This is a genomic window from Paenibacillus sp. ACRRY, from assembly GCF_022346995.1.
In the GTDB taxonomy this organism is placed as follows: Bacteria; Bacillota; Bacilli; order Paenibacillales; family Paenibacillaceae; genus Paenibacillus.
On the sequence record NZ_JAKRNM010000001.1, the window covers coordinates 2076175 to 2133845 of the forward strand.

57 protein-coding genes and 1 other RNA gene (2 of these 58 only partly in view) are annotated in these 57671 nt (G+C 47.1%); 23 read left to right on the plus strand and 35 right to left on the minus strand.

Annotation, left to right across the window (positions count from 1 at the left end):
• From MH144_RS08855 to MH144_RS08865, 3 genes are all read right to left on the minus strand, one after another.
• Positions 1-68, minus strand: partial view of a L,D-transpeptidase family protein gene (locus tag MH144_RS08855; RefSeq protein WP_239299124.1) — the start only. 1363 nt of this gene lie to the left of the window's left edge; the window shows 68 of its 1431 coding nt (coding positions 1-68); the start codon lies at positions 66-68; the stop codon falls past the left edge of the window.
• A gap of 232 nt (positions 69-300) precedes the next feature.
• Positions 301-543 (minus strand): ferredoxin, encoded by a 243-nt coding sequence (locus MH144_RS08860; protein WP_062322102.1) that lies wholly within the window; start codon positions 541-543, stop codon positions 301-303.
• A gap of 118 nt (positions 544-661) precedes the next feature.
• Positions 662-1963 carry a DNA polymerase IV gene (locus MH144_RS08865; protein WP_239299125.1) on the minus strand — a complete coding sequence of 434 codons (1302 nt, stop codon included), beginning with the start codon at positions 1961-1963 and terminating at the stop codon, positions 662-664.
• 526 nt (positions 1964-2489) lie between these two features.
• Here MH144_RS08865 and cimA point away from each other — a divergent pair.
• Positions 2490-4109 carry a citramalate synthase gene (cimA, locus tag MH144_RS08870; RefSeq protein WP_239299126.1) on the plus strand — a complete coding sequence of 540 codons (1620 nt, stop codon included), beginning with the start codon at positions 2490-2492 and terminating at the stop codon, positions 4107-4109.
• A 101-nt stretch (positions 4110-4210) separates the two neighbouring features.
• On the opposite strand, the gene MH144_RS08875 is transcribed toward cimA, so the two are convergent.
• Complete coding sequence (locus MH144_RS08875) at positions 4211-4759, minus strand: TlpA family protein disulfide reductase (protein WP_239299128.1); 549 nt, start codon at positions 4757-4759, stop codon at positions 4211-4213.
• 240 nt (positions 4760-4999) lie between these two features.
• Between MH144_RS08875 and MH144_RS08880 the strand changes: the two genes are divergently transcribed.
• Complete coding sequence (locus MH144_RS08880) at positions 5000-5488, plus strand: M67 family metallopeptidase (protein WP_239299130.1); 489 nt, start codon at positions 5000-5002, stop codon at positions 5486-5488.
• Here the strand turns inward: MH144_RS08880 and MH144_RS08885 are convergent.
• Genes MH144_RS08885 through MH144_RS08895 form a run of 3 tightly spaced genes read right to left on the minus strand, consistent with a single transcriptional unit; the run spans position 5474 to position 8739 of the window.
• Entirely contained in the window at positions 5474-6211 is a 738-nt protein-coding gene (locus MH144_RS08885) for an exonuclease domain-containing protein (RefSeq protein ID WP_239299132.1), read from the minus strand. The two genes, MH144_RS08880 and MH144_RS08885, sit on opposite strands and share 15 nt — an antisense overlap.
• Positions 6208-7293: a DUF294 nucleotidyltransferase-like domain-containing protein gene (locus tag MH144_RS08890; RefSeq protein ID WP_481857342.1), complete on the minus strand. Its 1086-nt coding sequence runs from the start codon at positions 7291-7293 to the stop codon at positions 6208-6210. The genes MH144_RS08885 and MH144_RS08890 overlap by 4 nt, the downstream gene beginning before the upstream one ends.
• A gap of 42 nt (positions 7294-7335) precedes the next feature.
• Entirely contained in the window at positions 7336-8739 is a 1404-nt protein-coding gene (locus tag MH144_RS08895; RefSeq protein WP_239299136.1) for an ammonium transporter, read from the minus strand.
• Positions 8740-9094: 355 nt separating this feature from the next.
• On the opposite strand from MH144_RS08895, the gene MH144_RS08900 reads away from it, so the two are divergent.
• On the plus strand, positions 9095-9523 hold the full coding sequence (locus tag MH144_RS08900) for a MerR family transcriptional regulator (protein ID WP_095288009.1): 429 nt from the start codon (positions 9095-9097) through the stop codon (positions 9521-9523).
• Between the two features lie 28 nt (positions 9524-9551).
• Positions 9552-10232, plus strand: coding sequence for a zinc metallopeptidase (locus MH144_RS08905; protein ID WP_239299138.1), 681 nt, complete (start codon positions 9552-9554; stop codon positions 10230-10232).
• A 37-nt stretch (positions 10233-10269) separates the two neighbouring features.
• Here the strand turns inward: MH144_RS08905 and gltC are convergent, their stop codons facing one another.
• On the minus strand, positions 10270-11181 hold the full coding sequence (gene gltC, locus MH144_RS08910) for a glutamate biosynthesis transcriptional regulator GltC (protein WP_095288011.1): 912 nt from the start codon (positions 11179-11181) through the stop codon (positions 10270-10272).
• 79 nt (positions 11182-11260) lie between these two features.
• A complete protein-coding gene (locus MH144_RS08915; RefSeq protein ID WP_239299140.1) occupies positions 11261-11890 on the minus strand; it encodes a rhomboid family intramembrane serine protease in 630 nt (209 codons plus the stop codon).
• A gap of 146 nt (positions 11891-12036) precedes the next feature.
• Between MH144_RS08915 and tpx the strand changes: the two genes are divergently transcribed.
• Complete coding sequence (gene tpx / locus MH144_RS08920) at positions 12037-12555, plus strand: thiol peroxidase (RefSeq protein ID WP_239299142.1); 519 nt, start codon at positions 12037-12039, stop codon at positions 12553-12555.
• 73 nt (positions 12556-12628) lie between these two features.
• Here tpx and MH144_RS08925 read toward each other — a convergent pair whose 3' ends face one another.
• The 4 genes from MH144_RS08925 to cshA form a co-directional block, all read right to left on the minus strand.
• On the minus strand, positions 12629-13021 hold the full coding sequence (locus MH144_RS08925) for a DUF1499 domain-containing protein (protein WP_095288014.1): 393 nt from the start codon (positions 13019-13021) through the stop codon (positions 12629-12631).
• 185 nt (positions 13022-13206) lie between these two features.
• Positions 13207-13397, minus strand: a non-coding RNA gene (gene ssrS / locus MH144_RS08930) — 6S RNA.
• A gap of 51 nt (positions 13398-13448) precedes the next feature.
• Entirely contained in the window at positions 13449-14258 is an 810-nt protein-coding gene (locus tag MH144_RS08935; protein WP_239299144.1) for a YesL family protein, read from the minus strand.
• Between the two features lie 205 nt (positions 14259-14463).
• A complete protein-coding gene (cshA, locus tag MH144_RS08940; RefSeq protein WP_239299146.1) occupies positions 14464-16038 on the minus strand; it encodes a degradosome RNA helicase CshA in 1575 nt (524 codons plus the stop codon).
• 302 nt (positions 16039-16340) lie between these two features.
• Here cshA and MH144_RS08945 point away from each other — a divergent pair, with 302 nt between their 5' ends.
• The 4 genes from MH144_RS08945 (at position 16341) to MH144_RS08960 (ending at position 20422) form a co-directional block, all read left to right on the plus strand.
• Positions 16341-17162 (plus strand): YitT family protein, encoded by an 822-nt coding sequence (locus tag MH144_RS08945; RefSeq protein ID WP_095288017.1) that lies wholly within the window; start codon positions 16341-16343, stop codon positions 17160-17162.
• A 174-nt stretch (positions 17163-17336) separates the two neighbouring features.
• On the plus strand, positions 17337-17525 hold the full coding sequence (locus tag MH144_RS08950) for a hypothetical protein (protein WP_170948057.1): 189 nt from the start codon (positions 17337-17339) through the stop codon (positions 17523-17525).
• Positions 17526-17687: 162 nt separating this feature from the next.
• A complete protein-coding gene (locus MH144_RS08955) occupies positions 17688-18869 on the plus strand; it encodes a putative glycoside hydrolase (protein WP_239299148.1) in 1182 nt (393 codons plus the stop codon).
• Positions 18870-19030: 161 nt separating this feature from the next.
• On the plus strand, positions 19031-20422 hold the full coding sequence (locus MH144_RS08960) for an MATE family efflux transporter (protein WP_481857324.1): 1392 nt from the start codon (positions 19031-19033) through the stop codon (positions 20420-20422).
• Between the two features lie 92 nt (positions 20423-20514).
• Here the strand turns inward: MH144_RS08960 and pfkA are convergent, their stop codons facing one another.
• Positions 20515-21486: a 6-phosphofructokinase gene (pfkA, locus tag MH144_RS08965; RefSeq protein ID WP_239299150.1), complete on the minus strand. Its 972-nt coding sequence runs from the start codon at positions 21484-21486 to the stop codon at positions 20515-20517.
• Between the two features lie 54 nt (positions 21487-21540).
• Positions 21541-22566, minus strand: a complete 1026-nt coding sequence (locus MH144_RS08970) for a tetraprenyl-beta-curcumene synthase family protein (protein WP_481857343.1) — start codon at positions 22564-22566, stop codon at positions 21541-21543.
• Positions 22567-22799: 233 nt separating this feature from the next.
• Between MH144_RS08970 and MH144_RS08975 the strand changes: the two genes are divergently transcribed.
• Together MH144_RS08975 and MH144_RS08980 are read left to right on the plus strand one after the other, a co-directional pair.
• The gene (locus tag MH144_RS08975; protein ID WP_239299154.1) at positions 22800-24140 is read left to right on the plus strand and encodes a polysaccharide biosynthesis protein; all 1341 of its coding nucleotides are present in this window, start codon (positions 22800-22802) and stop codon (positions 24138-24140) included.
• Between the two features lie 35 nt (positions 24141-24175).
• Entirely contained in the window at positions 24176-25354 is a 1179-nt protein-coding gene (locus MH144_RS08980) for an MFS transporter (RefSeq protein ID WP_239299156.1), read from the plus strand.
• A gap of 126 nt (positions 25355-25480) precedes the next feature.
• Here MH144_RS08980 and MH144_RS08985 read toward each other — a convergent pair whose 3' ends face one another.
• On the minus strand, positions 25481-25678 hold the full coding sequence (locus MH144_RS08985; protein WP_056700251.1) for a cold shock domain-containing protein: 198 nt from the start codon (positions 25676-25678) through the stop codon (positions 25481-25483).
• A gap of 163 nt (positions 25679-25841) precedes the next feature.
• Between MH144_RS08985 and MH144_RS08990 the strand changes: the two genes are divergently transcribed.
• From MH144_RS08990 to MH144_RS09010, 5 genes are all read left to right on the plus strand, one after another.
• Positions 25842-26075 carry a hypothetical protein gene (locus MH144_RS08990; protein ID WP_056700248.1) on the plus strand — a complete coding sequence of 78 codons (234 nt, stop codon included), beginning with the start codon at positions 25842-25844 and terminating at the stop codon, positions 26073-26075.
• Positions 26076-26078: 3 nt separating this feature from the next.
• Positions 26079-26264, plus strand: a complete 186-nt coding sequence (locus MH144_RS08995; RefSeq protein ID WP_095288025.1) for a hypothetical protein — start codon at positions 26079-26081, stop codon at positions 26262-26264.
• A gap of 198 nt (positions 26265-26462) precedes the next feature.
• Positions 26463-28253 carry an oligoendopeptidase F gene (gene pepF / locus MH144_RS09000; protein ID WP_239299158.1) on the plus strand — a complete coding sequence of 597 codons (1791 nt, stop codon included), beginning with the start codon at positions 26463-26465 and terminating at the stop codon, positions 28251-28253.
• A 138-nt stretch (positions 28254-28391) separates the two neighbouring features.
• The gene (locus MH144_RS09005) at positions 28392-28775 is read left to right on the plus strand and encodes a LapA family protein (protein WP_239299159.1); all 384 of its coding nucleotides are present in this window, start codon (positions 28392-28394) and stop codon (positions 28773-28775) included.
• Between the two features lie 101 nt (positions 28776-28876).
• Positions 28877-29917 carry a M42 family metallopeptidase gene (locus MH144_RS09010; protein ID WP_239299160.1) on the plus strand — a complete coding sequence of 347 codons (1041 nt, stop codon included), beginning with the start codon at positions 28877-28879 and terminating at the stop codon, positions 29915-29917.
• Positions 29918-30024: 107 nt separating this feature from the next.
• On the opposite strand, the gene MH144_RS09015 is transcribed toward MH144_RS09010, so the two are convergent.
• The 10 genes from MH144_RS09015 to MH144_RS09060 all read right to left on the minus strand — a co-directional run bounded on the left by MH144_RS09015 (position 30025) and on the right by MH144_RS09060 (position 39459).
• Positions 30025-30963: an AAA family ATPase gene (locus MH144_RS09015; protein WP_239299161.1), complete on the minus strand. Its 939-nt coding sequence runs from the start codon at positions 30961-30963 to the stop codon at positions 30025-30027.
• 148 nt (positions 30964-31111) lie between these two features.
• The gene (locus MH144_RS09020; RefSeq protein WP_239299162.1) at positions 31112-33043 is read right to left on the minus strand and encodes an ABC-F family ATP-binding cassette domain-containing protein; all 1932 of its coding nucleotides are present in this window, start codon (positions 33041-33043) and stop codon (positions 31112-31114) included.
• A 67-nt stretch (positions 33044-33110) separates the two neighbouring features.
• Positions 33111-33689 carry a TetR/AcrR family transcriptional regulator gene (locus MH144_RS09025; protein ID WP_095288031.1) on the minus strand — a complete coding sequence of 193 codons (579 nt, stop codon included), beginning with the start codon at positions 33687-33689 and terminating at the stop codon, positions 33111-33113.
• A 13-nt stretch (positions 33690-33702) separates the two neighbouring features.
• The gene (locus tag MH144_RS09030) at positions 33703-34512 is read right to left on the minus strand and encodes a DUF92 domain-containing protein (protein WP_239299311.1); all 810 of its coding nucleotides are present in this window, start codon (positions 34510-34512) and stop codon (positions 33703-33705) included.
• Between the two features lie 47 nt (positions 34513-34559).
• Positions 34560-34715: a hypothetical protein gene (locus tag MH144_RS09035; RefSeq protein WP_239299163.1), complete on the minus strand. Its 156-nt coding sequence runs from the start codon at positions 34713-34715 to the stop codon at positions 34560-34562.
• A 23-nt stretch (positions 34716-34738) separates the two neighbouring features.
• Entirely contained in the window at positions 34739-35512 is a 774-nt protein-coding gene (locus tag MH144_RS09040) for an ABC transporter permease (RefSeq protein WP_239299164.1), read from the minus strand.
• Between the two features lie 17 nt (positions 35513-35529).
• Entirely contained in the window at positions 35530-36306 is a 777-nt protein-coding gene (locus MH144_RS09045; RefSeq protein ID WP_239299165.1) for an ABC transporter ATP-binding protein, read from the minus strand.
• A 25-nt stretch (positions 36307-36331) separates the two neighbouring features.
• Positions 36332-37273: an ABC transporter substrate-binding protein gene (locus MH144_RS09050; RefSeq protein WP_343226037.1), complete on the minus strand. Its 942-nt coding sequence runs from the start codon at positions 37271-37273 to the stop codon at positions 36332-36334.
• Between the two features lie 127 nt (positions 37274-37400).
• Complete coding sequence (locus tag MH144_RS09055) at positions 37401-38849, minus strand: aryl-sulfate sulfotransferase (RefSeq protein WP_239299166.1); 1449 nt, start codon at positions 38847-38849, stop codon at positions 37401-37403.
• Positions 38850-38901: 52 nt separating this feature from the next.
• Positions 38902-39459, minus strand: a complete 558-nt coding sequence (locus MH144_RS09060; RefSeq protein WP_239299167.1) for a MarR family winged helix-turn-helix transcriptional regulator — start codon at positions 39457-39459, stop codon at positions 38902-38904.
• Between the two features lie 356 nt (positions 39460-39815).
• On the opposite strand from MH144_RS09060, the gene MH144_RS09065 reads away from it, so the two are divergent.
• Complete coding sequence (locus tag MH144_RS09065; protein ID WP_239299168.1) at positions 39816-40223, plus strand: hypothetical protein; 408 nt, start codon at positions 39816-39818, stop codon at positions 40221-40223.
• A gap of 111 nt (positions 40224-40334) precedes the next feature.
• Here the strand turns inward: MH144_RS09065 and MH144_RS09070 are convergent, their stop codons facing one another.
• From MH144_RS09070 to hemE, 6 genes are all read right to left on the minus strand, one after another.
• On the minus strand, positions 40335-40967 hold the full coding sequence (locus tag MH144_RS09070) for a fumarylacetoacetate hydrolase family protein (protein WP_239299169.1): 633 nt from the start codon (positions 40965-40967) through the stop codon (positions 40335-40337).
• A gap of 51 nt (positions 40968-41018) precedes the next feature.
• Positions 41019-41762 carry a glycerophosphodiester phosphodiesterase gene (locus MH144_RS09075; protein WP_239299170.1) on the minus strand — a complete coding sequence of 248 codons (744 nt, stop codon included), beginning with the start codon at positions 41760-41762 and terminating at the stop codon, positions 41019-41021.
• Between the two features lie 34 nt (positions 41763-41796).
• A complete protein-coding gene (locus tag MH144_RS09080; protein WP_239299171.1) occupies positions 41797-43221 on the minus strand; it encodes a CapA family protein in 1425 nt (474 codons plus the stop codon).
• A 186-nt stretch (positions 43222-43407) separates the two neighbouring features.
• The gene (gene hemY / locus MH144_RS09085) at positions 43408-44832 is read right to left on the minus strand and encodes a protoporphyrinogen oxidase (protein WP_239299172.1); all 1425 of its coding nucleotides are present in this window, start codon (positions 44830-44832) and stop codon (positions 43408-43410) included.
• Positions 44832-45782, minus strand: a complete 951-nt coding sequence (gene hemH, locus MH144_RS09090) for a ferrochelatase (protein ID WP_239299173.1) — start codon at positions 45780-45782, stop codon at positions 44832-44834. The genes hemY and hemH overlap by 1 nt, the downstream gene beginning before the upstream one ends.
• Positions 45775-46839, minus strand: a complete 1065-nt coding sequence (gene hemE, locus MH144_RS09095; protein WP_239299174.1) for a uroporphyrinogen decarboxylase — start codon at positions 46837-46839, stop codon at positions 45775-45777. Before hemE ends, hemH begins: the two co-directional genes overlap by 8 nt.
• Before the next feature lie 143 nt (positions 46840-46982).
• Between hemE and MH144_RS09100 the strand changes: the two genes are divergently transcribed.
• Complete coding sequence (locus MH144_RS09100) at positions 46983-48245, plus strand: MFS transporter (RefSeq protein WP_481857325.1); 1263 nt, start codon at positions 46983-46985, stop codon at positions 48243-48245.
• Positions 48246-48334: 89 nt separating this feature from the next.
• Here MH144_RS09100 and MH144_RS09105 read toward each other — a convergent pair whose 3' ends face one another.
• Positions 48335-49540 (minus strand): cytochrome P450, encoded by a 1206-nt coding sequence (locus MH144_RS09105; protein WP_239299178.1) that lies wholly within the window; start codon positions 49538-49540, stop codon positions 48335-48337.
• Positions 49541-49964: 424 nt separating this feature from the next.
• Between MH144_RS09105 and MH144_RS09110 the strand changes: the two genes are divergently transcribed.
• Positions 49965-51179 carry an asparaginase gene (locus MH144_RS09110; RefSeq protein ID WP_239299180.1) on the plus strand — a complete coding sequence of 405 codons (1215 nt, stop codon included), beginning with the start codon at positions 49965-49967 and terminating at the stop codon, positions 51177-51179.
• Positions 51180-51294: 115 nt separating this feature from the next.
• On the opposite strand, the gene MH144_RS09115 is transcribed toward MH144_RS09110, so the two are convergent.
• Positions 51295-51927: an O-methyltransferase gene (locus MH144_RS09115; protein WP_239299315.1), complete on the minus strand. Its 633-nt coding sequence runs from the start codon at positions 51925-51927 to the stop codon at positions 51295-51297.
• A gap of 240 nt (positions 51928-52167) precedes the next feature.
• Here MH144_RS09115 and MH144_RS09120 point away from each other — a divergent pair, with 240 nt between their 5' ends.
• From MH144_RS09120 to MH144_RS09135, 4 genes are all read left to right on the plus strand, one after another.
• Positions 52168-53319, plus strand: a complete 1152-nt coding sequence (locus tag MH144_RS09120) for a THUMP domain-containing class I SAM-dependent RNA methyltransferase (protein WP_239299316.1) — start codon at positions 52168-52170, stop codon at positions 53317-53319.
• Positions 53320-53520: 201 nt separating this feature from the next.
• Positions 53521-55515, plus strand: coding sequence for an LTA synthase family protein (locus tag MH144_RS09125; protein ID WP_239299182.1), 1995 nt, complete (start codon positions 53521-53523; stop codon positions 55513-55515).
• A gap of 79 nt (positions 55516-55594) precedes the next feature.
• A complete protein-coding gene (locus MH144_RS09130; protein WP_239299317.1) occupies positions 55595-56002 on the plus strand; it encodes a cytidine deaminase in 408 nt (135 codons plus the stop codon).
• Positions 56003-56215: 213 nt separating this feature from the next.
• Entirely contained in the window at positions 56216-56953 is a 738-nt protein-coding gene (locus MH144_RS09135) for a DsbA family oxidoreductase (RefSeq protein WP_239299183.1), read from the plus strand.
• A 146-nt stretch (positions 56954-57099) separates the two neighbouring features.
• On the opposite strand, the gene MH144_RS09140 is transcribed toward MH144_RS09135, so the two are convergent.
• Positions 57100-57671 carry the 3' portion of a prenyltransferase gene (locus tag MH144_RS09140; RefSeq protein ID WP_239299184.1) on the minus strand. 334 nt of this gene lie beyond the right edge of the window, so the window shows 572 of its 906 coding nt (coding positions 335-906); its start codon lies off the right edge, out of view; it ends in the stop codon at positions 57100-57102.

The following is a 57671-nucleotide window of genomic DNA, read 5'->3' on the forward strand; positions in this document are numbered from 1 at the left end:
AGCAAATACCAGGCCATTTTATTATCAGGATGTTTCTTAACATATGTTCTTAGGTGAGTATTCTGCATCCGATCCTCCGCTTGATTTCCCTTTTTCCGTTACTATCTATTATATCGGCATAGGACGGAATGAAATCCATAGGACTTGAGTACCCGGGTGGAATGCAAAGCATTCGACAAAATATCACAACACCGTTAACTATAGAACCCACACCAATATAAGTTTCTAAACATCAAAAAAAGCACGTCCCACTGCCCAAAGACAGAGGAATGTGCTTCTTCCTGGTTATATGGTGTATGATTAGCCTTCTTTGTTGAAAGGTTCATCCGCTACTTTGATGGAATCCGTTGGGCAACCATCACAAGCATCTTGCATATCATCGAACAAGTCATCCGGGATAGCCTTGATTCCTTGGTTAGCATCGCCATCAAAAATCACTTCTGCCAAACCTTCATCATCATAGTCATAGATGTCAGGTGCCGTTGCTCCGCAAGCACCACATGCAATACATGTGTCTTTTTCAACCCAAGTGTACTTACTCATTACAATCTCTCCTCCTAAAATTCAAAACGTACAGTGTTTTTATCTAGAAAACATATTAAACCAAAGTAAAAGTAATTTCAAATTATTTTCATAACATCAAGACTATATTATGCCCTATTTAATCAAGACTTTGCAAGTTATCTTTTTGCAGAGACGTGCCTCTCACCTTGTGATTACGGAGCAAAACGGAAGGGTCATCCCCAAGCATCCCCGCTGTTACAACGGCATTCTCTCCAAATTTGTCACGCAGCTGGTCCATAATGCGAATCAAGTTCTCCTTTTTCGGCTTCTGTTCGTATTCAAACAGATCCAGCTGTACAGCAGATTCCTCACGTGGAATCAAATTTTGAAGGGTTACTCCCAGCATACGTACCGGCTTCCCACCACCCCAGTGCTTGGCAAATAAAGCACAGGCTTCCCGGTAGATTATCGTTGCATCTTCCGTAGGAACTTCCATCATCCGTGAACGTGTGATGGTTTTCATATCGGGTGTTCGGATCGTAATCTGAATCCCCTGACTCAACATCTCATGCTTGCGCAAACGCCTGGCCACTTGGTCACTAATGTTAAGCAGTACCCGGTGTACGTCGTCCATCTCGGTAATGTCCGCTGGTAGTGTCGTAGTATGCCCAATGGATTTGTTCGCCTCCCGCTCTGCCTGAACGGTAGAATGATTGATGCCATTGGCTGAATTCTTCAGCCAGGTACCGTTAATCCCAAATACATCCGTCAGCATTCGCTCATCCGATTTTGCAAGCTGTCCTATCGTTTCGATACCCAGCTTTTTCAGTTTTTCAGCCGTCTTTTTGCCAATCCCGAACAACTCATTGCAGGGTCTGTGCCAGAGAATCTGAGGTACATCCCTCATTCGCAAGATGGAAATGCCGTTAGGTTTCTTCAGATCGGAAGCCATCTTCGCCAGCAGTTTGTTGGGTGCAATGCCAATGGAACACGGAAGTCCGAGTTCTTCCTGTATTCGTTGCTGGATGCTCTCCGCAATTTCCATGGGTGTGCCAAACTGTTTAGAACCTGTGATATCCAGGTAACATTCATCTATTGAGGTTGCTTCCAGCAGCGGTGTATAACTGTAGGCGATTTTCATAAATGCTCTTGAATATTGGCGATATAAATGAAAATCAGGACGAATGACGATCAATTCCGGGCATTTTTTCATCGCCTGATGGACGACCATGCCGGTGGATATACCTTTTCTTCGAGCCGCATATGAGCACGTTACTATAACGCCTTTTCTCACTTCACTACTGCCTGCAACAGCTGTTGCTTTACCCCTGTATAGTTCCGGCTCTTCGGCCTCATGCACCGAGCAATAAAATGCGTTCATGTCGACATGCAAAATGACTCTTCCGGCGGCAGGATAATATCGATCCACATTGGTGTGACGGGTTCCATCCCCAGACATGTTCCTCCGCCCTTTCTTACTTCTAATTAATGAAGCGTAAAAATTATTCACTCTATTATATCAAGTTTGTTATGTAAAATCAGTTGCGTTTGTTATTTTCTCATTTCCGATTAGATCGGATGATCGATCGAATAATTAACCATCCTACACTCACAAAAAGGACTAGAGAAATTAAAGCAATAATATTATTTTCCCACACAAAATCCATTTACACTCCTCCTCTTTTCCATATATTCCATTTACACGTCAAATTTCAATATAACATACATTTTGATATCAATCACTTATCCGATCATCGAGAAACAAAAATTTGTTACACGAAACTGCGATTTCTGTGTAGCATTTGGCCATAATGGTGCTATAATAATTAATTATACAAATTCGCGACTTTCGGACAAATCAACGCATAGAGTTTAATACAGTGTAGCGTTGCAGAACCGAAGGATTCATATGCAAACTTTTCGCACGCTTCCTTAACACAAAATTCAACTTTAAAAAAAGCGCTTTATCTCAAAGGAGGATCTTCATGTCAAAGGCCATTTCCATCTTCGATACGACTTTACGTGACGGCACACAAGGGGAGGGTGTCAGTTTATCGGCAGATGACAAACTTAAAATTGCCAAAAAACTCGACGACCTGGGTGCTCATTATATTGAAGGCGGAATTCCGGGCAGCAACACCAAGGACATTGAGTTTTTCAAAAGAGTAAAAGAATTAAATCTCAATGCCAAGGTCGTTGCTTTTGGCAGCACACGTCGCAAAGGAAGCATCGCCAGCGAAGACGCCAATTTGAAACGGATGATCGAATCCGGTGCACAAGCAGCAACATTGGTCGGTAAATCGTGGGATTTCCACGTCCATACTGCCTTGCAAACCACCTTGGAAGAGAATCTATCCATGATCTATGATTCCATTGCTTATTTGAAGCAAAATGGAATGGAAGTTATTTTCGATGCCGAGCACTTCTTCGACGGATTCAAGCATAATCCGGAGTATGCTCAAGCTGTGTTAACGAAAGCTCATGAAGCTGGTGCAGACTGGCTCGTGATGTGTGATACCAACGGCGGAACCATGCCGCATGAAGTATACGAGATTGTATCCAGACTCTCTGGAAGTCTCCATCATGCTCATCTCGGAATTCATACACATAATGACTGTGAACTGGCTGTCGCTAATACACTTAGCGCAGTACAAGCCGGTGCCAGACAGGTTCAAGGCACGATGAACGGTTACGGAGAACGTTGTGGCAATGCCAATCTCGCTTCCATTATTCCGAACCTTCAGCTCAAACTTGGATATGAATGCGTGTCCGAGGACTCGATGAGACAGCTCACAAACGTAGCACGCTATGTTAGTGAGATAGCCAATGTGAACATGCCGATCAACCAACCTTATGTCGGTAATGCAGCCTTCGCACATAAAGGCGGCATTCACGTCTCTGCCATCCTGCGCGATTCCCGTACTTACGAACATATCGTGCCTGAACTTGTTGGGAACAAACAGCGTGTACTCGTTTCCGAGTTGGCTGGACAGAGTAACATCGTCTCCAAAGCACAGGAACTTGGACTGGAGTTCGATCCAAGCAGCACTAATTCACGCCAGATCATTGAAAAAATCAAAGATTTGGAGCATCAAGGTTATCAGTTTGAAGGTGCGGATGCTTCCCTTGAGCTGCTCATTCGCGAAGCAAACGGAGAAATGAAGGAACTATTCACATTTGAATCTTTCAAAATGCTTGTGGAAAAAGCAGCCGACAAATCCGTTGTCTCCGAAGCATTCGTTAAGCTCAATGTCGCTGGAACAAGCGTATATACCGCTGCGGAAGGTAACGGTCCGGTGAATGCTCTTGATAACGCTCTTCGAAAAGCGCTTGTCCAGTACTTCCCTTCGCTTGCTAACATGCATCTCTCTGACTATAAAGTTCGTGTACTTGATGAGAAGGATGCCACAGCAGCAAAAGTACGTGTATTAATTGAATCCAAAAATACAGAGAATACATGGAATACGGTCGGCGTTTCCGAAAACGTCATTGAAGCGAGCTGGGAAGCTCTTGTTCACAGTTTCCGTTATGCCCTGCTTCAGGAAAAGTTACAGGACGAGCCGAATGTTGTCCACACAGCCATGCATGGATTAAGCAACCATTAACGCTTATTTCCCGGAAAATAAAAGAAGCGCCTGTCTCCAAAATCACTGGGGACAAGCGCTTTTTATTTGGTTTATTTGGTTTATTTGGTTTATTTGGTTCACTAGTTGATAACCTTCTTAATTTTACGCTCCAATTCTTTCTCAGGCAAAATGCCGAGTATGACTTCCTGGATCACTCCATTCTTGTCAATCAGCACATTTGTAGGAAAAGCGACACCATTATACTTGGCATAGGCTTCCCCATCTTCATCAAGCAAAATAGGGAACATCAGTTTGTATTCCTGCACAAAAGCTTTAGCATCTTTTAGCTTATCGTAAGGAGTTACATTGACTCCATACATATCCATTTTATCTTGATATTTAGCCGCCAGGGCATTAAGCGCCGGCGCTTCCTCCTTGCAAGGTTCACACCAGGAAGCCCAGAAGCTGACAAATACAGCCTTTTCCTTTGATCCTCCTGCGGTATATGTTTTCCCATCCATGCCTTTGAGAGAAAACCCTGGGGCCAGTAATCCCGCTCTTGGTCCCGTTTCTGTTGGAAGTGGCTCTTCTTGTTTAAACACCGCAGCGATTCCATTATCCGCATTTTGAGCCAGTGCAATCCCAATCAGCAACACAACACCAAGTAGTATGTATATATTTCTTTTCATGGCTAGCCACCTTCTTGTAGAATCAGCATCTCGGTTTAACATTATTACCATCACTCATTGCAAGTGGTCCTAACCACTTGATTACGTTTGCATGGTGATGTCACTTATTCCTTGTTGTAAAATACTCTCTTTAATATTGTACCCTTTTCCTTTAAAATTTTACAATCAGGGATCATACAAATTCAAACAAAAAAGGACCCCTGCCTAAGCAGGAGCCAAAGAGAGAGGGGTGAATACAAAATGGCAGCACTTCACGGACAGCAAAACACGTTCTTCATCTCTTCATCCGTAGAGCAAGAAATGTCGAAACACATGTACCATTCGCTGCCGCAGGAAGCCTGCGGGGTTGTGCTGGGTGAAGCTGCAGCGGGCGGCATACGAATCAGTCGGTTTCAGCCAATTCGCAACGTTGCGCCTAACCCGCTGCATCACTTCAGTCTGGATGAGGAGGAATGGATTCGTTGCATATTTAATGAGCCACAGCTCATTGGTATCTTCCACTCACATCCGCAAACCAGTCCAGTACCATCCAATCAGGACCTCATGGCCCTCCCAGCTTACGCTGGATTAATCAAGGTGTATCTGATCGGCACTCCTGCTCTGACAAGCACGTCTGAACCACAAATGCATTTGAATGGTTATGAGATCCAGTACAAAGTGGCTGACCCCAGCAAGGCAAATCAGCAAAAGCGCTATGATCTTCAGCCAGCACAACTACGCATGACTTAAGTGGGTATACAAGTCACCCAGTGTTTCTATATTTTTATGAGTCATATCCTCCAAATAACAGGACCATAGCTGTGCAGTCATTTTCGCATCTTCCAATGCATGATGACGTCCGTAGATTGGTATCCCCCTTGATTCCAGCAGTTCATCGAGACCATAGCCCGTTCTATCCGGCTCCAGCCAGCGAGCCAGCATCATGGTGTCGATCAGCCGGTGGGTCAGCCTCACTTTGGAGGTGCGCCACAGAGCAGCATTCAGAAATGCCCGATCATGCGCACTTGCATGTGCAACCAGTACACTGCCTCCAACAAATGACATAAAATCATGCAGGCCTTCCAGCAAAGTAGGTGCATCAACGCACATCTGCTGTGTGATGCCTGTAAGTTCGGTAATGTGTTCTGGTATTGCAGCTTTGGATTGAACGAGTGTATAAAACTGTTCTCCTTCCAGCACTACACCACCACTGATGCGCACGGCGCCAAATGATAGAATCTCATCTCCATGCTGCGGAGCAAAACCTGTTGTCTCCAGGTCAAATACAACAGCATCCAATTCATTCAGCGGCGTATGAAGAACTTCCGGTCTGCGCTGCTCCCTCATCATTGAGCGAATGAACGCCATGTGTTGCGCCGTTGGGGCCCCCATTATGGAAGCGATGGCAGAAGGAACCCCTCCCTGACGCAGCGAATTCCAAAATCCAGTATTGCCCCTCGCCGGCTCTCTCATGGACGTCTCCTTTCTGCAAAACGAAGTTGTCTTTGCAGTGCACGATGCACCCGTCGCACCTGTCCTAATGTATCCCGCAGTTCATAATGCATCTGTTTTTGCTTCATTTGTTTCTCATCCAGAAAACCACTGCTCTGCTGCAGCCCACCTCTAATGACTACCGGTGTACTGCGTCTAAACTTCAGTGCAATCATAAAAGCACGCCCTGCCGCATCTAGCAACGTAAGAGGAACCGCTTCGAGGGACACCAATCTCTGTATTCGCTTGAGCGTAGATGTTTCCTTGATTCCATGCTGCAGTGCCAGGAAACGTGCACTGTTTACCAGTGGAATGTATAAGCCATATTTGACATCGAATCCTCCAGCATGCTCTCCAAACCTTTCAGTGACCACCTGACCGAGAATATTAAGGGTTGCCTTGTGCTTAACAGTATTGCGCAGGACAGCATCAGACAGCTCGGGAACGGCTCTAAACCCATCATAGAAGGCAGCAATCCATTCATCAGCCAGAGCTCTCTCTCCTGCCACAAAACGCATATCCGAAGCAATGATCAAATTGCGCACAGGTTCCCACGCCAGATCCGACCTCCACGCCTGAAGCTGCTCCTTCCAGGATTCCAGTGTTTTACGCCATAACGGCTCTGAACACATCACTTTCCCTTCACATTTGGCATAGCCCAGCTCTTCAAGCATATCAGCCATTCGTCGTCCGAGTTCGGCAAAATACTCCTCTTTCCCCCCATGCGGGTTATCGCTGATAATCATGCCGTTATCCTGATCACTCCATAATGTAGCTTCTTCCCTGCCCGAACTGCCAAAAACGATAAAGGCATAGGGGACGGGAGGCCGGCCGAAGCCTTCCTCTACCATCCCCTGGATGCATAACTCTACTGCTTTCCGGTATATCCGGTCATGCAGTTCATTTACCGTTTGGTACCACTCGATTGGCGACAAGGAAGCGGACAACAATTCCTGGAGCTCATTCTGCAATACTACACGTGCCTGGCGCAGCTCCCCGGTTGAAGCAGCACCATCGATCCCCTGATAGGACCAAGAATGGTTTATAAACGGGATAGGTTCCATCATGTCCTGCCTCCTTGAAGCGTGATTCAGTCATCATTCACCTTAGGAGCTGAACGTACCGCCACCACTGGATTTACTTTCAACACTTTTCATTTGCTCAGGGTACCCATAAGTACCGTGCTCACTAAGATCCAGACCCATGGTTTCCTCTTCTTCAGTTACACGGATACCCATGATGGCTTTCATTCCGCCAAGGATAATGAAGGAAACAACCAGTACGAAGGCGAATGCGCCAACCAGACCCAAAAGTTGAACTCCCAGCTGGTGGAACCCACCGCCGTAGAACAGACCCGCTTGACCTACACCTGCATTTTCAGCAAGCTCCGGAGTTGCGAACAATCCTGTGGAAATCGCTCCCCACATACCAGCGATACCGTGGACGGAGAATGCATAGATTGGATCGTCAATCCCTTTGCGATCGAAGTATTGAGCCGTGAAGAATGTGATAATACCTGCCAAAGCACCGATAACCAGAGCTGCCCAAGGTTCTACAAAGGCACAAGCACCTGTAATCGCAACGAGTGCTGCAAGCACACCGTTCAGCATGCTAGGAATATCGGATTTACCAAGAACCGCCCAAGAGATCAACAGTGCAGCAACACCACCAGCTGCAGCGGCAACGTTTGTAGTCAATGCAACATAACCGAAGAATCCATCACCCATAGCTGACAACGTGCTACCTGGGTTGAATCCGAACCAACCGATCCAGAGGATGATAACACCGAGAACAGAATAAACTTGGTTATGACCCGGAATGATGTTAGGTTTTCCGTCTTTGTTGTATTTACCGATACGCGGTTTCAACAGGATCGTAGCTACCAATGCAGCTGTTGCACCCGTCAAGTGAACTACCGTCGAACCTGCGAAGTCTTGCATACCCAGCTCTGCGAGCCAGCCGCCGCCCCATACCCAGTGAGCAACAACCGGATACATAATAATGGTATAAAGTGTTCCAAAAACAATATATACGCTCATTTTTGCACGTTCAGCCATACCACCGCAGGCAATGGCCAGAGATACTGCAGCAAAAGCGAGGTGGAATACGAATTTTACGGTAAGTGGAACATCGGAGAAGGCCAGTGATTCGAAAGAAGCAGCCATCTGGTCACCACTCAGGAAAAAGCCTGTTGTTCCAAAAAAGCTGTTACCGTTACCGAAGCCAAGACCGAAGCCGAGAGCCCAGAAGGCAATAACCGAAATTCCTAATGTCAGGATCGTTTTACCCGCAATATGTCCTGCATTCTTCATTCGTGTTGAACCTGCTTCCAATAAAGCAAATCCCCCTTGCATCAAGAAAACCAGCACAACAGCCAGAAACGTAAAGGCTGAGTTCAGACCCGTTTGAAGTTCAATGTTAGTCGGCCCCTCCGCCGAAGCGAATGCGCTGACTGGGAAAGCCAGTAACGTAAGCATTAATAACACCGCAACCAACCATTTCTTTCTCATATACCCCACTCCCTCTTATGTTAAGTTTCTTCACATATCGTGAAACTCTTAATGTCATTATAAGCAGAAGACAGGAAAGTTGACAAGAGTATTTTAATCAAATCAAAAAAATATTTCTGGGAATAAAGTCTTACGTCTTTTTCTTGCACTTAAGTACATATTCATGTCCTATGAGCACATAGATATAGAAGCACGCCTAATGGACGATCAAAGCATAACGTTTGACTGTATGGTTAAAGATCATGTATCATATCTATATAGTAAGAAAAGAATGGGGCGGAGTCTGTAAAGCCGCAAGTGGAATCTACAATTCCCTACATTAGAACTTGCAAGCGAGGTGAATACCATTGGGGATATGAAACTGTTTCGGATTGGCGAACTTGCCAAGACCGCTGGTGTGAGTGAACGGACGATTGATTACTACACGAAGCTTGGTTTGATCGCACCTGAAGAGCGGACAGAAAAAAACTATCGTCTATATAGTAATGAAACTTTAACCAGACTCGAACGTATTGTACAGATGAAACAAGAGAAGTATAGTCTCGACGAGATTAAGCAATCTCTTGAGAAGTGGAGTCTGGTTAGCACTGAAGAGCAGGTTGCCAGCAAACTGACAACACTTGAACTTCATGTTCAACAACTTGAGCGAGAGGTCAATGAACTCAAACCGCTGCTTGGCGAGATGAAACCTGTACAAGCACGTAAGATGATGGCAGGCCTACTTACGAAAAGTGCCGGTACGATGGAAGCCTTGAAAATCTTGCTTGAGAACACCATGATGTAGCTTATTATTAGAAAGCGGAGGAATGAATATGAGTTTTAATAACGGTATGTTCGTTTTGATCATTATCGCCTTTTTGCTCTCCTTATGGGCGCAATTTCGCGTTAAAAGTACATTCAACCGTTGGTCTGGCGTACAAAACCTAAATGGTATGACAGGGTATGACGCAGCACGTCATATGCTGGATGCCAATGGTCTGCACGATGTTCCGATTGAACCCGTGCGAGGCGCCCTCTCAGACCACTACGATCCGATTAACCGGGTTGTACGATTGTCCGAACCTGTATATTATGAAAATTCGATTTCAGCCGTTTCCGTAGCCTGTCACGAGGTCGGCCATGCGATACAGCACAAGGAAAGCTATCCGATGCTGGTGCTTCGTCACCGGATCTTCCCGATTGTGAACTTTGCATCCGGAATCGCGCCTTTTCTACTCATTGCAGGATTCATCTTTAGCGCAATGAATCTAGTTGGTCTCGGTATTATCTTCTTCTCCGTTACCGTTGCGTTCCAGCTCATCACGTTGCCGGTAGAGTTCAATGCCAGCAATCGAGCACGTGAAATCATGGTTTCCGAAGGTTACATTCGCAATGAAGAAGAAAAAGGCGTTGCCAAGGTTCTGAACGCCGCAGCGTTAACGTATGTGGCCGCTGCACTGATCTCCCTGCTTGAATTGATCCGTTACATCGGAATTTTCAACAATCGCGACTAAACCAAATACATTAGAAACAAAAAACAATACCCCACCGTTACTCGGATGGGGTATTGTTTTGCTGTAGACCGAAATAGTTAAGTAAAAACGACCGAAATGACTGTGCTACAAGCGGCAATTTGTCATCCGCACGATGGATTAAACCAATGGTCCGCGTTACTTTCGGATGAGAAATGGCCACATGTGCCGGTTGTAGTGGATTAGTCTGGAAAAGTGCCATTTCCGGCAGCAAACTCACTCCCATGCCCGCTGCAACCAACCCGCGGATGGTATCCGTCTCTTCACCTTCAAAAGCGATTTTCGGTGTAAATCCCGCTTCCAGGCAGGCATGCCAGACAATTGGACGCAAAGAGTACCCTTTGCTGAACAAAACAAATTTATCATCTTTGAGCTGTTCAAGTGCGATTTCCTCTTCGCCTGCAAGCGGGTGATTCGGAGGAAGAATGGCATGCAATTCTTCGGTTAGCACGATATCACCTGCGACCTGATCATGCTTTTCCGGGAAAGGTGATATGAAAGCCAGATCCACCTCAGCAGACAGCACGTCACGAATGAGCGTCGGAAACATGCCCTGTTTAAATCTGAATTTGACGTTGGGATAACGCTGACGAAATGCGGCCACGACTGAAGGAATCAGATGAATACCCAGACTATGAGGAAAACCAATACGAATCTCACCATGTTCCGGGTCCAAAAACTCATGAACTTCTCCGACTGCTTTGTCCAGATCCTTTAATATCCCTTCAACACGTTTGCAGAAGAGCTGACCCACTGCGGTCAACTGCAAATTCCGCCCCTTTTGCATAAAGAGGTCAACTCCCAGCTCTTCCTCCAGCTGATGAATCTGGCGACTCACTGCTGACTGTGCGACATGCAGCTCTTCAGCCGCCTGGGTCACATGCTCCTTTTGTGCCACTTTCAAAAAGTAATGCAACTGTCTTAATTCCACTCGCCTGATCTCTCCAATCTGCTATACCCTTCTTAGACCTGCCTGCATTCCGTCTTCAGATCATTACACCCATACGCGTTTACTGCTTTCTGAATTTCCTTGGCTGCCACAATCGGATAAGAAGTCCGTAAATAAAGAATCCACCTAACAATCCACCCAAATGAGCCATCCAGTTAATGCCCGACATGGCAAATGAGAAAATAATACCGAATGCAAGCAGTGTGTACAATGTTTTGCGTGATGCTTCATCCATCATCGTCCGCTGGAATAGAGCAACATACAGAAACGCACCATAAATCCCGTAAATAGCTCCAGATGCGCCTACGGAGATTGTTGTTTCTCCTGCAGAGTTGTACCAGGCAAGCGCCAAAACATTGCCCAGAACCCCGCTGCCCAGATACAACAAGCCATATCTTACCGACCCGAGCAAGCGCTCCATCGGAGGCGCAAATACAACCAGCGCAAAGCTGTTAAACAACAGATGACTGAAACCTGCATGAAGAAAAATGGACGTAAAGTACCTCCACCATTCTCCCGAGAAAAACTCATGGTTTGTCAAAGCACCAAATTTCAGCAATGTCATCGTATTCGTTGACCCACCATTGACAGCAAGTAATATAAACATCACGACATTGGCAACCAACAAAATTGACGTCAGCGGGAAAAACTTCAAATAACTTCTCCAATTTTCATACCGAATAAATATCATAAGTTTCCTCTTTCACTCCACCCTGTTCAGATCTTCCTTCACTTCGTATCCATTATCATGATTGCACACCCGAATTGGACAATGCCTTTCATAAAAGATTATAATGGATTTTGGCACGGATCACCAATTTAAGGAGGAACATTATTATGGCACAAGAACGTACAGGCGCAGCCACATTCAAAGGCAACCCTATTACATTGATCGGACCCGAATTGAAAGTGGGCGATCAAGCTCCCGATTTTACATTGAGTAAAAATCTGCTTGAAGATGCATCCTTGAAAGACTTCGCAGGCAAAATTAAACTGATCAGCGTCGTTCCTTCACTGGATACTGGAGTATGCGATGCCCAAACTCGCCGCTTCAATGTTGAAGCCGGAGACCTTGGCGACAATGTTGTTGTACTGACAGTAAGCGTAGACCTTCCGTTCGCACAAGAACGCTGGTGCGGAGCAGCCGGTGTAGACCGCGTTGTAACATTGTCCGATTACAAAACACGCTCTTTCGGCGAAAACTACGGTGTTCTGATCAAAGAATTCCAATTGGACATGCGTTCCATCTTTGTAGTGGATACCGAAGACCGGATTACATATGTGGAATATCTGCCTGAGATGACAGATTCCCCGAACTTCGAGCAAGCCATTGCCGCAGTAAAAGCTTTGCTGTAAAAGGAATCCACGTTCAGAACAAAAGCGAGGAAGGTTCACCTTCTCTCGCTTTTTGTTTTACCATCCATCTATTTCAATCGTTTGCCTTATATTTGGCGAGCTTCTTATCGAGTACAGAAAACAGATTCATGATCGTTCGATAATTGGAACCCAGATCTCCAAGCGAACCACGTGAAGCTGAATACATGTCTACTGCACTTCGAACCGGACTTACCGAAATAACAGAAACCGTAATATCCATGGTCCGCCCAAACGTCGTGCGTTTCTCCAGAATAATCTCTCCGACCGAAGGAACCTCATGAAGCACCTTATAACCCGGAATCTTTTTCAATGTCGAAGAAACTTCTTCCCAGGCTCTTTCTTTGGATAAATTATAATATCGTGTTTTTAATTTGGGATCCTTGGCTCGATCGCTGGTTCCCTCCATACTGCGGATGATACCGACGAGCGTTCTCTTTAAGGTCAAGACCCTTCCTCCTTTGAATGTAACCGTTCCATTTATGTATTCTAGTGTAACATTGTTCAGGTAGTAACAAAAGGGCGTACCGCGCTTTTAACGCAAATACACTGGTCATAACATAAAAGTTCAAATAAAAAACACCCTGAAGTTCCTGGATTAGAGGAAAGAGTCAGGGTGCTGTACTTGTAACATAGAAACCCGCCATGCCGTCCGGCTACATTGTCTTATGAACCTGCTTGGCAGGTGGGTGACCGCAAAAATGTATTTTGAAGTCCCCATGTCGTATAGACAGGGCGTTTCAGCAACATTCTGTGTAGATCTCCCGAAGACATCATCATTGGTTCAAAACAACGAATAACCGAAACGTACATCGCAGGATGTACAGTTATTATATCCCTAACCGCGTAAAAAGTAAATGGTGACGCCTCATGTTTTATTTTTGCAGATTATCGTTTTTCACGTCAGAGGCATCAAGATCACCGATTTTATCTACTCCATCATCATTTTGCGCTGCTTCTTCCTCTTCCTTCTTCTGCTGCATTTTCTCCATCTGCTCCTGCATTTTCATAAAGGTTGCGTAGAAGTTAAAGAATGCAAACCAGGCAATGATACTGATAATGAAGAAGACAAACAATACCGGATATCGGAATCCAATGTAAAACAATAGTCCGCTTCCAAGCAAAGTGGAGAACACACGAAACGGTCTGATCAGAGTTAAGAGTACTGCATTTTTAATAATAAGTCCGATTGACATATGATAGTGTACAACCATCGAAAAAAAGTTAAACAAGGAAACAAACAAAAGCAACAGCAGCACAAGCATGATGATTCCCACAAGCTGCATATTGCGGAACTGTGTCATGTATACCGTGTAATCCAGATACATGATGGCAAAAAGCAAGGTGTAAAATATGCCCCCGATTAAGCTTTGTTTGTAGTTCTCTTTGTAGCCTACAAAGAACGTACGGAAGATCGGCACATCCGTGTCACCCATGTTCCATTTACGAACGACCGTAAAAAGCGCCGATGTTGCCGGAAACAGTGTAAGCGGTGCCACAATAGCTATAGCCCAGTTCATTTGCAATGATTCATTTGCGAGGTTCTGCTGCATAACGAGCAGTTTCATAATCAAGAAAAACAAGAACGGAGACGAACAAATAGCCCACAACAGATTGGTTGCGGCCAGTCTCGTAATCCACTCTGTAAGCCGGTAGATCCCACCCATAGCTCCTTTAAATTCCAAACAATTCTCCTCCTCCGCAGCCTTGCGTATAACCTGAAGTCTAATATTAATATACCTTATTATTGATAGGAAAAGCCAGTACTTCCCGAAAACAGATCAGCAACCCTGCTTGTTAAGGGTTTTAAAGCATAACGGATGTATGAAATCTGAGACATAAAAAAAATGGAGCAGTTGCCTGCCCCATTTCTTAAATCAGTCTTGCATATTATTCAAAAGAAGAATCTTTCGCAGGACGACGTCCTTCGTTGTTGCTTGGACGTGGTTTGCGGTCACGGTTGTAACCACCTTCTCTGCTTCCACCGCCACTGCTGTTGCGATCGCGATTGTATCCTCCACGTCCGCCACCACTGCTGTTGCGGTCACGGTTGTAGCCACCGCCACCACCGCTACGGTTGCCACTGTAGCCGGATGGCTTACGTCCGCCAGAGCGAACATCCGGTTTACGACGTTTCGCACGGATCGGATCTTCAGGAGTCAGATCAACTTGAGCGTCTTTTTTGTCGCCTGTCAGGAGCTTCAGGGAAGCTGACAACAGTTGAACAGAATCGTATTGCTCAAGCAATTGGATAGCGATACCTTTGTATTCGTTCAGTTCGCCAGTTTGTACGATTTCGAGCAAACGCTCAGCTGTCAAACGTTGTTTCCCTTCTACTGCTTCAGCCAATGTTGGCAGAGGCTTACGAGGGATACGGTGACGCGTTACACGCTCAATAAAGTGCAGGTGATCGATCTCACGCGGAGTAACGAAAGACCATGCAGCACCCTCTTTACCAGCACGACCTGTACGGCCGATACGGTGAACGTAGCTTTCCGGATCTTGTGGAAGGTCAAAGTTCACAACGTGTGTTACGCCGGATACGTCGAGACCACGTGCAGCTACGTCTGTTGCTACGAGTACATCAATGCTTCCATCACGGAATTTGCGCATTACCGTATCACGTTGGTTCTGGGACAAGTCACCATGGAGACCGTCTGCAGAATATCCACGTTTTTGCAGTGCTTCAGCCAATTCGTCAACACGACGCTTCGTACGACCGAATACGATTGCGAGCTCTGGAGATTCCATATCAAGCAAACGGCTAAGTGCTTCGAATTTTTGACGTTCTGGCACTTCAATGTACGCTTGGTCAATCAAAGGTGCGCTAACTTGTTTCGGGATAACGGACACGTGCTCTGGGTTGTTCAAGAATTGCTGAGCCAATTTTTGAATGTTAGGAGGCATTGTTGCTGAGAAGAGCATCGTTTGACGGTCAGCTGGGACTTGTTTCAGGATGGATTGGATATCCTCCATGAAGCCCATGTCGAGCATTTCATCTGCTTCATCCAATACAACTGTTTGTACATCTTCAAGTTTAATCGTTTTGCGGTTGATGTGATCCAGGAGACGTCCAGGTGTACCGATGATAATCTGTGGTTTTCTTTTCAGTGCACGGATTTGACGAACAATATCTTGTCCTCCGTAAATTGGCAGGGAGCGCAAACCTTTGAAGCGGGTAAGTTTTTCGATCTCTTCGGCAACTTGGATCGCAAGTTCACGTGTAGGTGCCATGATGAGGGCGCGGATTTTTTCGTCACTTTTTGAAATTTTGCTGATTAGCGGAATACCGAAAGCTGCTGTTTTACCGGTACCTGTTTGAGCTTGGCCGATCAAATCCTTGCCTTCAAGCGCAATGGGAATCGATTTGGATTGAATCGGCGTTGCCTCTTCGAACCCAAGTTCGGTGATCGCTTGCAGCACCAGTGGTTCAAGATTGAAATCTACGAAATTTAAATTTGTCAAAATTATTCATACTCCTTCTATAGGGTGGACATGGTGGACAATCCACTTTGTTGTCTGTATTCTTAAGTAGCGTTAATATTTATAGGGTATCCCATATGGGCAAATTATTTTCATTATCAACATAATTCGTGAATGGGTCCCCAACATAAGACTAAAACTACATACATGTGTTTGAAACATTTCAAATTTTATCGTTCGATTTGGAAAAAGTTCCCTACTCAAGAATATCCACAAATCATTATATCACAAAACAATTCAAGATTACCAGCAATCTGGTTTTAAATATAAATGAGGTGATTAAATTGCCCAAAATAATATGGCACTCTTTAGTGATCATATTGGGTGCCGCAGCTATTGCCTGTGGCTTCAACTGGTTTTTGGTCCCCCATCAGCTGCTAAGCGGCGGGGTATCGGGTATTTCCATGCTTCTTGGTTATTTTACAAGCTTGAATCTTAGTATAATGTACTTTGTTCTTAACATTCCCCTGCTAGTCGCAGGTTGGTTTATTCTTGGACGACGATTTATTATATTAAGCATCGTGTCGGTAGCAGCCACATCTTGGTTTATTGGATTGCTGCCTGTTTTTGTCGTGGCAACAGACCCCTTACTCAGCTGTGTATTCGGCGGCGTGCTTGTAGGTCTTGGTACAGGCATCTCCTTCCGTGTAGGCGGTTCTACAGGAGGACTCGACATTGTAGGTTCCATCTTCACCCGTTATCGTGATTTCCCCATCGGTACGGTTATGGCTGGTATGAACGGGGCTATTATTATGCTCGCTGGTTATCTGAACAATGACTGGAATATCGCCCTCGCCTCCATGGTTTCGATTTATATCACTGGGAAGGTGCTGGATCTGATCCACATCAGTCATGTTAAGGTGACATTGTACATTATTACGAACGAGACGGAAGCCATGTTGAAAAAATTGCTGGTTCGTCCCCGTGGTGTCACCAAGATCAAAACTCAGGGAGCATACACCGACATTGAAAAGGACATGTTAATGACAGTGACTACTCGATATGAGTTGGTTGAGATTAAACGCATCATCAAGGAAACCGACCCAAATGCGTTCGTCAATATCGTTGAAACAGTCGGTGTCATGGGTTCTTTCCGCCGAAGCTGAGGCACATGTACGGTTAACAATTTATATAATTGTGGTATAATAATTGTGCACGGCTCCTAAATATGATGTATAGCAGGATCTGCCCTTCACTTTCACAGGCCATATGCTTTTCCGATTCGCGCCGAATGACTTACCATTTTGGAATTCGAGTAGGAAAGGGTGATTATTGTGGATATGGAAACGGTAAAACTGTTTGAAATCGTCAACAGATGGTGCCCGGAAATGCTCCCTTTCTTGAAACCGAATGAGCTCGATTCACTTATTGTTCTCCGGGATGGGCTGGGCATTCTGGAGCAGGGAGACGCAATGGAAATCATTCAGTACAGTATTTGTGAACATCAGAACGACATCTATATTCAATAATCTTTTTTTGATTGATCATGCCGCTTCTCGTGAGGTTATCCTCACAGGAAGCGGTTTTCATTTTTTTCCGGAATGTTTCATCACTTGATTAATATGGTTAAAAGCCCAGAGGCTTTGTTATATAATCAATCATGGAATGTACATAAAGGGAGTGGGAATAAAATGAATACGTTTTGGGCTTTACTGGCCATGGCCTTGGGAAGCTTCAGTGGTGCACCGGCAACAGCAGATCAGGGTAACCAGCAGCTTCAATCGTTAACCAATAGTTTTAACACCGCGATTATTCAATCACAAAAGGATCAAGTCGTCATTGATGCGGATAATCCGCCTGCCAAAATTGACCCTCAGCCTGATGCTCCTATTGTCAAAGGAATTTATGTTACGGCTTACAGTGCCGGCGGAGCCCGAATGAAGGAACTGCTCGATCTGATTGATAACACAGAGCTTAACTCCATGGTCATTGATATCAAGGACGACCTCGGATACATAACCTACCCCACAGAGAATCAATCGCTACAGAAAATGGGCAAATCCCAACCTTTTATCCGGGACATTGACGCCTTGATGAAACGACTGCAAAAACATGAGGTCTACCCGATTGCACGGGTCGTCGTATTCAAAGATACGATTCTTGCCAAAAAAAATCCGGAGCTTTCCTTCCGAAACAAGGATGGATCCGTATGGGCCAATGGCAAAGGCGACAGTTTCGTTAACCCGTACAGCAAGGAAGTCTGGGACTATAATATTGAAATCGCCAAGGAAGCCGCCAAGCTTGGATTCAAGGAAATCCAATTTGACTATGTGCGTTTCCCTGAAGGTTTCGAGAACCGTGCCGATATACTGAAATACACCAAAACCGACAAGTCGCGGGTCGATGTTGTTGCAGAATTTGTTCAATACGCCCGCAAGGAGCTTGCGCCTCTGGGTGTCCGGGTTTCCGTTGATATCTTTGGCTATGCGGCCTCTGTACCCGCAGCAGAAGGAATCGGCCAGGACTTTGTGAAAATCTCCGAAAATGTGGACGTGATCTCACCGATGGTCTATCCAAGTCACTATTCCACCGGATGGTATGGCGTAAAGGATCCTGACAAGGACCCTTACACAACGATCAAAGGCTCTATGGAAGATACGCATAAGAAACTCGACCCAACTGAAGATCTCAAGCCGGTAATCCGGCCTTGGATTCAGGACTTTACGGCCAGCTGGCTCGGCAGTGGACACTACATCAAATATGGCAAAAAACAAGTTGAAGACCAGATTCGTGCAATGAAAGACATGGATGTGGATGAGTATCTGCTCTGGAATGCGTCCAACCGTTATACCTCAGGTGTAAACTATAAGTAAATCACTAAGCACTCTTCCTTATCTATCATCCTCCCCGTTCCGCTCACGCGGAGCGGGTTTTTTTATTGTTTTGCCACGTAATTCCGGCCTTTCCCTGTTCAAATTCAGCAAAATCCACTACAATGAATAGCTGTCGATAAGACAGTTTGATGATCACTCTTATGAATAGCGAGGCACTCCAAGTGAACATGACAACCACCCGTTTTTCGCAAAAAGTAAAACAATTCCTGATCATATTCCTACCGATATTCACAACACAAATTGCCCTGTCTGCCATGTCCTTCTTCGATACCAATATGTCAGGCAAGTTTTCCCCAGCGGATCTGGCTGGTGTAGCTATTGGCACAAGTCTGTGGATGCCGGTACAAACCGGGCTTAGCGGAATTCTTATCGGAATCACCCCTGTGGTATCCCACCTGCTGGGTTCCAAGCGCAATGATCAGATCGGCCACAGCGTGATCCAGGCACTTTATCTGGGCATTGCGGTAAGCCTAGCCGTTCTAGCCATCGGAGCCGTGGTTCTTACCCCCATTCTGAATGGGATGCCCCTGGAGCCGCGGGTTGCCCGGGTTGCACTTTATTTCTTAAGCGCACTGGCTTTTGGCATCATTCCGCTGTTCGGGTACACCGTGCTGCGCAGTTTCATGGATGCACTCGGACAGACACGGATAACCATGTTAATCACGTTAGTGTCGCTTCCTGTTAATATTTTGCTGAATTATCTACTCATCTTCGGACGTTGGGGCTTTCCCCAGCTGGGAGGTGTTGGTGCTGGCGTCGCTACCGCGTGTACATACTGGATCATTTTTTTGATCAGCATCTTCTTCGTTCACCGGATTGAACCCTTCGCCCAGTATGGCGTGTTCCGCCATCTATCCGGCATATCACTGGGTAAATGGAAGGAATTGCTCAAAATCGGGGTACCCATCGGGTTCGCTACTTTTTTTGAAACTTCCATCTTTGCAGCCGTGACATTAATGATGAGTCGATTTGATACCATCACAATTGCTGCGCATCAGGCTGCTCTTAATTTCGCCTCTACGCTGTACATGCTGCCAGTGAGCATATGTATGGCCCTCACCATTCTGGTCGGTTATGAGGCAGGTGCTGGACGTTTGAGAGACGCCAAACAGTACAGCTTGCTTGGCATTGGCGGAGCCATCGTACTCTCGCTGCTCACTGCAGTCGTATTGCTCGTATTCGGGGAACAAATTGCAGGACTATATTCAAACGAGCAAGAGGTTATTGCGTTGACTCAGCATTTCCTTATATACGCCATCTTCTTTCAAATCTCGGATGCCATTGCGACACCGACACAGGGTGCTCTTCGGGGTTACAAAGATGTTAATCCTGCATTGATCATTACGTTTGTGGCTTATTGGATCATAGGTCTTCCAGTGGGGTACATTACAGCTACGTATACAGCGCTCGGCGCTTTTGGATATTGGATCGGCTTGATTGCCGGCCTCGCGGTCGGTGCTACGGCACTTCTCTGGAGGCTATTCCTGGTTCAGCGAAAAGCGGCCGTCCGTATGATTGATCAATCCCGATAAACCGATCGATATAACGTAATCAGACCAAATTGTTGATTCAAATAAAAAGAGCACAGCCCGTATAGACGGCGCTGTGCTCTTTTGCTTGTTGTTTATTGAGATAAACGTTGTGCAAGCTCGTATGTGTTCATATCGAAATCCTTTTTGGTGTTAACGACTTTATCGATGTCTGTCAGAACAAGCTCACCTTTGATAATGCCACAACCCTTGTCAGTCTCTCCTGCAATCAGGCTACGCACAGCAAAGTCTCCCAGACGGCTGGCAAGGTTACGGTCAAACGGAGTCGGCGTACCGCCACGTTGAATGTGACCCAGTACGGTTACACGTGGCTCATATGTTGGGCAGCGTTCCATCAGTTCTTTGGCCACATCTTCACCCTTGCCAACACCTTCGGCAACGATAATGATACTGTGGCGTTTGCCATGTGCGAAGTTGGCTTTCATCCGGTCTGCCACTTCATCCATGTCAAATGGAACTTCCGGCACCAGAATCGTTTCAGCACCCGAAGCCAATCCGGCATGAAGCGCAATATCACCACAGTGGCGGCCCATAACTTCAACGATGGAAGAACGTTCGTGGGAAGACATGGTATCACGCAGTTTGTTGACTGCATCTACCACAACGCTTACTGCTGTATCGAACCCGATCGTGTAATCCGTAAACGAGATATCGTTGTCGATGGTTCCCGGCAGACCCATTGTATTGATGCCGAGTTTACTCAGTTTGTTGGCACCATTGTAAGAGCCGTCCCCACCGATTACAACCAGACCATCAATGCCGCGTGCACGCAGAATGTCCGCTCCCTTTTCCTGACCTTCGGCAGTATAGAACTCCTTACAACGGGCGGATTGCAGAACCGTTCCCCCGCGCTGAATGATGTCACCTACACTACGCAGATCCATTGGGAATATATCGTTGTTCAACAGACCTTGGTACCCACGTTGAACACCGTATACTTCGAGCCCGTGGAATAGTCCGCTGCGAACCACTGCACGAACAGCCGCGTTCATTCCTTGTGAGTCACCACCGCTCGTTAAAACTGCGATTTTTTTTACTGCTGTCATGATGTTTCTTCCTCCTCTAGTTTCACTTCAGGCTTCCGCAACAATGCGCCTGACTTACATATGCTTGCGAATCCAGCGACTGAAGATAAAGAAAAAAACTCTGGTCATTGGACTCTTCTTCATCAAACGCTTGGATATGGCGCGAACTTCCTGCTGTTCGCTGACTTTGGGATCAGACAGGTAAATGGCAAGCAGTCCTTCGATAATCATCCGGTGAAAAGCACTTCCCGGAATATTCTGCACATCACTGCGGGCCATCTCCACAATAAAAGCAATGCGGTCTAGCATCGTCTCCACATTTTCGTAATAATTGCAGAAATTGAGATCTCCACCGATACGATCTTCATCCTGATCGATTAAATAATCGAGCATAATGTGCAATGCGCATACATGCGGAAAATAGGCAGTATGGATTGAGGCCGCCTGCTCTTCAGTCAGCTGATCATCACTCGCAGCCAGAAACAGCATGAATACGCCCAGCGTAGAGCCAGTAGCGGCGGCAAATTCGTTCCAACGGAACTGAGGTGTACGGTGGCGATGCTCTGCCCACCACTCGAGCAGTGCTGTTTCTCTCAGTTCCGGTTTGATGTGCTTATATACCTGCAGGTCCGTGTATAGGCCTGCCAGATCCTGAATTTGAGGCTTGGCGGACGCATATCCAGGCAGCTGACGTGTGAGCTCCTGACATGTCGTCACCAGATTCCGCAAGTATCCACCATCGTCCTGCTCCTCACGGAGCGCATAATAATTGACCGGTGTTGCTTCGGGATCTACCGCATCAAGCATGGATTGATGGAGAAGCCGAAAATCATTCGGGTCCATCGATGTGCTGCGGTCGCACAGATTGTCCAAATAATCACTAATGGTTTGATAAGAAACGATGAGCGGAATCAAGATGTGCCTCTTTGGCATATCAGGCAAAGCATAAACCGTTCCGCCCTCACAGTGAAACTGTTTGTCCTTGAGACTAGCCAGAGCCTGATTACGTAATTCCTCATTCGGAATTTTCTCAGCCTTAGCTCTCCACCCAGCCAGTTCTTTCCGCGTTTCCGGAATGGTGTACTTGTACACCCTTCTCATCAATTCCAGCGGTCCCCGCGGATATTGATGTCGACTTTGATTAGATTGGCTCAAAATAAATGTGCCTCCACTTGGTTGAATACGTATTAGAGCGATTTTTAACCAATCCCATTATAATATGAACCCCTTAATTGTACAAATGATCTACCGCATAATCACGGGAAAAAATCGCTTCCGCCAACTAGTCTTTGTGATATACTAAGCATATTTCATCCATCAAAGGAGTCGTTGACATGATGTCAAGTGAGCCTCTCTCGTGGAGACGGTTATTTGCTTTTTTTGTACCGCTCGGCATATCCGCCTCTTTGGTTACCATTTCTCACGTAATTATTAATAGTACACTCGCCAGATCCGCTCATCCGGAGACGGTCATTGCCAGTTACGCGATTGCTGGCAGCCTGCTGACCCTTACGGAACGCCCCTCCACACTGCTGCGGCAAACCTGTTCTGCGCTGGTTCGGGACCGCCTGTCCTTTCAGGCCCTCACTTTCGTCACCAAAATCTTTCTCGCCTGCGTGCTGCTGATTGGATTCCTTATCGTATACTCTCCCATTGGTACAGTGGTTTTCAAATATCTGTTCGGCGTGAGTCCCGATTTATTGTCCAAAGTAATCGATGTCTACGAAATCCTGATGTACGTCAGTATCTTCTCGGTCATTCGCAATATCTATCAAGGCATTATCATTACGAATAATCGAACCAAATGGCTGACCATCGGCATGTTATTCCGTCTTGGAGGCATGTATGGCCTATCCCTGTATTTCATCTATACAGACAGCATTAACAGCGGTCGTGTAGGCGCTATCATTTTTGCGGCAGGCATGATGATTGAAGCACTCGTCAGTTTTCTTGAGGGAAACAGCATCAAGCGGAACATGCCAGCCAAGCTGGAGGATCATCCCGTCGAAAACAAAGGAGACGTTTTCCGCTTCTACAAGCCGCTGCTGTTATCCAGTTTTGTCGCCTTGTTCATTGGACCTGTCATTAATATCGTGCTTGGCAAAACGACGGGTATTGCGCTTGCCATCTCTTCTTTTGCCGTAGCCAGCAGTTTGATGCAGCTCATGTTAAGCTTTTTTACCTACATTCATCAAATTGTGCTTAATTTCTATGAGATTGATGCCAAACTGGTGAGAAAATTCGCGCTGGTGACCGGATTTATTCCTTTTGCCATGACAGCAGCCATAGCCTATACACCTCTGGGTCCATGGGTACTGGAAAATGTAATGAGCGTTCAGGGGAACCTGCTGCAGCAAAGTTTGTGGACGCTGCGAGCCTTTGTGCTATTTCCGCTGATTTCGCCTTTTCTTGATTTCAGCAATGGGCTGATCCTGCTGCGGGGACAGACCAAAACGATGTTCCGCTCCCAGTCAGCCAATGCAATCTGTACCGTGATCGTACTGCTCATTCTGGTTAGCATATTCCCGGCTTGGAACGGCATGATTGGTGCTGTAGCTCAGTCCCTAGGTCTGCTGGCAGAACTGGTCATTGTATGGCTTGTCATCCGGCGCACGCAGAAGGAACCTTCCATGTCTGCCCCACCGTCCCGAAAGTCATCTTCACTTAAAGGCTAAATATTGAAATGTAATGAAGAATGGAGTCTCTCAACATGAAATTAAGTCACAACGCCCGCCCGGATCAAAACTGGCTGCGGGCACTTATGTTTACAATCTTCGGCTCAACCGTGCTGGTGGTTTCCTACCTCCAGCTCTACTTCAGTCATCTGGGATTCAGCCGGGCCGAGATTGGCTACTTGTACGGAATCGGTCCACTTGTATCCGTATTCTCCAACATGTTCTGGAGCATGGCCAGTGACCGATACAAAACCGTCCGCAAAGTCATGATCATTCTGCTCGGCGGACAATTAATTACAGGCGTCATGCTCGCCAATGCAACGTCCTTTGGCCAAGTATTTTTCCTGGTCACGTTATTTTACTTTTTCTACTACCCGGTCTACCCGCTTGCCGATACGATGGCGATTACCACCGCAAGCAAATACGGTCGAAATTTCACGTCCATTCGAGTATTTGGCTCCATTGGCTATGCCTTTTTTGCATTAAGCATTGGTTATTTTCTTGGTTCTTTTGGACCCGGGTGGACGATGTGGGTATGCGTTACACTTGCTGCCATAACCCTTCTGATTGGTTTCCGGTTGCAGGATCAGAATGAACCCTCTGGCAGCAGCAGTAAAATGGAGCTCTCCGGGCTCTGGGCAATCCTGAAACGCAGAGATGTGCTGAGCTTTTTCGGGTGTGTTTTCCTGCTCGCATTAGGGCATCGGATGAATGAAGCATTTCTCACCATCACGCTGAAGGATCTCGGTGCCAGTGAAGGCCTGATCGGCTGGTCGCTGCTCATCTCTTCCGTGAGTGAAATTCCTATATTTCTGCTGCTCAGCAAGTATGGCAATCGATATAAGGAGCTTCCCTTACTCACCTTAGCTGCGCTTATGTATACCCTTCGTTTATTTCTGATGTCTGTGTCGGATACACCTACAGCTGTTGTTGCCATTCAAACCATGCACAGTGTCACCTTTGGCATTTTCTATGTAACAGCCGTCCGCTATATTACCCGCCTCGTACCAGATGCGTATCGTGCGACAGGTATGGCCCTGTTCACCATCGTATGGTCAAGTGCCTCAGGTCTGCTCAGCGGAACCTTTGGAGGGTTGATATTGGATCATGCTGGCAGACAGGTCTTCTATCTTACAGCCATGACCTTCTCACTCGCTGCACTTCTTGGCTTCATCCTGAAGCTGCTATCCAGCATAACCAAACGTGCAGAATGAGCGCATCGAGCTGTCTTTTTAAAAAATGAACACAAAAAAGCACAGTCCCCTCGGAGACTGTGCTTGGGTTCGTTATATTCAGCTAGAAGCCAATCATTTATAAGAAATCCGTTGACCGGAAAAATCTTACAATTTAGTTACGTTAGCTGCTTGAGGACCACGGTTTCCATCAGTGATTTCGAATTCTACCGCTTGACCTTCTTCCAATGTTTTAAAGCCGTCGCCTTGGATTGCGGAGAAATGTACGAATACGTCCTCGCCGCCTTCAACTGAAATAAAGCCATAGCCTTTTTCTGCGTTAAACCATTTAACTGTACCTTTCAAATGAACAACCTCCTAAAAATATCGCCATCTATGGCGAATACCCTTATTATACTGTATGACTTTCCACTTTGCAATTTATCTTTTCAATAAATGCGGAAAAAATTTGCTTTGAAACGTAGGGTACGGTATCATTTTACCAAAACCGTAAGTTTGGAGACTATCTATGATTAAAAAACATGAAATATACAAAACCGACAAGTGGAATATGATGACGGTAGAAGTACAAGGCAAATACCTCGTACTCCGTGAAATTTCCGAGGAATGGGGCGAAGAATGCCATACGTTTCTTAGCCGCCCTGCCTTGATGCACTGGGCTGAGCGCCGTTTTCCAAAAGCCGATTTCGAGAACCGCGAGGATGAATGGCGTCAATTAATGGCTGCTTTCAAAGAGGTGTAATGAATGACGCTTGACTCAAGCAATGTTGTCATTTTCATTATCCTTGCCTTTTCGCTGGGAGTTGTGCTTATTCTGGGACGCAGTTCCATTCCGGATCGACTGCGACGGGGAATGGCTCTTATAGCTACACTGCTTATTTGTTTTGCATTTTTCCTGATCGTCTATTTCCTCGCCAACATGGGAGCCTAGTGCTCTCCAAATATTTCAACAGGCCCGAGGCCATACTATACTGAATTGCTCGTATAGTCAGGAGGAAGGCCGTTGAAATATCGAAAATCGCTGTTCGTCATGCTAGTACTCAGTCTGATTCCTTCGTCTCTCTCCGCACAAGCGAGCGAGACGGGAGCAGATTGGTCTATACATCAACTTCATCAAAGGAGGATTCCCATGAGTCAATTATTGAAACGTTCCGAGGTACCAACTGAACATACGTGGAAACTCGAAGATTTGTTCGCCGATCAGAAAGCCTGGGATCAGGAATACGAAGAAGTAACGTCTCTGACCAAGAAAGCCTCCGAATTTCAAGGCAAGCTGAACAAGCCGGAATCTCTTAAGGCATGCTTTGAGCTCGAAGATGAGGTCAGTCTCAAAATTGAACGCCTTTTTGTGTATGCACGCATGCACCAAGATGAAGACACAGCTAATCCTACATACCAAAACCTGTCCCAAAAAGCGCAAAAGCTAAGCGTGCGTGTCGGGGAAGCTCTTTCCTTTGTCACACCCGAAATTCTCTCCCTGCCGGATGATCAGCTGGATGCTTTCATTGCAGATGAGAAACTGTCGGCATTCAAGTTCACTCTGGAAGAGATGAAACGTGAGAAGGCGCATGTCTTGAGCAAAACGGAAGAAGCCCTGCTTGCACAGGTGGGCAACTTGTCTCAAGCACCGCAAACCATCTTCAGCATGCTGAACAATGCCGATCTCAAGTTCCCGAAAATCAAGGATGAACATGGCAACGATGTGGAGCTTACCCACGGAAGTTATATTCAATTCCTGGAGAACCCTAATCGCGAAGTTCGCGAACGTGCCTTCAAAGCGGTGTATGAAACGTACGCCAAACAGAAGAACACGATCGCCGCAGCCCTGAATGCCAATGTCACCAAAAACATGTTCTATGCAAATGTCCGGAAGTACCCGTCCGTAATGGAAATGTCACTGTATGGTGACAACATTCCAACGGAAGTGTACACCAACCTGGTGGACACCATTCATGAAAGCCTCCCGCTCCTGCACCGTTATATGGATCTGCGCAAAAAATTGCTCGGTGTGGATCAATTGCATATGTATGACTTGTTCGCTCCTCTGGTTGATGAGTATAAAATGGACATCACCTACGAGGAAGCGAAACAGACCGTCAAAGATGGCCTGAAACCACTGGGCGAGGATTATGGAAATGCATTGCAGGCTGGATATGATGACCGCTGGATTGACGTATATGAGAACGAAAACAAACGTTCAGGTGCTTACAGCTGGGGTGCATACGGCACACATCCATACGTCCTGCTTAACCATAAAGACAATCTGAACAGCATGTTTACACTGGCACATGAAATGGGTCATGCTCTGCATTCCTATTATTCGGATACTACCCTTCCGTATCGGGATGCACAGTACACCATCTTCCTGGCAGAGGTTGCATCCACAACCAATGAGGCGTTGCTGATGGATTACCTGCTTAACAAATCCACGGATCCGAAGGAAAAACTGTATCTGTTGACCTATTATGCAGATCAATTCCGTACAACTGTGTTCCGTCAAACGATGTTTGCAGAATTCGAGAAAATCATTCATGAGCGTGCTGAACAGGGCGAAGCCCTTACACCGCAGCTGCTGTCTGAAATTTATTACGACCTCAACGTCCAATACCATGGAAATAGCATGGCTGTAGATAAGGATATTGAGATGGAATGGGCACGTATCCCCCATTTCTACAACAGCTTCTACGTTTACAAATACGCAACCGGATTCTCTGCAGCAACGAGCTTCTCCAAACAGATTCTCGAAGAAGGTCAGCCTGCGGTAGACCGTTATCTTGGTTTCCTCAAGAGTGGTGGAAGTGACTACTCCATCAATATTCTGAAAAAAGCAGGCGTGGATATGTCTTCTCCACAGCCAATTCGCGAAGCCATGAGTGTCTTCAAAGAATTGATTGAACAGATGGAACAATTGACCAAATAAAGTTGTCTCTCTGTTACACGCGACCTGCATCCCTTGCCCAATTTCGGGCAAGGGATTTTATAATCAAGCCAGATGCACAGCGCCTTCTTTAGGGTAATGCATTCGTAGTCCTGAATTGTTCAACAAGGAGGCACCACCATGAAAATGCAATGGACCCTCATCGCAGGTCTAGTTTTTGCACTTCTTACCGGAATCTTCGCTGTTATTAATGTGGATTCCGTGCAGGTTAACCTGCTGTTTAACACGGTTCAAATCCCACTGATTTTGTTGATTCTGGGCTGTACCCTGATCGGCGGAATCATTGTCGGATCTTATGGCATTTTCCGTCAATATCGATTGCAGCGCGAGAACAAGCAACTGAAATTGCGTGTAACCGAATTGGAGAACACGGCTTCGAGCTATTCTTCACTGGGTTCCACCGCGACAATGGAATCATACGAAACAACTGAACCGGATCGCAAGGCTGAGACAGATTCCATCCAGAGTCAGCAGCGCAAGGGAAATTCTGCAGATTCGTTGTAAGAAGAACAAACAGCCTGCTGGCATAAGGAATGGATGTCCCATTCGACCAGACAGGCTGTATTCTTGTTTTTGGAACACTTATTATGAGGAGGCATCACTATATGAATTTTACGATTAATGAATCCTACGTCCTGGACCTTCTGAAAAAGCTGCTGGATACCCCAAGTCCAAGTGGCTACACACACCACATTATCGAGATGATCCGGGAAGAAGCCGAATCATTGAATATTTCGTTTGAATTAAATAACAAAGGTGGAGCCGTGCTCACTTTGCCTGGGCAGGATGCCTCCAAAACGATTGGACTCAGTGCACACGTGGATACGCTCGGCGCGATGGTACGTTCCATCACTTCTTACGGTACGCTCAAGCTAACCTCTGTGGGTGGATTCACCATGCACAGTATTGAGAATGAGTATTGCACGATCCACACACGTGATGGAAAGACATACACTGGTACAATTCTCTCCCTGCACCCATCGGTTCATGTCTACCCAGACGCCCGCACCTTTGAGCGTAAGGAAAGCCATATGGAAGTTCGTATTGATGAAGTGGTCTCTTCTAAGGAAGATGTTCTTAAACTGGGTATCAGCGTCGGAGACTTTATTTCATTCGATGCACGTGCAGTTATTACACCAAGCGGTTATATCAAGTCGCGTCATCTGGATGACAAAGCCAGTGTAGCTGCCCTTTTCGGCATTTTGGAATCTGCTCATCGGGAAGGCTGGAAGCCTCTACATAACGTCTCTCTGCTTATTTCGAATTACGAAGAAGTCGGGCATGGCGCCTCGTATATTCCGTCCGAGATCAGTGAATTGATCGCGGTAGATATGGGAGCAATGGGTGACGATCTCAGTTGTAAAGAAACGGATGTATCCATCTGCGCCAAAGATTCTTCAGGTCCATATGACTATGACATGACGAGTCGCCTGATTGAACTTGCCAAACAGGCAAATCTCGATTATGTCGTTGATATTTATCCCCAATACGGATCAGATGGCAGTGCTGCCTTGCGAGGTGGAAACAACATTCGTGCTGCACTGATTGGTCCTGGAGTACATGCCTCCCATTCCATGGAGCGTACACACAAGGATGCTGTTTTGAACACAGCCAGACTGCTCGCTTCATATATTACAACCAAGTAATCGCCCTCAGCATGCTTCAGGAATATAGCAAGATGCCAGCAACAGCTCACATCGCCGCCTGGCATCTTTTTTCACCCTATTAATTTCTCCTTACCTGGATATCTACCCTAGTCAGCCTGCTCCACATACTGACGATATTGCTGCTCGATTCGTGTTACTTCCCTCTCATGATCACGAATTTCATTTTTCAACACATGCAATGTACGACGGACGGTTAGACGGCCCTCCTCTACCTGGGATTCAGCTTTACGGATTTTGTCTTGCACCATCCAGTCCACAAAGAGATTGTCGAAAAAGTAATCTGCAAAGGATAATAATCCCCCAAGCTCCAGGTCGGCATGTACCGCCATTTTCACATCTTCAAACTCCTTCTGGAATCGCTTCAAATGCCTTCCCGCTTCAGTTAGGGCAGATTGAGCCTCATCCATACGACCGCGTTTGATATGAGTGGATATCATGCCTCCGCCCATCATGTCGTATACTCCCCAATTCCCTGCAGACTTGAGCGCATCCCCCGCACGGTTAAGTGCACTGAGAAGGCGTTCCCCTTCGCGGTCTGCCTCCTTAAGTTCCTTCATTTCACCGCGTAAATGCTCCAGATCCTCTGCCAATTGCCTAAGTTCATCGTGGTTCGCCAGCAGTTGATTTTCCTTTTTGCCCCACAATATCTTGTAATCATTTTCCCAAAATCGATATTTACTCTGCTCATCCAGTTCGCGCTGCACTTCTTTTCTCTGCTCATGAATGTCTTGTAACATTTGGCAGGCTGTATCGTACTCAGCCTTACTCTCCATTAATTCCAGTTCTTCCTTCTCCAGCTTCTCCTGCTTTTTGCCAATCAAGTTATAGAAAAATGCAGATAAGGTCATGCCATTCAGCCGGTCCACATCATTCTGCTCCTTCTGGAGATGCTCCAGGCGCCTCTGTACTTTCGCTTTCCACTCAGCTTCTTCCTGGTTCAACTTCTCCAGGCGATTGTTCCATTTCTCGTAAATTCTCCCCTTTTCCTTGAGCACAGCCAGTTGTTCATTTAATTCTTTATACATAAATGTGGTGTTCTCTCCTTTCGCTGGAATTATTTTCTTACTACTTACAACGTAATGGATATGGCTAACGTTTCATATAAAAAAATCGCCATCCTTCAAAACAAGGCATAAGGCCCTATTTTAAATGATGACGATTTGTACATTTCGATTAGGATTTGCTTTTCTCAATCTGCTCTGCAAGCTCATTCAGGAACGTCCAACGCTCCATCAATTCTTCCAGATGACGCTCTGCTTCAGCCTGCTCTGCCATGAGTTCCTGCAAACGGGCTGAATCACTGAAGGATTCCTCCATCGCCGTGTTGATCCGCGCAAGGTTAGCCTCTGCTTTCTCGATATTCTCGTCGATCTGATCATACTCCCGTTGTTCCTTGAAGCTGAATTTCAGCTTCGGCTTGGCCGTAGACGCAGCAGGCTTAACCTCATCTGTTTTTGCTTTCTTCTCTGCTGAGGCAGTATCACCCATCTGAGAAGCTCCTGGTGCATTTTTCAGCATCCATTCCGCATACTCACTATAGTCGCCAACATGTACCCGAATGGCTCCATTGCCCTCGAAGGACAGCACTTTATCCACTGTACGGTCCAGGAAATAGCGATCATGGGAGACAACGAAAACAACACCCGGGAAGTCATCCAGGTAATCTTCGAGTACCGCCAGCGTCTGAATATCTAAATCATTCGTTGGCTCATCCAGCAGCAATACATTCGGCGCAGCCATCAATATACGCAGCAGATATAGACGACGCTTCTCCCCGCCTGACAGACGGGATATTGGCGTCCACTGCGACGCAGGAGTAAAGAGAAATCGCTCCAGCATCTGGGCTGCCGTGATCAGGGATCCATCCGCCGTCCGCACATTCTCTGCCACTTCCTTGATATATTCAATGACACGCAGAGATTCGTTCATCTCCTGATGCTCTTGCGTGAAATAGCCCAGATTAACCGTTGGACCGAGAACGACTTCTCCAGCATCCGGTTCCAGGTTACCTGAGATCAGCTGCAGCAGAGTCGATTTACCACTGCCATTCGGACCCACGATACCTACCCGGTCACCAGGCACGGCAATATAGTTCAGGTCGTCAATTAGTTTGCGACCACCTGCGGATTTGGATAAGTGCTCAATCTCCAGAATCTTTTTGCCTAAACGAGTAGAGCCTACCGAAACCTCCAATGAACCAGAGCGATTAGGCCCCTGTTGATCCTTTAGCTGTTCGAAACGGTCAATCCTTGCTTTTTGTTTCGTGGTCCGCGCCTTGGCCCCGCGACGAATCCAGGCAAGCTCTGTACGGAGCAGGTTTTGCCGTTTTTGCTCCGAGGCTGATTCGCGCTCTTCCCGCTCTGCTTTTAGTTCAAGGAAGCGGGTATAGTTTGCTTCATAACGGAACAAACGTCCATGGTCCAGCTCCAGCATTACATTCGCCACACGATCCAGGAAGTAGCGATCATGCGTAATCATGAGGAGTGCACCGCGACGTTTTTGCAGATATTGCTCCAGCCAAACGACGGAATCATTATCGATATGGTTCGTTGGCTCATCCAGAATGAGAAGTTCGCAGGGATGAATCAGTGCAGACGCCAAAGCCACCCTCTTGCGTTGTCCCCCGGACAATGTTCCCATTAGCGCGTCAAATTGACGGATACCCAGTTTGGACAGAATGCTTTTGGCTTCACTTTCCATCTGCCAGGTCTGAAGCTGCTCCATTTGTTGATTTAGACGTAATAACCGCTCTTGCAAGGCAGGATCGGATGGATTCAATTCCAACAGTTCCATCGTCTCCGTGTATTCACGCACTGTTTTCATCTCTGGGCTATCGCCCTCGAATACTTGCTGCAGTACGGTATTGTCAGGGTTAAAATCGGGATTTTGTGCCAGAAACTGAATGCGGACATCATTCCCGATAGCAATCTGTCCTTCATCAGCTGGTTCCATGCCTGCAATAACACGCAGAAATGTAGACTTTCCCGTTCCGTTTACGCCAACGACGCCGATCTTATCCTGGTCGCCCATGCCAAACGAGGCGTCCTTGAACAATATTTTTTCGCCATAGCTTTTTGAAATTTGCTCTACCGTCATTATGTTCATTGCTCGTTACCCACTTCTCTGTAAATTGAGATTCAACAGTCTCTTGGTTTCATGCTCGCGATGATGCTTATACTTGTAAAAAAGAACGACAACCGTCCAGAAATAGTGCCGCTGCAAAAGCAATCCGTTTGTTCAGATCCTCCTCATTGAACTCCGGATTCAGCATAATATCCATCTTCAATCGATCCAAAATCCCGATATAGGCTTCAGCCAAAAGCACAGGCTCAGGTACACTTGCACTTTTCAGCACCTCACATACCATGCTCATATACTCATTCATAAAGGCTTTCATAAATTTCATTAGATCCGGATCGTTATTAGGTGCCATAAAAAACAGCTTCGTATGATTGCGCCGCTCGTAATAATAAGTCAGGTGTGTCTTGGCGATTGCGCCAAGCTTCTCACCCGTGTTCTCCTGAGATTTCAGGGCATAATCAAGCCTGCTGATAAAACTGTTACAGTCCCGCTTGGAAACGGCGACAAATAGTTGTTCCTTGCTTTTGAAATATAAATAAATGGTACCTTTTGCAATGCCAGCTTCCTCAGCAATATCGGACATTTTCGTCTCATAAAATCCTTTTGATCCAAAAATACCATAAGCCGCATCCAAAATAGCCTCCGACTTGTCTCCCTGCACAGTGCTCACTTGCACTCCCTCCCTACAGCGCCAAAATAATACCCAAACCGATAGCCACACATCCTCCGATCACCGAACTCAGCACATTGACCAGATCGTTGCTCATCCATGTCCAGCCTCGTGCGCGAACGGTCTTGTGGCCACAATGTTCACTGACCTCAACTTCACGCCCGCATTCGGTGCAGCGATACATCAACTGAACTGTTGCTCCAAGGTAGGAATCGGCAAATGCTCCAGCCAGTCCACCTACAAGACCAACACACGTCCAGCTTAGAAATCCCAGCGTCTCAAAGTCTGCGATCCACGAGAAGAAAAATGCCCCTGCCCCAATTAAAGCTCCGCCTATTGCCGCCGCTGTTGTCCCAAGTAACGACACACCACCGGAAGCACCCGGGGTCAGTACCTTCCCAGTCACCACGGAACGTGGCGGCTTACGGCTCAGGCTGCCGAGTTCGGTAGCCCAGGTATCGGATGTTACGGTTGCCATTACACCAATGAAAGCATAGATCCAGGCTGGGTGTGGAAATATCCAGTATCCCAAACATAGAATCATGCCCATCCCGCCGTTGGCAAACACTTGTCCCGCATCCCGATTGCCTGTCTTGGCATACGATTTCTCAAGCTCCTGCTTGCGTTCCTTACGATACTTGGACAACAAGGTTGAAGTAATGAAGAACAACAACAGTGTGCCAAACCAAAACAGATTGCCTGCCCCGTAATAGATCGTTCCCATCAACACAGCTGCCAAGCAACCGGACAGGGTTAGCGACTTCTTCGCGTAGGCTGCACCCGCCACAATAAAAGCGCATACGGCGCCGATAATCCAGTCCATAATCTCTCCTGCATGTGGCAGCATCTATGGTCCACATGACGTTTATGTTATTTTTGAAATTCAATTATACCACGGTTTGAGCCCAATGCCGAAACTCCCGTTGCAGGCATGACAAAAACCTGATTCGGCAGCTTAGAAAGCTGCGAACCAGGCCTGCTGGATGAAACATAATCGATCAAAAACTGCCCTTTTGCAACAAACATCGCGTCGTCCGCTCCGTACAGTGTCAGCCTCGCTTGACCCCGCCGATGACGCCATAACGATACAACACACGGCGACCAAACCAGTTGAACAAACGATCCGTGAGAAAACCCATGAATCCCAAGGAGATTAGACCAACAAAAATCCAGTCCGTCCGGAAAAACAGCCGTGAATTCCAGATCAGATAACCCACGCCTTCATTAGCAGCAATCATCTCTGCGCCGATAATGGCCATGTAGGAAGTTCCCATCGCCAATCGAATACCTGTGAAAATGTATGGGGTCGTAGCGGGGACAACAACATGCAGCAGAATCTGCCACTCATTCGCTCCCATACTGCGGGCTGAACGAATCTTATCCTCTTCAATGGACAGGACTCCCGTCAGTGTATTCAGTACAACAATAAAAAATGTCGCGTACATGATCAGTGCAATCTTAGACTGTTCACCGATGCCGAACCAGACCAGGAATAATGTAATGAATGCAATAGGCGGTATAAATCGAATAAAATTAAGAAAGGGTTCTGCGAACAGCCGAATGATGTGAACCTTGCCGATCAGAAGCCCTACCGGAATGGCAATGACACTTCCCAGTACCCATCCGGCCAGTACACGTGTGAAACTGATCCCGATATACTGCATGAGCGTGCCATCAGCAATTAATTCGCGAGCACCTTGCACAGTGTCCCATGGACCAGGAATTACGTCCGGCCCATAGAGCAGTGCACCAAGCTGCCATATCAGAATGACTGTAACCCATAATATTGGTACAGACACCCACTTTTTCTCTAACCATTTCATGGTTCAGATCACCTCAGTTATTCTTCAAAATGGCTTTGAATCTGATCGTACAGGGTATTGAATTCAGCCGAAGCAATATTTCTAGGATAAGACTGAACGTTATGGTAAATATCCGTTATATTCGACGAAGGCCCCACCGACATGATTCCGATCCGTTCACCGAGCAATAGAGCCTCCTGGATGTCATGGGTGACAAAAATAACCGTCTTATGTGTTTCCCTCCAGATATTCACCAGCTCCTTTTGCATGACTCTTCGAGTCATGGCGTCCAGCGCACCGAAAGGTTCATCCATGAGCAGAATCGCAGAGTCATTGGCAAGCACCCGCGCCAGTTGGACCCGTTGCTTCATACCTCCAGACAGTTCCTTCGGATATTTCCCTTCGTGTCCTCCCAATCCCACGAGCTGAATGTAACGGTCCGAGATCGTACGGCGTTCAGACTTGGGCACCTTGGACATCCGAAGCCCGAATTCAACATTTTCCCTTACGGTAAGCCACGGAAAGAGTGAGGAATCCGCCTGTTGGAACACCATTGCACGATCCCTTCCAGGTCTGTCGATCTCCTTGTTATTCACTTTAAGCTGCCCGCCCGACTTGGAGATAAAACCCGCGATCATATTTAGCAATGTTGATTTTCCGCAGCCGCTGGGACCAAGCAGAACGAAGAATTCGCCGCCCCTGATCACCAGATCAACATCCTTGATAATGTAATGCACTTCTCCATTGGTTGGAGCATTGTAGGTTTTGCGAAGCTGTTCAATATGAATCGTGTGACGATCTGCGGGTAAGGACATAAGGACACCTCCAGTACGTTTTGGGTTACTCGGTATATGTTACTTTATCCGGCAATGCCTGTTTCAGAAGTTCCAGGTTCAACTTGCCTTTGAGATCAAAATCCTGCTCAATGATTCCGTTATCCACCATGTATTGCTTCTGTCCGGCTAAACTTTCATAAGCTTCCTGGGTAAATCCAACGATCCATGGATTGATGGGAAGATCCTTCAATGTTGCTTCCTTGGGTTGTTTTGTCTCCTTATACATCAGATCCGCTATCTCATCAGGATGAGCTTGGGCATATGTCGAAGCTTCGTCGAGGGCTACAAGAAAACCCTTTATCGTGTCCGGATTAGCCTCAATGAACTCATTGCTTGCGACCAGTCCCATGCCAAGCCTCACTGGAGTCTGTGACATATCCGTCAGCTGGTGTACGCCTTCGAGTGTATCGAATTTATCGGTTAATGCAGAGCCGATGACCCAGGTGGCATCCAGTTCTCCTTGCTTCAATGCAATATAGGATTCATCGAAGGCTCCTTGCCCAATCTGCTTCACATCAGCAAGCGCAAGCCCCTGATCCTTCAAATACTCATCCCACAGATAAGGAATAAATGTTCCGCGAATAAAGCTTACGCTCTTGCCCTTCAAGTCGGAACCCGTCTGGATCTCCTCCTTGGCGTACAGCTTCCATGCAGCTGCTGCTTCATCCGTTGTCTGACCCGCAGAAGCGATGATGGAATAGTCGCCTTTGGCCAGAGCGTTCAACACCGGGAAGTCAGCACCGTAGGCAATGTCCACCTGCTTGATAAACAACGCATTCACACCTTCTGCCGGAGAACCAAACGTGATGCTCTCTGCATCAATGCCCTGGCTTTCAAAGAACCCTTTGGCAACGGCTACCCTGAACGTCGGGTTGGTGCTTGTATCCGCTATGCGGATCTTTACCTTGGCGGCACTACCTGCGGATCCGCCTTTCGCTTCAGACACTGCTCCGTTTGAAGAACATCCGGAGATTATAAAAGTTAAGGAGAGGAGCAGCATCAATGCTCCCTTTAAAATGGCTGTTTTCTTCACAACATGCACCCCGTTCGATCAATTTATCATCTGGCTACCGTTAACTGCCTTGTTTTCCCTCATCCGATGTTGCTACGCAAGCTGCGCCCTCAACAAACGGCAGTGTTGTCTCTACATTGACTACCGAGTCAGAGCCTTTGCCTGCTGCTCCCGGTACTCTGTAGACCGATACATCAATGGCTTCGATCGCCACCTCTTCCGGCTTCTCCAGTTGAGGAACCCATTGATATGGAACCCGATACGAACGGTATACCATGTTGGTATTACGCCCATCTTTATAAGGAGAAATATACTCCCACACCAGCTCGTGCTCTGATGTAACTTCAAACAACCTGCCATTGGACCCTTCGGTAATCAAGGTGTTGCCGTTAGGCAAGCGCTGGGCTGAGCTTATATATGGACTGTAGAATTTATACGAATCGGTTGGAACGGAAAAGCCAGCTTCGGCTGAGGTATACTGCCACACAATCTCCAGTGTCAACGGGTCAATTTCAAGCACGCGCGAATGATCTCGAATAGCATGTTTCAAGCCATATGGAGAAGCCGGATTCGGAAGACCATAACCTGCCCATCCCCCATTATCAAATACCAGCAGATTGCCCTCGCCCGGCAGTCCTTGAGGAATGATATGCGCATGATGCTGTCCGATAATGGTGCCGATATGCTTCGCTTCAGGAGAGGAATAATCCGGGCCGAGCTTCCAAACAATTTTGCCGCTCTGTCTGTCTGTAATGGCGATAATGTTGGCTTCTCTGGCATCCCATATGATGTTATCCGGGTTAAAGCGCTCGTCTCCCGCTTCATAGAACCGGTTGGGGCCAACATAGGAAGCCGAGTTAATATGCAGCCAATCACCTACACCCCCACCAAGGTGACCAAATGATCGTGTGTTCGGGTCACGGTACAATACATTGCGCGCTGCCTCGTCAAAGCCCAGTTCTTCAAAATGCTCGTTCGGAAGCCATTCCCACAACACATTGCCTTCCCAATCCACTTCAATAATCGCGTCATCGAGCAAAGGTTTATCCGAGATTTGCGGATTGCCTACATTTTTGTGAGCCAGGATCAGTGTCTTGCCACCCTGCGTTTTCGGAGTAAGACCAGGGGCATAATACCCTACCGGATTGCCCTCACGCTGATAATCATGGTGCTGGCGGGCATACCACAATGGTTCGTATCCCGGATCTTCAATATGTTCATAGCTATTGTATTTCCACACGATGTTGCCATCCCAGTCCACCTGCACCAGGTCCACATTATCCTGAATACCAAACTTTGGATCTCTTCTGCCCGTGCTTCCCAGCACATAACCACCCGGGAAAATCTTCGCCGGAAATCCGAGCAGTCCTTTCCACAAGTGAACTTCCTTCCCATTCATATCAATTAATACAACACCTTCTTCACCTGCTTGATATACGGTATAGCCACCCCAAGCTTTTTCTGGATTATACAGCGTTGCTCCCGTTGGATAAATTGTTGAGTGTCCCATCGTTCTCATCTCTCCCTTGATTGGTTTGTTAGGTTTCGCTACTAATCAATTGTTAATAACTGAGATAATTGTTCTTTCCGGAATTCCCCTTCTGCTTCTGTTCGAGGTCGTTGTCCACGGACGGATCTTTCTCATCTCTTGTGTTGTTCTCCGCAAGCTCCAGCAGCGTGTCCGAGAACCCCTCCAGATTCGCAAGTACCCGCTCATATAATTGGCTTTGCTGTTCCAGTTCTGCCGCGGTAAATCCCTCAAACAGAAGCGTGATACATCGGGCACCGATATTGCTATTACGGACATACATCTCCCGACCTTTGGCGGTTATGTCGAGCAGGACGGTACGGCGATCGTCTTCCTTGCGTCTGCGGATCGTTAATCCCTTTTTCTCAAGCTTGTCAGTCAGTGCAGTAATGGCACCGGAAGTGAAGTCCAATTGATCGGCCAGGTCCCCGAGCCGCTGTTCTCCTTCACGAATGATTTTGTGCAGGATAAGCATACCCGGCAGGCTAATGCCTTCCACCGTTATGCGATCCCGCTCCTTGACGAATCGTCTGACCATTTTGCGAAACAGCCAATCCGTTTTCTCCAAGGCATCCCAATCTCTCTCGTTCATTTCATTTCCTCCTATCCAACCGAAACGTTAGCAAGTACGCAAAAAGGCTCCCGAAGACATTCCATATGGAGTAGTCCCGGGAGCCTTTGGTGGTCCAATCAGCTCGCATCCGTATTCAAATTTATTTCACTGTTCATTTAATGAGTATTAAAATAATTGAGTTCATCATATAACCTACTAACCCAACCTGTCAAGTAAGATTTAAAAGTTATTTATTCTTTTGCTGCCTGTTAGGATTTATTTATGCCATTTTAAGTTTCACTTCAGCTTCGTCGGTTAAACTAATCTCAGATCAAAACATCGAGATTAAGCTACGATTCCCTTCGTACTTAAATACAGAAACGAGGATGACAAGAATGAATATAAAACGTGTAATGTTTGTGGGAACGATGATTGTAACCATGTCCTTTGCAGGAACTGCCTGGAGCAAATCAGCCATTTCGCCGATCCCCTTAACGGAATGGTCCATTGTAAGCATAAATACCAAAGATGATAACAAGGATGAGCTGCTGAGTGCACTGAACCACTCCTCCGAGGAAGATCTGTATCAGGATCTGTATGCAGGCAAATCGCTTGAAACCATTGCGGACGAGAATGATGGTGATTTCAGTCAGGTCGTGGCTTTGCAGGTCAATCAACTCAGGCTACAGCTGGATGATCGTTTGGCAAGTGGAAGTATCACCCCAGAGCAATATGAGGCACAGCAGGCGGAACTCGAACACATTGTTCTGAAAAGTGCCCGTACCTCTTATGAATGGGCATAAACTCGTACAGATGTGTGTTCATTTATATTCTATGATCACGTCAAAAAGGAGCGGTTTCCCGCCCCTGAATGCATGACTGTGTAATGAATAATTCATACGGAACTTACAGAATTATTTCGCTGCAGCAATGGTACATTTCCCAACGGATTGACCATCCCAAGCGAGTTCAAGCACATCTCCCTCTACGGTTGGTCCCACACCCTCCGGTGTCCCGGTGAAGATGATATCGCCTGCGCCAAGACCATAGTGATGTCCTACATAATCAACAATGTGTTGAAGGTCAAAAATCATGTTGCCAATGTTGCCTCGCTGCACTTCAACACCGTTTTTGGTCAGCGTAAAGTCTTTTTCAAGCAAAGCTTCCGTACCGGAGAAAGCCTGAAAACCACTTACAGGTGCGGAATTTTTGAATCCTTTGGCCGCAGTCCACGGGTGGCCTTTCTTCTTGATGACCGACTGCACATCGCGCAGCGTAAAATCGATGCCAAATGCATACGATTCAATCAAATCCTCTACAGTAACCCCTGGTTCATAACTCCGGCCGATTTGAACGACCAGTTCAGCTTCATAGTGAACTTCGCCACGGGCAGCAGGCAATTCAATCGCCTCTCCGTTCAATGGTACAACCGCATGCGAAGGCTTCATGAAGATCATCGGTTCATCGGGAACCGCGTTACCCAGCTCTTCCGCATGAAGTTTATAATTGCGTCCTACACAGTATACGTTACGAATCGTTGAGAGCATCGGAATACGACCACCTTTATTGGATTAATTAGCAAATATGAACCCTAATATTTAAGCCCGGTTGCTCGACTTTTGCAGTGCCTGATACCAAGCATCCGGACGATTTGTACATAACATGAGCTCAGGATCAATCGCAGCGAGGCGCTTCATGATGATCTTGTCATCTACAGTCCAGGCCATCACCTGAATGCCATCATTCTTCATTTCCCGCATCAGCGATTTGTCCACATTGGTGTAACCGATCGATAGGAACCCACATTGCAGCTGACGAAGTCTGGCCAATAGATCTCCTGGACGTGCATCAATAATGAGACCTGTAGTGATTTCGGGTGCAAGTTTTTTGGATTCAGCCAGCGCAGCAGGTTCGAATGAAGTGAAGACGACTTCATCCTGCATATTTCTTTTTCGCACTTCCTCAATAACGGCTGCCGGCAAGCCCGGATACATGTCTCCTTGTGTTTTCAGCTCAATGTTCAGACGTACTCTGCCCTTGCAGCTGTCCAACACTTCGCTCAGAGCCGGTACGCGTTCCCCCGCATACGCGTTGGACTTCCAGCTCCCTGCATCCAGCTTCTGAATATCAGACCAGTTCGTCTCCCGTACAAGCCCTTCTCCATTCGTCGTCCGATTGAACGAAAAGTCATGGATGACTACAGGCACGCCGTCGCGGGATAATTGCACGTCCAGTTCGATCCATGTTACATATGGCTGCTCCATGGCCAGCTGAAAAGCTGCCATTGTATTCTCAGGTGCTGTGGAAGAAAATCCACGGTGTGCTACACATAGATTACTCATGTATTTCCACTCCTTAGACGTATTCATTCTTGTATCAGCTTGTTGAAGCTACTCCATTCGCATCAAACCGAATGCCTGGTGAGAGCCTAGTCATCTGCTCCAATAACAGCTTATTGGCTTCACCTATCATTGGAATGGCCTGACCAAGCCCCGCCTCATATGGAATGACCTTCATGCTGCACTTCGCTTCCGCACTGCATTCTGCCTGGAAAACAGCTGTTTTCCAGGTTTCTTCCGTCGTTGATTTCGAAAAAATAAAATTGCCCGTGCTATATGCGATCCACTTGCCCTTATAATACTCTACTCCTTGGAGCACGTGAGGATGCCCCCCAATGACGAGATCAGCCCCAGCATCCACAAACTCATGCGCCAGTCTGGTCTGATCATCATTGGGTGTACTGACACGCTCTTCTCCCCAATGCGCTACCACGATAACGAGATCCGCCTTCTGACGAGCTTCTTGAATCGCGCTTACCGCTCCTGTGGAATTGTAGGCTTCAGCAACACCAGCCCGATTCCCTTCTGCCTTCCAGGTCGGTTCCGGCACAACCCGGCTGAAGCCAAGCAGAGCAATCTTGATGCCTTTCCGTTCCAGATAGGCAGGCGCATAAGCCTCATCCCGGTTCATCCCGGCCCCAGTATGGGCAATACCATATTCCTGAAGATAGGTTAACGTGTCCACAAGCCCTTCAACGCCCTGATCCAAAATATGATTGTTGGCCAGATTTACAGCATCAAATCCGGCAGCAGCCATCGCCGCCAATGCTTTTGGCGAAGATTTGTAAACATATGTTTTGTTCTCAGCGGCTGATCCGCCCAGCGTGACGGGTGTCTCCAGGTTGCCTATGGTCAGATCATCATTCTTGAACAGACTGCCAAGCTTCGCATAAGGATACTCGTAGCCGTTCTTATCCAGCAATTCGGCCACCTTACCAGAGAACTGAATATCACCAACAAAATTAATGGTCACGTTCTTCCCTGAGCCTGTAGGCTGTGGAACCGTCGTTTGGGCTCCGGAACTTCCATTGTTCTTCGGATTCGAGGGTTTGGTTGTTCCCGTCCCTTTTGCTCCTTCTTCGGACCCCTTTACAGACTCCTTACTGCCTGATTCCGGTGATTCACCGCCGGATGAAACGCTCTCATCTTCAGCTGTTCCTGACTCCGGACTGGTTACTTCCACGGAATCTTGTTCTGCTTCCGGATCTGCATCTGACTCCGCTTCAGGGGAATCCAACTCATCGCCACCTTTGGAATCCTCTTGATCCGCTGGTTGGTGCTCTTTCACAATACCTTCATTTGTCGCCTGCTCCGTTTGCTGTTTCTGCACCCCTGCTGCGTAATATATGCCTACCCCTCCGATTGCAGCAATCAGAAACAGATTGATCATCCAGATAATACGTCTGCGTGCACGTTTTTCTTTTTTCTTTTGATTACTTCGATTTGATCTTGGGGGATACATAGGCAGCTCCTCTTCTTCTACAGCAATCCTTTATCATTATATCAGGCATATCCTGGATTTCCATCATTCAATTCACTTGAAAACAAATATCCTGCATGAAGTCAGCTGTTTCATTCCATGAAAAAAAGCTGCCTCTCATGCAGAATGAATTCATTCCGCGGGAGAGGCAGCTTGACGTTGACTGTATTAGTGCACAGCCAGCTTTTGCACTGCCTGAAGCGACATTTCTTTTGCCTGTTTGATACAGTCCGGCAAACCGACTCCTTCATAACCAGCACCTGCAATATATACACCCGGCAGCTTACTGCCGAGTTCCTCACGCAGTGCTGCAATATGCTGAAGATGGCCTACGGGGTACTGCGGCATGGATTTGCGGAGGCGGGTAATCTCCGAGAAGATTGGAACAGCCTCTACACCCATGGTTTCCCGCAGGTCCTTGAGCACCAGATCTGTCAGTGCATCATCGGGAAGTTCAACATTTTGCTCGTCTCCCGAGCGGCCGACGTAACAACGCAGCAGCACTTTGTCATCCGGACTAGTGTGCAGCCATTTCGTCGATGTCCAGGTACAGGCTGTGATATTCCGCCCTTCCTTGCGTGGAACGAGGAAACCTGAACCATCAAATACATGTTCAATATCCTTTTTCTCAAAAGCAAGGACCACATTGGCTACCGATACGTAATTAATTGCATCCAGCGCAGAGGTGTCCACATGAGGTTGCAGCAGTTCGGAAGCCACATACGTCGGAACTGTAATAATCACGTCATCCGCTTCGATACGCTCCCCGTTATTGAGCTGCACACAGTACCTCGTTTGACCACCATGCTGAACATCCAGTGATTGAACAGACGTATTCAGGCGCTGATCCACATCCTGCATATCGTGAACTAAGGCATGGACAAGACTCTGAAGCCCTTGCCGAAAATTCAAAAACGCACTTTTCTTCGTTCCTGTATGTGTCTCCGCAGGTTTACGACCTGTCATCATGCCGCGAATCAGACTACCATAATCCCGTTCCACCTCACCGAATTGCGGGAATGTCGCCTGAAGACTCAGACGACGCATATCCCCGGCATAAATACCGGCAAGCAGAGGCTCTGTCAAGTTTTCAAGCACCTCCGAACCGAGACGTCGTTCGATCATGTAACCGAGAGATTCATCTTCTGCTGTACGGCGCGGTGGAATAAAGAAATCCATCAACGCCCGCAGCTTGCCTGCCGGAGAAACCAGGCCGCTTCTAAGAAACGACTTCAACTCTGTTGGTATTCCAAGCACAAGTCCAGCAGGCATTGGATGAAGCTTGCCCCGCTGCATAATATACGTTTTTTTCGATTCCGGATTTTGGCTTACCAGTTCATGATCAATTTCCAATTCCTTGGCAAGATCAATCATGGCAGTTTTGCGAGCCAGGAATGAATCAGGTCCTTTTTCAATGACAAATCCATCCCGGTGCAGCGTCTCAATCATTCCACCCATGGACGAACTTTTCTCAATCAGTGTAATTTGCGGTTCAATCCCGGCTTCCCGGTAATGCTTGCGAATATAAAATGCCGCGCTGAGGCCAGTCAGGCCACCACCAACGACAACAACACGACGTTTCTGGTCTTCCATTACACATCCGACCCTTGCTGCCACTGGCTAATAATGACGTCACTTAACGTCTCCATGTAGAGAGGGTCACTGTTGAGCGAATCGATCCGCATAAGGCGCATGTCGATCTCCTTGGCAATTGCCTTGGCCTCAATATCCAGATCATAGAGGACTTCAAGATGATCAGAGACGAACCCAATCGGAGCAACCAGCACATCCTCAACCTGCTCGCGAGATAGTTCCTGAAGAGTATCCAAAATATCCGGACCAAGCCACGGTTCAGCCGTACGTCCAGCACTTTGCCACGTAAACTGCCAGTTGCTGATACCTACACGTGATGCGATGACTTCGGAGGTTTCGAGCAATTGCTGCGGATAAGGATCACCCAGACCCACAATCCGCTCCGGCAAGCTGTGCGCACTGAACAGGACTCTTACATCACCGCGCTTCGCCCCGGCCTCTTCGAATTCATCCAGCTTCGCACTGACACGGGAAGAGAGAGCCTGGATCAGCTTAGGATGCAGATGGTAACTTTCAACAAAAGACATTTGAATTCCCAGTTCCTCCGCTTTCTCACGAGCCCGCTTGATGTAGCTGCCCACACTCATCGTGGAATAGTGAGGAGCAAGCACAACACCGATAGCTGTCTGTATTCCGTCCTTCGCCATCTGTTCCACACCATCTTCAATAAATGGATGAGCATGCTTCAGCCCTTGGTAACAACGGAACTCCACTCTGTTCGCACGTTCATCTTGACTCAGCGTTTCCTGAAGGGCCTTAACCTGATTATCCGTGTTTTCACGCAGCGGGAAAACGCCCCCAACGATAGCCTCATACCGATCCGTTAGTTCCTTCAGTTGCTCGGGCTCAGGCGGCCGTCCTCTACGAATATGTGTGTAGTACGCTTCAATACTTTCCATATTTTCAGGTGTGCCATAAGACATCACCAGTACACCTACGGTATTAGTCATTGCTAACCGTCACCCCCGTCTTCAAAACTTCTGCAGAATATTCATGAATATATGCCGTAAGCTCTCTCAATTTTTCAAGAGAAGCTTCCGGGAACAAGCCATGTCCCAGATTGAAAATATAACCTGGCTCCTTGATACCTTCATCAATAATGACTTTTGCCTGCTGCTTAATCAAGTCCATCGGTGCCGTCAGCACATAGGGATCCAGATTGCCTTGCACGGCAAATTTGCCATCTAGTCTCTTGCGGCCTTCTGTGATGGAAACTCTCCAGTCCAGACCGATCACATTGGCTTGCAGATCCGTCAGAGTCGGAAGCAGTTCACCGGAGGCCACACCAGGGAAATAGATTTTCGGTACATTCAAATCCGATAATTCGGTAAAGATACGGGTAATCGTCGGCAACACATATGTTTTGAAATCATTTGGAGAAAGGGCTCCAACCCAGCTGTCAAATAGCTGAAAAGCCTTGCCTCCATTAGCAATGTGTGCACGGACATATGTAATTACCATATCACCTAGTTTTTGCATGAGCTTGTGCCATACTTCAGGCTCGCTGTACATCATAGTTTTCGTCCGAATGTAGCCCTTGGAAGGACGACCTTCAATCAGATAACTGGCAATCGTAAATGGTGCGCCCGCAAATGTAATGAGGGGAACATCCAATTCCTTGTCCAGAATCCGAATGGTTTCCAGAATATGCGACAGGTCCCCTTCGACATCAATCGGACGCAGACGATCCACATCTGCCGCCGAACGTATAGGGTTATCAATGACGGGACCAATGTTTTTTACAATATCAAAATCAATGCCCAAAGACGCAACCGGATTCATAATATCGGAGTACAAAATAGCCGCATCCACACCGAGTTTACGTACCGGCATGAGTGTAACTTCAGCTGCTAGCTCAGGTTGACGGCAAATTTCGAGCAAAGAGTACTTTTCCTTAATTTTGCGATATTCAGGATCATAACGCCCAGCCTGACGCATGTACCACACAGGAACACGGTCCACTTGTTGCTTGAAGCTGGCTCGAATCAAACGATCATTATAGCTCATGTAAGAAGCCTCCAATAGTTTTTGGACTCATAACTCTCATTATGCCCTTTTTGAAGAGCTGTAACAACCACGTGCCGATCTGTTCCGATGACAATACTATGACATTCCTTACATCCCCTCATCCATATGCCAATTATGGTATAATGAAAGAATGGTGTTTTTTCCACGAATTACAGAAAGGAAGTGAAAGCACTTTGAAAACTTGGAAAGTAAACCTCATCGTGCTTTGGTTTGGACAGTTTCTGGTCAATTCGGGCATGACCATGATTACGCCTTTTTTGTCCCTATACCTTGCCAAGGATTTAGGCGTCGTCGGTGAGCACGAGATTGGCATATGGGCGGGATTTATATTTGCTGCCAATTTCCTCACTTCATTTTTGTTCCAGCCCTTGTGGGGCAAATTGTCCGATAAATATGGACGTAAAATTATGCTGCTGCGCTCCGGATTCGGGATGGCGATTGTAATCGCACTAATGGGGTTTGCACAAAACCCATGGCAGCTCCTCTTGTTGCGTTTGCTCAACGGTACCATTTCCGGTTTCAATCCGGCAGCCGTTTCCCTGATCTCGGGAACAACGCCCAAGGATCGTATGGGGTTCGCCATGGGTATAAGTCAGTCTGGACAGGTAGCCGGAACGATTCTCGGTCCGCTAATCGGCGGTTTGCTTGCGGATGCCGTTGGCTTCCGGCCCATATTCTATATTACAGGCGGCCTGATCTTCGCTGCATCATTGCTGGCCATGTTCCTTGTTCGGGAAAAATTCGACCGCAAGGAAGCAGCCAAGCTACCTGAACAATCCGTATTGTCCGGGCTGAAGGAATTGAACAAGTCCCCACAGCTTCCAGCATTGTTTGCTGTAACGTTCCTGCTGCAGTTTGCGATGATTAGTCCCATGTCACTCTTGCCGCTGTATGTACAGAAGCTGCATGCATCGGATGTAAACGTGGCATTCTGGGCCGGTCTTGTCGGTGCTGTCACCGGACTATCCAACATGGCCATGTCTCCAATACTCGGCAAGCTCAGTGATCGTATTGGCGCACATAAGGTACTGACCTTCTCTCTTATAGGAACCGGACTGCTGCTAATACCACAAGCCTTCGTACAATCAGTATGGCAGCTCATTTTGGTGCGTTTCGCCATGGGTGTGTTCATGGGTGGTTTGCTGCCTAGCGTCAACGCCCTGATTCGAAACTATACGCCAGATGGTATGATCAGCCGCGCATTCAGTTTCAATACGAGTACACTCGCTCTCGGGAATATGCTCGGAGCCGTAATCGGCGGTTTTATGGCTGGGTTCATCGGCATCGAGGGATTGTTCATTGTCTCCGGTGGGCTACTGTTAATCAATATGGTATGGGTCCGATTCAAGTTATACAAAAAGCCTGCTCTCATCAGGGAATCCTGAATATGACAACCTACACTTGTAACGTATCACAAAAGCCGCACTCACTGCCCTACGGGACACTGAATGCGGCTTTTGTCGTTATCACTTTCTTAAGACTGCTTGAGGCTTTCAAATTGAATAGGATATTCCTTCACACCAAATACGAAAGCACTCTGGATCGGCTGCAGCGTCGTTCCCGGAACAAGCTTGATACCCTGCATCTGCTGAAGCATGGTGTGGAGTACAACCCTCGCCTCCAGACGGGCTAACGGGGCTCCCAGGCAGAAGTGAATGCCGAATCCAAATCCCATGTGCCGGTTCGGTTTACGATCCTCGACAAATTGTTCTGCATTGCCAAACACGTCGCTATCCCGGTTGGCCGATCCTACCCACGAAATAACCTGAGCCCCCTCCTGTATGGTCTGCCCGTTCAATTCAACCGTTTCTTTGGCTACGCGCCCAATCGCAACAATCGGCGGGTAATAACGCAGCGTTTCCTCAACAGCTGATGCAACGTGCTCAGGATGTTCACGCAGCCGCTGCTGCAGTTCGGGTTGTTCTGCAAGAATGCGTACCGCATTGGTAATCAGATTGGTCGTCGTTTCATTACCTGCTGCAAGCAGCAAAATGCAAAAACCGACCAGTTCCTCCTCGCTCAACTTCTTCCCTTCAATCTCTGCTGCCAGCAGCAAAGAGATTAGATCATCCTGCGGCTCTTGCCTGCGCTCTTCCATAATGGCTGTAAAATAAATGGCCAGTTCCTGTTGATTTCGTTTTTTCTCATCCATAAGCTCCTGAAAAGCTCCATCACTGTCATCGCGCGCCCCCTTAACCAAGGCGTCCGACCATACTTTAAATTTCTGCCGGTCTTTTGCTGGGACTCCCAGGAGTTCCGCAATGACGATAACAGGCAGCGGAGTCGCCAGATCATCGACCAGGTTCATTTGATCTTGGGACAACCGGGGAGTAATTAATTCATTGGCAATCTCCTGAATACGTGGAGCAAGGGCTTCTATGGCCCTCGGTGTGAATGCCTGATTAACCAAGTCCCTTAACTGCTTGTGTTTAGGCGGATCTGTTGTAAGCATACTGGTGTTGGCTCGATCACGTGCGGAAGAAAACAACTTGGGGTTTTTCAGCACATACTGCACATCTTCATAGCGAAAGATATCCCAGCATTCACGGTGCTCATCGTATCGGACTGGAGTATTCTCACGAAGCTCGTCGTACACCTGGAAGGGAGATAGCTGCTGCTCTACTGCTTCAAGTTCCCGGATCGGAATATAATTGGCATACTTTCTGGGTGCTCGGTTCATCGTCATTCCTCCAATCAGTTATATATATTTATTTACATATAAGAAACACCGTATATTATAGACTCTAATGTGTGGTCATACAAATATTTGGCAATAATTGAGCCTCACTTCCTAGGGAAAGCCGTTTTAATCCCACAAACATCATTTTTCGATCAGGATTAAAGTCTTATATGTTAATTTAAATAACACATGAAAGTTCATTAGGCTTCATCTCACCGTTTAATTTCACTTTTCATCCGTTTATATTTATTCATTTAACCTTATAAATAATAGTTTTCCTCTGAATATCTATCGATTTAACCTTATAATCTCCTTTTTTCAATGATTGTCATATTAGTTAACATCAAATACAATCATCTCAATTCATTTACATAATCTTCTGAACAAACATCACATGTTACTAACCTGAAGGAGAGTGCTAATTATGAGTAAACATTCAAATCTTCGTCCATGGGCTGTATGGAGTACTGCTGCTTTAACCGCTCTGACCATCTCTTTGTCCCCAGTCGGAACCTATGCCGCTCAAGCAGCTACTGTAGAAGTGAGCGGAACAACAAGTGCAGTACAGTCCACTTCGTCTAGTACGCCTGCACGGAATACGTCCATTCCGGCTTTGCCTCAATCCTCCAAACAATCTGCACTACCTAATGTACTTGTCATTGGAACAGGTGGAACGATTGCAGGTCAATCCGAGGATGCGACCAGCTTCCAAAATTACAGGGCTGGCACACTCCCCATCGAAGAAATGGTTGATGCGCTACCCGACAAACAGAAGATAGCAGATGTTAGCACACTTCAATTCGGAAATTCAGGTTCTGGTTCATATACCATGGCAGATCTATACGATCTATCCCTTACCGTAGACAAGGCACTTGCACAGTATGACAGTGTCGTGGTTACGACAGGTACGGATACCATGGAGGAGATCGCCTATTTCCTTGACATGACGGTGCAGAGCGATAAGCCTGTGGTCATTACCGGCTCCATGCGACCATGGACCGTTATCGGTTCAGATGCCCAAGCGAACCTGTACAATGCCATCAAACTTGCGGGCAGCGGACGCACTACCTCGTTCGGAACGGTATTGATGCTGAACGATACGATTCAGCTTGCACGTGGAGTAACCAAAACGAATGACTATCGTACGGATACTTTTGAGACGCCAATGCTCGGTGCTGTTGGATACATCGATGAAGAGAATATCCGAATCTACCGTGCTCCGGCACGCGCACTGAAGCCTGAAGGCTCGGCCAAGCCGGCATTTGATCTGAGCAAGATTACGAAGGCAGATCTGGCGAAAGTCGAAATTGCTATCTCCTATCAGGAAGCTGGCGGGGAAGCAATTGAAGGTTTCGTACGCGGCGGAGCCAAAGGAATTGTAACCTCTGGTACCGGAGCAGGCGGTATTTCCAGAGCAATGGGACAAGCCCGTACGAAAGCAATTGAAGAGGGCGTCATCTTCGTAACCACGACCCGTACAGGTTCAGGAAGCGTATATGGCGGCGGCAACGGTGTCATTGCCGGGGACAACCTCAGCCCTCAACAGGCACGTATTTTGCTTATGCTCGGCCTGTCGTTCAGTGATGATTTTGAAACGATCAAAAAATGGTTTGAAACATATGGTACACCTGAAGTTTAATAGCTATTATACCGTTATCTAATTTTTAAAATGACAAAAAGAGATGAACCCGGGCCCTGTGATCAGGGATGTGTTCATCTCTTTTTTTGCTCCGACAAGCTTTATGATCGCTTAATCACTTCACCCAAGCCAGCGCCAAGCCATCATAATCCGGCAGCATGGTGGTGACCAGGCGCGGGTCACTCGCCATCTGCTCATTGAAACGACGCACAGCAAGCACAGCAGGACCCTGCTTGTCCGGATTCAGCGTACGACCACGCAGGAAACAATTATCGCCTACAATGACAGCACCCGGCCGGGCCAGCTTAATGGCATAATCGAGATATACCGGATAATTTTCCTTATCTGCGTCAATAAAGAAGAAATCGAAAGTGCGACCTTCCTGTTCCAATTGCTTCAGGCTGTCTGCCGCCGGGCCAATGCGATACTCTACCTTTTCGCCGAAGCCACCTTCCTCCAGATGCCCACGAGCCATCGCCGTGTATTCTTCTTTCAACTCCAGCGACGTCAGAGTTCCGCCTTCCCTCATACCGCGAGCAAGGCAAATTCCGCTGTAACCGCCCAATACGCCGATTTCCAGCACAGCCTCTGCCTTTGATGTCTTGGCGAGAAACGTAAGCAAACGGCCATAAGCCGGTGCAACAGACACCTCAGGCATGTTGTTTGAACGGATGGCCTCTTTTACCTTTAATAACAGCTCATCCTCTTGAAATAGTTGATTTACATATTCGTCAGGGGTAAGATTCACCACGTATATCCTCCTTGGACACTTGGACTGCTTTCCTTATGGATGCCAATGTTCTATAATGAATGTTTGTTATCAACACAGGCGGTTAGACTACAGTATCACCTGCTTCTTAGCGAGCTAGTGCTCACCGCATTTCTCATTGTAAGTTTTTTCACGGAATGCGGCAAGGCCGCACCGTTACTATACAGCTGGATGAAGGCATCGTCCTCTTCCGCTTGAAATGGAGTTGAAATGAAACACATGGCTCAATTGCAATTAATTGCGACCTCAGCAATGGGACTTGAGGCTGTAGTAGCTCGGGAATTGAAACAGCTGGGGTATGAGGATGTTACGGTCGAGAACGGCCGGGTTGTATTTACTGGAGATTATATTGATATTTGCCGCTGCAACTTGTGGCTGAGAAGTTCTGACCGCGTCCTTATCAAGATGGGTGAATTCCCGGCAACCACATTTGACGAATTGTTTGAAGGTACCAAGACACTTCCTTGGGAAGAATGGATCCCAGCGAACGGTGAATTCCCTGTTGAAGGCCGCTCACACAAATCCCAACTGAGCAGTGTCCCTGCCTCCCAAGGTATCGTGAAAAAAGCGATCGTTGAGAAACTGAAGCTGACACATAACACCGAATGGTTCCCCGAGAACGGAGCTCGTTATGTCATTGAAGTGATTTTGCTGAATGACCGCGCCCTGCTTACACTCGACACGACCGGACCAGGACTTCACAAACGGGGTTATCGTAAACTGGTGACGGAGGCTCCGCTGAAAGAAACACTCGCCGCTGCGCTTATTCAGCTTAGTCGCTGGAATGTATCCCGCCCCTTCTATGATCCGTGCTGCGGTTCAGGCACCATGCTAATTGAAGCAGCCATGATCGGGTGGAACATCGCACCAGGACTGCGCCGCTCCTTCAACTCCGAGAATTGGGATGTCATCCCTAAAGAACTGTGGGAACAGGCTCGCGAGGAGGCATTCGATGCGGTTCGTGACGACGTTCCATTGCAGATTTCGGGTAGTGATATTGACCCTGAAGCGATCGAGGTAGCGCAGGCAGCGATCAAAAGTGCCGGATTTGCCAAGGATATTGAAGTCAGCGTACTGCCTGCGCACCGTGCAAGACCTCAAGGGCAGTATGGTGTAATTATCACCAATCCGCCATATGGTGAACGCCTTAGCGAAGAGAAGGACGTCTTGAAGCTGATCCGCTCCTTAGGCCGCAGTTATCTCGAGATGCCGACTTGGTCCTTTTTCGCCATCACTTCAACCAAATCCTTCGAAGAAGCTTTTGGCCGTAAAGCGGACAAACGCCGCAAACTGTTTAACGGACGCATTGAGACCCAATACCACCAGTACTTGGGGCCATTGCCTCCGCGGAATTCATCACCGAAACAGTAACGATACGATTTAAACTGAACGCTCCTGCCTTCACGGCTGGGGCGTTTTTTTGTACGGTTATGCAACCAACGATCTGCATGAAGCACTTCTGCTAGGGGCATAGTTGAAATGCCATGAAGGAGAGCTATAATGAATGGAGCCCTGTTTTTACACTCCGTTAACATTAAATGAACAAAACACTGCAACTAGGAGGGAACCTAGATGGTCATCTCACAGCCTACACGCAGCATGACGCCGCGTAGGCTTCTTAATCATCCACTTACGTTATATCTCATTTTTCTGGTGCTGATGCTGCTGAAACTCATGTGGCTACATCACAACCTGCACGCCTATAACATCACCATGGGTCTCCTGGATAAAGTCATTGCCATCGGCTCTTTGCTGCTCCTGTCCTTCTGGACCTGGTGGCTACCGAGGCGAGGAATGATCTTGTCCCTTGTCGTGCTCAATCTGCTCCTCACAGCGCTGATCTATGCCGATATGGTTTATTATCGATACTTTCAGGATTTTCTCACGATCCCTGTGTTAATGCAGGCCAGACAAGTTGATGCTCTGGGCGACAGCATTGCTACGCTCATACACGCCAGTGACTTGTGGTTCTTCGCAGACTGGCTTGCCATCATTCCGTATGGGGCCATCCTGCTATTCAGCAGGCGAAATCGTAGCTCCCGTTTGTCAACAACCAGCAGCGGGTTAGGGAATTACTCCAATTACCGCGGCAAGAAAAGAGGCATGCGCAGACTCACTGCAGGCGGCATTGCCTTGGTGCTTGGACTGTGTCTTGCGGTAGGGCCTATCTATTTTTACAGTAAAACATGGGCCAAGGGGCTGTTCGACAATAATTGGTGGAACGTCTCCATGTACAACGTGACCGGACTTCTCGCTTTTCATGGATATGATCTGTACAACTATGCAAAAGACCATATCGGTTCTGGCCCAGAGGCCGATCCTGCAGATGTCGAGCAAGCGAAATCCTTTTTTGCTGACAGACAGAATAACGCTTCCAGTGAAAACGCCTTGTTTGGCAAGTACAAGGATAGTAATCTCATCATCGTTCAAGGAGAAGCCTTCATGAATTTCATGATTGGGCAAAGCATCGGTGGTCAGGAAATCACGCCTCATTTTAACGAACTGATGAAGGAAAGCCAATATTACAGTCATTTTTATCACCAAACAGGTCAGGGCAGAACATCGGATGCCGATTTTGGAGCCAATATCTCACTCCACCCACTGCCTGTAGGATCAGCTTTTGTTCGTTACGCAGACCACGCGTATGATTCTTTGCCTTCAATACTGAAGGACAATGGCTACAGCACCAATGTATTTCATGCGTACGAGAGCGGATTTTGGAACCGTTATACGATGTATCAGAACATGAACTACGACAAATTTTACAGCAAAAATGATTTTGAACAGGATGATCCGCTGGGCTGGTCCCTGTCCGATGAGTCTTTTTTCCGGCAATCCGTTCAGAAGATGGACAGCGAGGTTACCGAGCCGTTCTATTCCTTCCTCATCACACTCAGCAGCCATCATCCATACGCACTCCCGCAGGATAAACAGCAGCTTGATGTAGGCGAGTTCGAGGGCACGATGTTCGGTGACTATCTGCAATCCGTTCATTATGTAGACTCCGCACTGGGCAGTATGGTAGAAGATCTGAAGAACAGGGGATTATGGGACAAAACCATCTTCATGTTCTATGGGGATCACGATAACTCGATCAAAGAACAAGCGCAGTATGAGCAGTTCCTTGGACGGTCCCTGAATGAACTGGATATGGAGCAAATCATGAATGAGGTCCCGCTGTTGGTGCATCTGCCGGACGGGGCCGAAGCAGGAACTATAGACCAACCTGCTGGACAACTGGATATCACTCCATCAGCGCTTCATTTACTCGGCATCCCAGATGAATATTATCACATGGGGAACGACATCTATGACGGATCATCCCGTACAGTTGTATTGCGAAGTGGTGCACTCACTGACGGTTCGGTGTTTTATATTCCTTCAGACGACTATATATACGAGAACGGTTCATGTTATGATCTGTCCACACGCAACAAGACAGACATCAGTGCGTGCAGCTCCGGACATGAGGAAGCTTCGAAGAGATTGCATGTGTCCGATACCGTCATAACGTATGATTTAATCCGGCAATTCCGTGAAGAAAACAACGCAGAACCTGCTTCCTAGACGAAGCTACTGCCAATGTCGGCGTATAGCAGCTTTTGGTAAAAGGAGAACTTGAAGCATGACAATTCAATCAGAACCATTGTCCATTGAACAAAAATTATATGATGAAGCAGCGAACTTTGTGAAGCATCGCTACCCTCAGGGTTGGGGTGGTGCAGCAGCAGTTTATACGGATGCGGGTTCGCTGTTAATCAGCGTTGCTCCAGAAGTCATCAATGATGCCACACACCTGTGCATGGAGACGGGCGCCTACCTCGAAGCGCATAAATTAAACGAAAGAGTTACTCACTCCATCTGCGTGGCACGAGATGATGAACATTCGGAATTCAAAGTTCTCACTCCTTGCGGGGTATGTCAGGAACGTTTATTTTTCTGGGGTGAAGATGTCAAAGCCGCTGTATATGACCCCGATGGAAGGTTAATCTATAAAAGACTGGACGAAATCCAGCCTTACCACTGGTCCCAGGCATATCGGAATAAGGAATGATACAATTCCGCTTCTTTAAGTAACTCAAGTATTCAGGCACTTTCGAATCGAGAATTTCCATCTTTATTTACCACAAAAGTGTTAAGCGTGCAGCTCACTGCATGTTTAGCACTTCTTTTTTGGGACCAGTCCGATAACCTGCCTTGCGTTATTTAGAAAGTCGCTTTATAATTGTAACTAAAATAGTTTCATTTATATGGAGGTTTAAGAAGAATGAATATTGAAATATGGTCCGACTTTATGTGTCCTTTCTGTTATATTGGCAAACGCCGTTTGGAAAATGTATTGGCTCAGTTCCCACACCGGGATGAAGTGAAGCTGCAATTCAAAAGCTTCGAGCTGGATTCTAATGCTGAACTGAACAGCGGCAAAACGAATGCGGAATACCTGGCTGCCAAGTACAATATGAGCGTAGAACAGGCAAAGGGCATGAATGCCCAAATGAACGCCAATGCTCGTACGGCCGGACTGGAATATAACATTGATGAGATGATCCCAACCAACTCGTTCTCCGCTCATCGCCTGACCCACTGGGCAGATACACAAGGCAAAATGCTTGAACTCAGCGAGCGTTTATTCAAAGCCATTTTCATGGAAGGCAAACACGTTGGTGATACCGATGTACTGATTCAACTGGCCGAGGAAGTTGGTCTGGATCGCAATGCAGCTGTTGAGGTGTTAGCTAGCAATCAATTCGCGGACCAGGTTCGTGCAGATCAGGCTGAAGGCGAGCAATTAGGCATTCGCGGTGTGCCATTCTTCGTATTCGACCGCAAATTCGCGGTATCAGGCGCGCAGCCGGACGACGTGTTCCGGGATGCCATTCAGAAGGCATGGGATGAGCGTTCCCCTTTTACCATGGTTGAATCCAGCACAGCTAACGCCGACGCCGGCGGTGTGTGCACTGATGATGGATGCGAAGTACCGCAATCCGATAAACCATCCAAATAACACAAAGCAGCAGGAGCAGGGGCATCCCCTGAACCTGCTGCTTTTTTCTCAACTTAAACCCGATTAATCCATACATAAAATTCTCCATATAATATAAAAAAAGCCCGGTCTGCCTAACGCAGAACCGGACCCTATTTATATACCTTTTAGAGCAGCAGCCCTACGCACATAATCAGGCCGCAGAGCACAGATGATTGCTGGGAAGCTCCCATAAGGGGAAGATAATTCTCGGACGGATTAACTTTGCCGAGTGATTTATAAACCTTATACATTGGAATAACAGAAATAATTGCGACAAGACCATAAACGGGCAAAGCATGGAACACCACACTTACGACCAAAAGGATATAAGCAAGGATGGTCATGAGCTTGGATAGACGAAGCGCTCGCTCTTCCCCCCACATGACGACCAGTGTCTTCTTGCCGATGTCACGGTCCGCACGCCAGTGAAGAAAATGATGGTTAAATAGCAGCATGGTGGTCAGCATGCCGACCGGCAAGGACAGCAGCAGCGGCGCAAGCGCAAACTCTCCTGTCTGTACATAGTAGGCACCCAGAACCGGCAGAATTCCAAAAGAGATAAATATCCCAATTTCACTATAGCCTTTACCGCGGTAGCCGAATTTAATGGGCGGCGCAACATAGAAATAAGCGATCAAAGCACCGATCAGCGCAATAGCCAGAATCGGCCAACCGCTGATGATCGTAAGAATGAGAC

What these genes read in the sequence shown, in the direction of transcription:
- MH144_RS08860 (WP_062322102.1), bottom strand. Translation starts at nt 543, where the DNA reads ATGAGTAAGTACACTTGGGTTGAAAAAGACACATGTATTGCATGTGGT.
- MH144_RS08865 (WP_239299125.1), bottom strand. Translation starts at nt 1,963, where the DNA reads ATGTCTGGGGATGGAACCCGTCACACCAATGTGGATCGATATTATCCT.
- cimA (WP_239299126.1), top strand. Translation starts at nt 2,490, where the DNA reads ATGTCAAAGGCCATTTCCATCTTCGATACGACTTTACGTGACGGCACA.
- MH144_RS08875 (WP_239299128.1), bottom strand. Translation starts at nt 4,759, where the DNA reads ATGAAAAGAAATATATACATACTACTTGGTGTTGTGTTGCTGATTGGG.
- MH144_RS08880 (WP_239299130.1), top strand. Translation starts at nt 5,000, where the DNA reads ATGGCAGCACTTCACGGACAGCAAAACACGTTCTTCATCTCTTCATCC.
- MH144_RS08885 (WP_239299132.1), bottom strand. Translation starts at nt 6,211, where the DNA reads ATGAGAGAGCCGGCGAGGGGCAATACTGGATTTTGGAATTCGCTGCGT.
- MH144_RS08890 (WP_481857342.1), bottom strand. Translation starts at nt 7,293, where the DNA reads ATGGAACCTATCCCGTTTATAAACCATTCTTGGTCCTATCAGGGGATC.
- MH144_RS08895 (WP_239299136.1), bottom strand. Translation starts at nt 8,739, where the DNA reads ATGAGAAAGAAATGGTTGGTTGCGGTGTTATTAATGCTTACGTTACTG.
- MH144_RS08900 (WP_095288009.1), top strand. Translation starts at nt 9,095, where the DNA reads ATGAAACTGTTTCGGATTGGCGAACTTGCCAAGACCGCTGGTGTGAGT.
- MH144_RS08905 (WP_239299138.1), top strand. Translation starts at nt 9,552, where the DNA reads ATGAGTTTTAATAACGGTATGTTCGTTTTGATCATTATCGCCTTTTTG.
- MH144_RS08915 (WP_239299140.1), bottom strand. Translation starts at nt 11,890, where the DNA reads ATGATATTTATTCGGTATGAAAATTGGAGAAGTTATTTGAAGTTTTTC.
- tpx (WP_239299142.1), top strand. Translation starts at nt 12,037, where the DNA reads ATGGCACAAGAACGTACAGGCGCAGCCACATTCAAAGGCAACCCTATT.
- MH144_RS08950 (WP_170948057.1), top strand. Translation starts at nt 17,337, where the DNA reads ATGGAAACGGTAAAACTGTTTGAAATCGTCAACAGATGGTGCCCGGAA.
- MH144_RS08955 (WP_239299148.1), top strand. Translation starts at nt 17,688, where the DNA reads ATGAATACGTTTTGGGCTTTACTGGCCATGGCCTTGGGAAGCTTCAGT.
- MH144_RS08960 (WP_481857324.1), top strand. Translation starts at nt 19,031, where the DNA reads ATGAATAGCGAGGCACTCCAAGTGAACATGACAACCACCCGTTTTTCG.
- pfkA (WP_239299150.1), bottom strand. Translation starts at nt 21,486, where the DNA reads ATGACAGCAGTAAAAAAAATCGCAGTTTTAACGAGCGGTGGTGACTCA.
- MH144_RS08970 (WP_481857343.1), bottom strand. Translation starts at nt 22,566, where the DNA reads ATGAGAAGGGTGTACAAGTACACCATTCCGGAAACGCGGAAAGAACTG.
- MH144_RS08975 (WP_239299154.1), top strand. Translation starts at nt 22,800, where the DNA reads ATGATGTCAAGTGAGCCTCTCTCGTGGAGACGGTTATTTGCTTTTTTT.
- MH144_RS08980 (WP_239299156.1), top strand. Translation starts at nt 24,176, where the DNA reads ATGAAATTAAGTCACAACGCCCGCCCGGATCAAAACTGGCTGCGGGCA.
- MH144_RS08990 (WP_056700248.1), top strand. Translation starts at nt 25,842, where the DNA reads ATGATTAAAAAACATGAAATATACAAAACCGACAAGTGGAATATGATG.
- MH144_RS08995 (WP_095288025.1), top strand. Translation starts at nt 26,079, where the DNA reads ATGACGCTTGACTCAAGCAATGTTGTCATTTTCATTATCCTTGCCTTT.
- pepF (WP_239299158.1), top strand. Translation starts at nt 26,463, where the DNA reads ATGAGTCAATTATTGAAACGTTCCGAGGTACCAACTGAACATACGTGG.
- MH144_RS09005 (WP_239299159.1), top strand. Translation starts at nt 28,392, where the DNA reads ATGAAAATGCAATGGACCCTCATCGCAGGTCTAGTTTTTGCACTTCTT.
- MH144_RS09010 (WP_239299160.1), top strand. Translation starts at nt 28,877, where the DNA reads ATGAATTTTACGATTAATGAATCCTACGTCCTGGACCTTCTGAAAAAG.
- MH144_RS09015 (WP_239299161.1), bottom strand. Translation starts at nt 30,963, where the DNA reads ATGTATAAAGAATTAAATGAACAACTGGCTGTGCTCAAGGAAAAGGGG.
- MH144_RS09020 (WP_239299162.1), bottom strand. Translation starts at nt 33,043, where the DNA reads ATGAACATAATGACGGTAGAGCAAATTTCAAAAAGCTATGGCGAAAAA.
- MH144_RS09030 (WP_239299311.1), bottom strand. Translation starts at nt 34,512, where the DNA reads ATGGACTGGATTATCGGCGCCGTATGCGCTTTTATTGTGGCGGGTGCA.
- MH144_RS09035 (WP_239299163.1), bottom strand. Translation starts at nt 34,715, where the DNA reads ATGTTTGTTGCAAAAGGGCAGTTTTTGATCGATTATGTTTCATCCAGC.
- MH144_RS09040 (WP_239299164.1), bottom strand. Translation starts at nt 35,512, where the DNA reads ATGAAATGGTTAGAGAAAAAGTGGGTGTCTGTACCAATATTATGGGTT.
- MH144_RS09045 (WP_239299165.1), bottom strand. Translation starts at nt 36,306, where the DNA reads ATGTCCTTACCCGCAGATCGTCACACGATTCATATTGAACAGCTTCGC.
- MH144_RS09055 (WP_239299166.1), bottom strand. Translation starts at nt 38,849, where the DNA reads ATGGGACACTCAACAATTTATCCAACGGGAGCAACGCTGTATAATCCA.
- MH144_RS09060 (WP_239299167.1), bottom strand. Translation starts at nt 39,459, where the DNA reads ATGAACGAGAGAGATTGGGATGCCTTGGAGAAAACGGATTGGCTGTTT.
- MH144_RS09065 (WP_239299168.1), top strand. Translation starts at nt 39,816, where the DNA reads ATGAATATAAAACGTGTAATGTTTGTGGGAACGATGATTGTAACCATG.
- MH144_RS09070 (WP_239299169.1), bottom strand. Translation starts at nt 40,967, where the DNA reads ATGCTCTCAACGATTCGTAACGTATACTGTGTAGGACGCAATTATAAA.
- MH144_RS09075 (WP_239299170.1), bottom strand. Translation starts at nt 41,762, where the DNA reads ATGAGTAATCTATGTGTAGCACACCGTGGATTTTCTTCCACAGCACCT.
- MH144_RS09080 (WP_239299171.1), bottom strand. Translation starts at nt 43,221, where the DNA reads ATGTATCCCCCAAGATCAAATCGAAGTAATCAAAAGAAAAAAGAAAAA.
- hemY (WP_239299172.1), bottom strand. Translation starts at nt 44,832, where the DNA reads ATGGAAGACCAGAAACGTCGTGTTGTTGTCGTTGGTGGTGGCCTGACT.
- hemH (WP_239299173.1), bottom strand. Translation starts at nt 45,782, where the DNA reads ATGACTAATACCGTAGGTGTACTGGTGATGTCTTATGGCACACCTGAA.
- hemE (WP_239299174.1), bottom strand. Translation starts at nt 46,839, where the DNA reads ATGAGCTATAATGATCGTTTGATTCGAGCCAGCTTCAAGCAACAAGTG.
- MH144_RS09100 (WP_481857325.1), top strand. Translation starts at nt 46,983, where the DNA reads ATGAAAGAATGGTGTTTTTTCCACGAATTACAGAAAGGAAGTGAAAGC.
- MH144_RS09105 (WP_239299178.1), bottom strand. Translation starts at nt 49,540, where the DNA reads ATGAACCGAGCACCCAGAAAGTATGCCAATTATATTCCGATCCGGGAA.
- MH144_RS09110 (WP_239299180.1), top strand. Translation starts at nt 49,965, where the DNA reads ATGAGTAAACATTCAAATCTTCGTCCATGGGCTGTATGGAGTACTGCT.
- MH144_RS09120 (WP_239299316.1), top strand. Translation starts at nt 52,168, where the DNA reads ATGGCTCAATTGCAATTAATTGCGACCTCAGCAATGGGACTTGAGGCT.
- MH144_RS09125 (WP_239299182.1), top strand. Translation starts at nt 53,521, where the DNA reads ATGGTCATCTCACAGCCTACACGCAGCATGACGCCGCGTAGGCTTCTT.
- MH144_RS09135 (WP_239299183.1), top strand. Translation starts at nt 56,216, where the DNA reads ATGAATATTGAAATATGGTCCGACTTTATGTGTCCTTTCTGTTATATT.